Source organism: Paenibacillus sp. NPDC058071 (assembly GCF_042885235.1).
In the GTDB taxonomy this organism is placed as follows: Bacteria; Bacillota; Bacilli; order Paenibacillales; family Paenibacillaceae; genus Pristimantibacillus.
Genome location: NZ_JBHVSK010000008.1, coordinates 166,783 through 224,453, shown reverse-complemented (window position 1 = coordinate 224,453; position 57,671 = coordinate 166,783). Strand labels below are relative to the sequence as shown.

The following is a 57,671-nucleotide window of genomic DNA, read 5'->3' as shown; positions in this document are numbered from 1 at the left end:
TATTCCTTACGCGATTTGACGGCCAGCGATTTTTTGGGCACACTCGGACAGGTCGCCGAGATCGGCTATAAGGCGGTGGAGTTCGCCGGGTATTTCGATACGTCGGTCCATGTGTTGAAGCAGCGATTGTCTGACCTTGGCCTGGATGCGCCGTCCGCTCACGTCGGGCTTAACTTTTCCAATCCCGAACGCATCATGAGCGATTTCGAGGCTCAACTGACGTACGGCAAGGAGCTGGGGCTTCGCCATATCGTCGTTCCTTGGGCGCCGCTGCCGGAGAAGCCGACGTTGGTAGATATCAACCGACTGGCCGAGCAGTTCATCCGCTGCGGAGAAATGGCGAAGAGCTATGGTCTTCAATTTGGATACCATAATCATGAGTTTGAATTCAAGCTCGTCGATGGAATCCCGGCGATCGATCGCTTACTGGAGCTCGTTCCCGCCGAGCTGATGACGATGGAGTTCGACCTCGGCTGGGTACATGTGGCGGGTTACCGTCCGACCGATTATTTGCGCCGTTATGCGGGCCGGATGCCGCTGACGCACTTTAAAGATTTAGACGATGGGCGCAAAGACGTGGAGATCGGCAAAGGGAAAGTTGGCTACGCCGGGATGGTGAACGAAGCGGCAAGATGCGGCGTCGAATATATTGTGATCGAGCAGGAGCAGTATGCAGTCGGGCCGCTGGAAAGCGCGAGGCTCAACTTTGATTTTTTCAAATCCTAACAGGGAAAAAGTGGCCGAACTGACATGTCCCGATAAACTATTGAATTCGGATATAGGCTATGTTAAAATCAATTTATCTGTTTAAACGGAACTCCTGTGTTGGAGGTGTAGATGGAATGGAAATTTTTCTGAAAATATTGCTCGTTGTTTTCTCGATCGGTTTGATCGCGGTGGTATTGCTGCAAAAAGGAAAAAGCGCTGGCTTGTCGGGAGCAATCTCCGGCGGTGCTGAGCACTTGTTCGGCAAACAGAAGGCTCGTGGCCTCGACCTGTTTCTGCAGCGTCTGACGGTAGGTCTGGCAGTCGGATTCTTCTTGCTGTCTTTGATCGTGTCCTACTGGGTGCAAGCTTAAATATCGGCTAAGGAAAAAGCGAAGGGAAACCTTCGCTTTTTTTGTTTTTCTGGAAATGTGCGGATGCGTTCGAGCGATTTCGTGTATACTAAATGGTATATGATAATCTATCAACCGGTAGCAAGTGATGCAAGTGATGATAGAACGGCCTCCGGTGTATGAGGTGACAAGGACAAATATGATGCAAGAGCAACAACTGCTGGATTTCATGCGCGAGACGGCCTACAAGCCGATGACTTATCAAGAAATGGAACAGCATTTCAGCATTGAGGATGCCGTGGAGTTCAAGGAATTTCTGAAGCTGCTTACCCAGATGGAGGAGGAAGGCAAAATTATTCGCACACGCAACGACCGGTACGGCGTGCCTGAGCGGATGAATTTGCTGCGAGGTCGTATTCAAGCCCATGCGAAGGGCTTTGCGTTCCTGCTTCCTGACGACAAGGACCACCCGGATGTTTATCTTCATGCAAACGATCAGAAAAGCGCAATGAACGGCGACATTGTTCTCGTGCGCATTACATCGCAAAGCGAAGGCGGCGGCAGGCTGGAGGGCGAGGTCGTTCGTATCGTACAACGGGCGGTAACGCAGGTTGTCGGCACGTTCGAGAATCACGAGGCATTCGGCTTTGTCATTCCTGACGATAAACGGATTAATCGCGATCTTTTCATAGCTCGCGGCGAATTTCAAGGAGCTGTAACCGGGCAAAAGGTTGTAGCGCGAATTGTGACGTATCCTGAGGGGCGCTCGGCGGCGCAGGGTGAGATTGTCGAAATATTGGGGCACAAAGACGACCCAGGTATCGACATTTTGTCGATTATTCGCAAGCATCAGCTGCCGGAAAGCTTCCCGGACGAAGTGATGGAGGAAGCGGAGGCGGCTCCCGACTCCATTACGGAGGAGGAGATCGTCCAGCAGGGCCGCCGTGATCTGCGCGGTGAAACGATCGTGACGATCGACGGCGAGGACGCCAAAGACTTGGACGATGCGGTGCATGTGAAACGGCTGGAGAATGGCAACTATTTGCTGGGCGTTCATATCGCAGACGTGGGCTATTATGTGCGAGAGAAATCGCAGCTCGATCAGGAAGCATTTCGCCGCGGTACAAGCGTGTACTTGGTCGACCGTGTCATCCCGATGCTGCCGCACCGCTTGTCGAACGGCATTTGCTCGCTTAATCCGCAGGTTGACCGTCTGACGCTCAGCTGTGAGATGGAATTCGAGGCGAAGACGCTGAAGCGGGTGCGCCATGATATTTTTACAAGTGTGATCAAGACAACAGAGCGCATGACGTACTCGAACGTACGCAAACTGCTGACTGGCGTACCGGAGCTTCCGGACGAGGAGCTTGAAGGCAGCGATCCCCTTGACGCGGAACAAGCGGCAGGGGCTGCTGGCGGCGAGCTGGACGGTGAAGAAGCTGCACGTTCAGCGGAGGAAGCGGCTGCAGAGCGCCGTCGCTTGCGGGCTGAGCAGGAAGCTGAGCGTGAGAAAGCGCTGGTCGAGCTGGAGCAGCTGAAGGAGCGGTACGCGGGGCTGCTCGATATGTTCACGCTGATGGAAGAGCTGGCGATGAAGCTGCGCAAGAAACGGATGAAGCGCGGAGCGATCGACTTCGACTTCCAAGAGTCGAAAGTGATCGTGGACGAGAACGGTAAAGCGGTCGATATTGTGAAGCGCGAGCGTTCGGTAGCCGAGCAAATGATCGAGGAATTCATGCTCGTTGCGAACGAGACGGTCTCCGAGCACTTCCACTGGCTGCGCGTGCCGTTCCTGTACCGAATTCACGAAAATCCCGATCAAGAAAAGCTGATGCATTTCATGCAATTTGCCTCCAACTTCGGGTATGTCGTGAAAGGCGGTAAGGGCAACGCGATCCATCCGCGCGCTCTTCAGACGCTGTTGGATGAAATTCACGGCAAGAAGGAAGAGACGGTTATCTCCACGATGATGCTCCGGTCCATGAAGCAGGCGAAGTACGATGCCGAGAGCCTGGGTCATTTCGGGCTGGCGGCGGAGTTCTATTCGCACTTTACGTCCCCGATTCGCCGTTACCCCGACTTGGTCATTCACCGCATTATTCGGGAAGTGATTGAGGGCGGCGGGGCGCTTTCGGAGCAGCGGCATGAAGCTCTTTCGGCGCGCATGCCGGACATCGCGCAGCATTCGTCAGAGCGCGAGCGGGTGGCGGTCGATGCCGAACGCGATACAGAGCGGTTGAAGAAGTGCGAGCTCATGGAGGATAAGGTCGGCGAGGAGTTCGACGGCATTATTAGCAGCGTGACGAGCTTCGGCATGTTTGTGGAGCTTAGCAATACGGTAGAGGGACTTATCCGTCTAAGTGATCTGACGGATGACTACTACCATTTCCATGAGCTGCATATGGTGCTGATCGGAGAGCGCACATCGAAGGTATATCGCATAGGCGACGAGGTACGCGTCAGGGTCGGCCGGGTTAATATGGACGACTACACGATCGATTTTGAGATGGTCGATATGAAGGCGAGAGGCGGCTTCAAAGGCTTTGCCGACGCCGGTCGAGGCGGCCAGCGCGGACGCGGCGGCAAACGCGGCAAGTTCGGCCGTGGCGGCGAAGGCCGCGATGCCCGCGGCGGAGGCGAAGGGCGCGATAGCGGACGCGGAAGCAACCGCGGAGGCGAGAACGAGCAAGGCCGCGGCAAGCGCGGGAAGCACGGGCGCAGCGGCGCAGACGAGCGCGAGACGGGCGCAGCGGCACGCGGCGGAGCAAGCGAACGTGCGGCGAGCGCAGGCGCGAGAAGCGGCGCTGGCGAGCGTGGAGCTGCTGCGGGAGCGAGAGGCGCGGCAGGCGAGCGCGGGCCTGGCGCAGGCGCGGGAGCGTGGAGCGGCGAAGGCGAACGCAAAGGCAAGCGCCGCAAGCGGGGCCGCGGCGCCGGCGAGAACGCTGACGAAGCTGTGGCAGCGGCGCCTAACGCAGGAGCGGACGGCGCGCTCGAGCATGTGCGCGAGGGCGAAGGCAGGGGCAAGCGCGGGAAACACGGGCGCGGCGACGCGCAAGGCAGTGCGGCGGCAGCAGCAGGCGCCGGAGAAGCGGCGACGCCGTGGGGCAATGCTACGGAGCCGCTGGCGCCAAGCAGACGAGTACGGGGCGGCAAGAGCGTGCCGCGTACTGATATGTGGGGACTGCCGATCATTGAGGGCAGCAAAAGCTGGGGTGGCGACACGGGAGAGGATCCTCGTTCGGATCGTCGCGACGGAAGACGCGGCGGCAGCGGCAGGGGACCTGAACGCAGCGGCAAGCCGTCCAGTGACGGCCGCTCACACAAAAAAAATAATAATCTGTCTTCGGAGCCGGTGAATAAAACGACCGAAGAAGGGAAAAACAAGAAGAGCAAGAAGAAAAACGGAGGCGGCGGCGGCAACTCCACCGCAGCGTTCGTGCGCAAAAATCGAAAATAAATAAGGGTGTGCCCCTGTTTCAAGCAACATGGCGCGGCTGTGCCGATGACGATGCAGTCTGCGCCGTGTTATGGATAAGCTGGCAAAATATATTTAAGCTTGTCGCTTGCTTTTTGAAATGCGGTATAGTACACTCAAAGCAATTGATGATATGAACCTGAATTCACATATTGAAAAGGGTGTCATTAAAGTCATGGAACCTTTTCCAATGTGTGAATTTTTTGTTTTAAATAACGAAACAGGCGCATATTAATTTTATTTTGTGGAGGTTTTTACACATGCAACAAGGTACAGTTAAATGGTTTAACGCTGAGAAAGGTTTTGGCTTCATCGAAGTTGAAGGCGGCAACGATGTATTCGTACATTTCTCCGCAATCACTGGCGAAGGCTTCAAAACTCTTGAAGAAGGCCAACGCGTTGAGTTCAACGTTGTTCAAGGCAACCGTGGACCACAAGCAGAAAACGTAGTTAAACTGTAATAGTTTAATTTACGAGCGAAACCGTCCTGACCTTCGGGTCGGGACGGTTTTTGTTTTATGTTCGGAAGATGGAGCTGGAACTGAATTGAATTGCTCCATTTGCAGACAGTTGGCGGCATTGCATACAGTGCCCGATTTTTGCTACAATATATTTCTAGCCCGGATCATCGGGACAATCAAGTGGAGAACGTATCGACGAGAGGTGACGGACAAATGGCAAGCAATAAGAGCGATGGCAAGCTGCTCGCGCAAAATAAAAAGGCTTCCCATGATTACTTCATCGAAGAAACGTATGAAGCAGGCATTGTGCTGACAGGTACGGAAATCAAGTCGCTGCGTAACGGCAGAGCCAATATTAGCGACGCGTTCGCGACGATTCGAAACGGCGAGATGTTCATCCACAACATGCACATCAGCCCGTTCGAGCAAGGCAACCGTCACAATCCGAGCGATCCGACCAGAGCACGCAAGCTGCTGCTTCACAAGCAGCAGATACACAAGCTGCTCGGTCAATCCAAGCAAGAAGGCTACTCGATTGTGCCCCTTAAGATTTATGTGCGCAACGGCTACGCCAAACTGCTGATCGGCCTTGGCAAAGGCAAGAAGCAGTACGACAAGCGCGACACGGCGGCGAAGCGGGATGCTCAACGCGACATCCAGCGCGCAATGCGCGAGAAGCAGAAAGTAGCTCGTTAGATGCCTTTTGAGCGGCATTTCCGTTCATTCCAGCTTTCGGCCAGACTGCCAGCAAGAAGTTCGGCGGAGCGGGACGAAATCGTGTTATACTAATGGAGCGTTAATGATTCATTGTTTTTCTTTTGCGAACGGCATATTGATTTATGCATTCGCGCTCGCTAGATCAGATGCCTTGTTAGGGCGCTGTACGGCGATTCTAAGCGTTTCTTGCGCTAATCGGTAACTGTGGGCGGGTTGAAGCTGCAGAGGGCCGTTTATGCCATTTCGGGGGCGTTTATGGATTCGACGGGGATTGGACGAGCGCGGGTTGCGGGTAGCAGGGAGTCGTCTGCTTCATCAACGCTAAAGCCAATTAACTGGCAAACAACAAAACAACTACGCTTTCGCAGCTTAATAACCTGTGAGCGTGCTCCTACCTAGCATCGCCCATGTGACTAGACTAGGGGCTAACAAGTAGTGGGATACGCCGTTCGGTCTCCGCCTGGGGTCGACGGAAGAAGATAATCAGGCTGACCCAACGCGTAGTCGGTTACGGGACGACGCTCGGGTGACATCAATACCGTGACTACACCCGTAGAAGCCTGTGTGGCGTGATCTTCGGACAGGGGTTCGACTCCCCTCGCCTCCATTATAAAAATAAGGCCTCGACCAAATGGTCGGGGTCTTATTTTTATAATGGAGATGCTTGAGGGGGCGAACCCGGGGTTCAGTCCGCGCGCAGGGAGCGAATGAGATTGCCTCCTAGAGCAGCTTCGCGGACGAGCACGGCATTGGAATCTACCGCTAAGGTAGTCATCAGGGAGAAGGCTCCGACAGCAGGATAATCATGATTCCAATACTCTCCTCGCCTCCATAATTATAGAGAAAGGGACTGGCCATTGTGCCGGTCCCTTTCTCTATCTATGGAGATGCCTGAGGGGGAAAACCCGGGGTTCAGTTCACGCGCAGGGAGCGAATGAGATCACTTCAAAGAGCTGCTTCGCGGACGAGCAAGGCATTGGAATATACCGCTAAGGTAGTCATCGAAGAGTCGGCTTCATTAGCCATAGGATAGAGTTACAATAATCTCCTCGCCTCCACCATGTAAATCCACTACCAAGTGAGGTTGTGGATTTTGTTTTTCATAAATACTTAGCTCTACATGTTCCATATGAACTTTTTCTGCATAGCTTGTAACGAACTTCATGATTTCGGAGAGATCCCAGATTGCTTTATGATTCTTTAATTTATAGGGTAGTCGTCTCAGAACATCTTCAGTGACAGCTGTTTTTTGTTTTCTAGCGGCATGTCTTGGCTTAATGGATCCAAGAGAAATATATCGAGGAGATCGTCACATACAAAGTTTTCAACGGGAGAATGAGGTGCTAAAAAAGTGGTTGGAAATCCGGATGAAGGAGGCGTGCGCTATAAGTAACATTGAGCAGAAATCTAAATGGTATACGGTAGTTGAACTTTATAAAACACTCAAAGCGGTTTTTACGCCTACGTAAAGCGTAAGTTCTGTAAATCGGGAATAAAGAAATTAGGGAAAGAATCCAAGCCTTATATTAGTATCTTGGCATACGCTCTAAAATTCGGTGACTGGTCACTTAGGGCTTTGAAATGAAAATCAGCTAGTTATACAGATTTTTGAAAAGGCATCTGAAAAGCAAAAAGCCGTTACTGGATTGATCGTTCACAGCGCTTTTAATTTTCCTCAAGTTCCTTAGTGAATATTTCAGAACTTCTCCAAACATCGATCAATTTAAGTGTCGTGTAGATTTACATATAGTATGTTAGGTGTTGTCGTGTCGATTACTCTCGAAAGAAGGGAAAATATATAATTTTGGAGAAATATAGGGTAAAGAATAATTAGGAGGAATTTTATGCCGAAATATGATCTTGGCAAAATAGGACATATTGAGTTCGAAAGAATGTGTCAAAGTCTCATACAGCAATTTATAGGGAATGGTGTAGAAATTTATGGAGCGGGTAAAGATGGGGCACGTGAGGCAACATTCAGAGGTAAGGCGAATTTTCCCAGCACCGCAGAGAAATGGGATGGTTCATGGATATTTCAAGTGAAATACCATGACGTATCGCTAGTAGGCGTAAATAAAGCAAGAAAGAAAATATTGGAAGAGGTCGATAGTGAGTTAAGAAAAGTAACAGAGAAATATATGCATGAATGCGATAATTTTATTCTAATGACTAATGTCCCACTAAGTCCTGTCTTTCAAACTGGTACAAAAGATATTATTAAAGAGCAGATTGCAATAAAATATTCTAAAGTTAAAAATATAGCTATTTTAGGCGCAGATGAGATTTGTGGTTTACTAGATGCTAACCCGGGCATTAGAAGAACGTATCGAGAATGTATAACAAGTGGAGATTTATTGGATTATTTACTTGAGGGGATTGAAAGTCAGCAGACATACTTAGGGGATGTAATTAAATCGTACTGTTTTAATTTATTAGATAAAGATGAGAAACATGCTGTGCTTGATGATGCAGGCGATTCCGAGGACAAGCGTGTTGAATTACAAGATGTGTTTATTGATGTAAATGTAAAACCTGTCACTAAAAAAAATGAAGATAAAGACGAAGTGTTTGACATGCTATGGGATGAACTAGCCACTACAAGACAAGAGGATCACTCGGCTTTAACTTATCTACTAGATGATCATATTTCAGATATTGTTTTAGTGGGAGGGCCAGGTGAGGGGAAGTCAACACTTACACAATTCGTCTCACAAATACATAGAGCAAGAATAACAAAACAAAGTACAAAATTCTTTAAAAATTATGATGAAAACTATGTTCTAGAAATTGAAAAATCGAGAGTGCGAATTCCTTTTAGAGTTGTGCTCAAAGACTATGCACAATGGTTTTCTGAAAACAGTAGTCGGAACTTATTGGTCTATTTGGCTGAACGTGTTACCAGTGTTACAGGTAGAGAGATTAATGCTGATGATGTTCATAAAATTTTGAAGAAAGAGCCTGTCCTGCTTATTTTAGACGGCTTGGATGAAGTGCCCGAGAAGAAACTAAAGAATAACCTTGTTACAAGTACAATAACCAACATTAAAGAGTTTAGAGAACTATTTGATGCAGATATTAAAGTGATAGCTACTACACGGCCGTTTGGGTATACTGATGAGTTTGATCCTTCGCGTTTCCTCCATCTGAATGTGCAAAAACTTTCCGGTGGCCAAGCGCTGGAGTATACGAAAAAATGGATTGATGCAAAAAGGTATGATAACGAAGAAGCTAAAAGAATATTTGATAAGTTTTCAATCTGTCTTGAAGATAAAGTTATTAGCGTTTTAACCACTACACCACTTGAAGTAACAATAGTTTTAGTTATAATTAGGGCTCGCGGAATATTGCCTAAGCAAAGAGAAGAGTTATTTGAAACTTACATGGATACTATATATCAGCGTGAACAAAAAAAGAATATTGATCTATTAAGAACAGATAAAGAATTAATTATAGGACTTCATAAATATATTGCATACGTGTTGCAAAAAAGGGTCGAGACTGATGAAACAGCGTCCCTCATGGAAGAAAGTGAATTTCAAGAGCATGTTAAGACGTACATCGCTAATCAAAATCCAATGCTCGATAAAGATGGTCTTGAAAAATTTATTGCACGAATAATTAAGGAAGCTGAAGAACGATTAATTTTGATTACAAATAACCCAAAGGGTAAAGTTGGGTTTCCATTGACAAGCATGAGAGAGTTTTTAGCAGCAGCTCATTTAGTAGATACATCGTCTGATACTAACGAGCGTGACAATAGATTTAGTAGTATAGCTATATCACCGCATTGGAGAAATGTAGTATTATTTTTTGCTGGAAGGGTAGGTAGAACGCGCCCGGGTGAAGTTTCGAGTATGATTGATGTATGTAGATCGGAAATTGATATTAAATTTCCTGATAAATATTTAAAAAGAGGGGCAAATCTAGTTATTGACATGATCGAGGATCGTGTAATGAGAGTACCAAGAAATGAAATTAGTGCAATACAATATGCTATGACTTTATTGGATGAGGGTTTTATTGTAGATGATGATGTGCTTATAACAAAATTGGGGAACTTTTCAGACGAAGTGAAGAATCAAGTCATTAAGCCCATTTTAAATAAGAAGCTATATAACTATGATTCATACAATATAAATTTGATATGGGAAATCTACGATAATTTATACGGGATAGATGATGATTTTAAATCTGCTATAAGATTTGCTTTCGAATGTGATGAAAAAGAGATTTTGATTCTAGGTATTAAGTATGCTATTAAATGTAATCTGGATTCTTACAGAGTAATTACTGCGTGGAATAAGTTAAATCAACTCACTAATGAGCCTGTTATTGTGGATATACATAAGCATCTTCATTTTAACTTGATAAATTATTTGGACATTGAGATGCCTCATTTTGTTCTCGCAAGTATTTCTAAAACAATGTTAAAAATAATTGATGATGATAAGAGATTCATGCAACCGTATGATGTACCTTATCTGGACAATTACATTAATAAACTAGAAAAGAATTGTGATTTTAATAAGAATAAGCTTTATATGCTTGCTGTATTGAAAATAGTTTCTCTTTATAATATCCATGCAGAGAGTTTCGAACAAATAGAAGAGTATGAGGTTATTGTTTATTTCCCTGGATTTATAAATCCTAATATCTTGAATTTTATAAAAAAAGAAAGTTATTTATTTGAAGACTTTGTATCCGCTTTTGCACATGAAACAGATAGGTTCACCACCACTTTATTAAAAATATTTCGATATCTACTTGATATTAGAAACTTTGAGCTTCTACAGCAGATATTCTCTAAGGATGATGATAAGGACGTTTCCAGGATTTATGGAGGAGTATTCCAATTGAATTTGCGGTATTTTGTTAATATAAATCCGATAGAGCTGACAAGTGGTCTCCAATTAACACTTGACTTCGACAAATATGAGTATGTACTTAGTGAAGTTAATCGAATTATTAATCAAAAAAGTGATGTGAAATATAATGCACATAAGTTCTGCGTCTGGTTGCGAACAAACTTTAACGAGATAGTTGAAGGTCATTTAGACCAAGCAATACTTTCGGAGTTAAGAGAATTCTTACAGTCAGAAAATATACCTCAAGAAATATTGTTGTTATTAAAACAAGTTATACAGATAGAGAATGACTGGGATTTTCAATTATATATACTTAAATTGGAAATAAAATTCTTAGATAAGATAGAGACAAGAGAGCTTGTATTCGGTATAAATTGGATTATGCATTATCATTTAGGGATGATCCCAAAAAGTAAACTAGAAAATGAGGAGTTCCGTGATTTAATTAAAATACTTTTAGAGAAGGTAATACCTATCTTAACAAAAGAATCAATTGAGGAATCAGAGTATGACATTTATCTAAGATGGCTAATATTTAATGCCTTAGAAATGAATTTGTTAAAGGAAGATCATCTAATTCAACTGGCGAATCTGGGCTTTACTGGTGAGTTTAAAAATAGAAATATAAGAGTTCGTAGTCAAAATAAGAATATGATGAAAAATCTAAATGTTCTATTAGATAGCCAAAATAGTCAGGTCGAACTGTTAACAACGATGCTTTACACCCAGTTTACGAGTGAGATACAAGACCTAAATCAAAATAAATCTATATCCCAAAAGCTTTGGGATCTTTATAATACGACTCCTAACAAAGATGCAGTACTTGAAGGATTAGCACATTCTTACGTAAAATGGAGTAAATTAAAAGTGGATTTTCTACAAGCTTTATCGAATGTGACTGATAACTCCGATAATAGTTGGGAGAAAGTTATTTCTAGTGGAAGATATTCAAGCGCGTATGAAAGAAAGGAGTTTGTTAGTTTTCTTGAAAACATATTGATTTCTAAATATAAGTCTTCTTTTAGAAGAGCTTCTTTACAGCGCCTGTATCAAATAACTCGTGAGACTGAGAAGACGAATATCGAGGAAAGTAAGCTCAACCTTCCATTAATGACGCTTTAATCGATTAAAATAAAGGGAAGGCTCTGGCAAGCAAGGGAGTAATCTATTCTCCTTCCCGTAATAAACATATAAATCTTGGCGGAATTGTCGGTTTGCTGAACCACAGTTCTCCTCCATAATAAAAATAAAACCTCGACCGAATTGGTCAAGACCCCATTTAGTGGACAATTAGAAAAAGCCCTATCCAATAAGCTGTTTCCGGTATTGTACCGGAGGCAGCTTATTTAATTTTCTCTGCGGACGATAGTTGTTGTAGAAATGGATATATTCTTCAATTCTGCTTTGTGCTTCCTTGATGGATCGGATATCATATGGATAGAGTGCTTCCGTCTTCAAATGTGAGAAGAAGCTCTCCATTGAGGCATTGTCGTAACAATTGCCTCGTCGAGACATGCTGATTTGGGCACCAACCTTTGGCAGCATGTCGTGGTAGTCGTAGGACGTGTACTGGGATCCCTGATCGCTGTGAACGATTAGCCCCCGTCACGTCCTTTTCCTTTTCAAATGCTTTGGAAAACGTTTGGATTACAAGCTCCTTATCATTGCGTAAGCTCATGTTGTAAGCGACTATTTCGTTTTGACATAAGTCTTTGATGGTAGAGAGATACAACCAGCTATCTTTCACTCTGTATTGTGTAACATCGGTGACCCACTTCTGATTAGGTTGAAGTGCTTCAAAATTGCGATACAGCACATTTCTCACGATTCTGTCACCTAAGCTCCAAGATCGATGATGACGGAATTTGCGGCGTATTTTAGCTTGCAGCCCCATTTCCTGCATGAGACGCAGAATCTTCTTGTGGTTCATCCATACCCCATGATCTTGGTACATAAACAATTGAATTTGCCTGTAGCCGTAAATACCTTTATAGCGTTCATACGTGGTGCGAATGATCGCTTTGGAGGACTTGTCCTTGTCTACGGCTTTTCGTTTAAGATAGGCATAGAATCCGCTCTTGGAGAGACCGACTTCTTTGCAAAGCGCTGTAACGGTGAAATACTCTCTGAGCTCTTCAACGATCCTACACTTTTCTGGTACACCTCCGCCTTCGTAATAGCCAACCACTGTTTTAGAACGGCATTCTCCATTTCGAGCCGCTTAACATAACGGTTCTCGTCGACATATTCTTTCCGCTTTCCTCGCGTGTCGGTTAAGCCGAATTCTCCCATCTGTTTGTACCGACGCATCCAGGTCTTCACTCGTCCAACATCAACTATCCCTAGCTCTTCGGCAATTTTCCCTGCCGTTATTCCTTGAAGTCGCATCTCAACTGCTTTTTTCTTCGTTTCAAAGCTGTATGACACAAATTATTGTCCCTTTTTTGCCATAACGAAAAGCACCCCTATAGTTTTCATTGGCTAAACACTAGGGTGTTTTTCCAATGTCCACTATAAGGGGTGCACTTCAAATGGTCGGGGTCTTATTTTTATTATGGAGATATCGGAGGGGTGCGAACCCATGGTTCAGCCCCCACGCTGGGAGCGTATGAGATGGCTTCAAAGAACTGCTTCGCGGACGCTAAAGTTGTCGTCGGGCAGTCGGCTTCGTTAGCAAGTTGAATATAGATTCCAGTACCCCCTCGCCCCCATTAATACCAAACAGTTTAATTATACAAGGGCTCCTATTTTTTGTGGATAAATCCACAACTTATGCGTCCCTCGGAATGCTTTCAATAACGGTCTAACTCTCCCTCGCTATTGTTCTCCAGGAATGCCCGACCCTCGCGCCATAATATTCTGCATTGAAATTGCTACATCACCTGCCCCATAACTTAATCCAGCTGCACGCATTCAAACAATTACTGTCAATAATCTGAAGTTCCCTAAGATAGTTTTCCATGATGACAAATAACATATATATGATAAGTGAAGTTCTTTAAAATAAAATTATTCTGATTTCAAAATAAGTTGTAACGTTTATCATCATTTACGGATATATAACTTGAGGAGGTGAACAGATGCAGGACACCGAGCGATTATACAGGGAATATTCGACCCAAGTATATAAATTCGTATTCAGCCTTTGTCATAATCACTTGCTGGCAGAAGAGATCACCCAAGAAACCTTTTATAGAGCGATAAAGTCGATACATAGATACGATGGAAGCTGTAAAGTATACGTTTGGCTTTGCCAGATTGCTAAGCATGTTTGGTACCAAGAGCTGGACAAGCAGCAGAAGAGGCCCACTGACCTATTAGAAGATCACTCTCTTACGGATTCAAATTTGACAGAATCACAGTTTATTTTGGCTCAGAACAAAATGGACTTATTCAAACAGCTCCATCTGCTCGATCCGAATACGAAAGAAGTATTGTACCTGCGTTTGACCGGAGAATTTAGTTTTCGGGAGATTGGAGAAATTCTCGGCAGAGATGAGTCGTGGGCAAGAGTTACCTTTTACCGAGGGAAACAAAAATTGATGAAAGGAAGATCGTTATGAAATGCGATATGATCCGGGATCTGCTACCTTCCTATATTGAAAAGCTAACTTCTTCGTATAGTAATGAAGAAATCGATAAGCATCTGGAATCATGCGAGGCATGCCGCCAGTTTCATCGAGAAATGACAGGGGACACAGGCCTCTCGATGCCCAAAATTGATAAAGCTGAGGCAGAAAAACTCAATTACTTTAAAAAAGTGAAAAAAATAAACAGAAGGAAAGTCATTATCTCCATCTCGGTGGTCCTTTTACTGGCTGTAGCTTTTATTTGGCTATTCGCCATTGGGACTCGAGTGTCATCTAAGGATGTAGATATCGTTTATAACAAGAACAACGGTCGTCTGGAGGTTCACTTAACTTTAGAGAATGGAAAGGACTTGCTGGTCTCGGGGAAAAGTAAATTTATATACGATGAAAATGACAACGTGATTGGTTATGAAACAAGATACACCCCTAGAGGCTTGTTTCATAACCCTTTTGATGATGTCGGTAACGAGTATATGTTGGGGACACAGATCCGTAACGAACCGAATTATCCACACTCTTTTATTCTAGAATTCAAAGATAAATCAATGACGTTTATTAATGGGGAATTGGTGGAATAAATCAAGGCATTCAAACAAATTTATGCTTTGCTTGCGACCTATCAAAATCGCTTTTTTCTGTTGAATCTTCCATTGCTATAATACGGTGCTTACTTCTGGCGATCATTGCGGCCTGTTGCTGCTACTGAGCCTCTACGTTGTTTACATGCGCTTCATCCAGCTCTTCCACCGTGTTGATTAAGTTCTTCTTGTTGGGACATTATGCACTAGGACTTGGATGCCGAGACATGATGTTTTATTGAGCTGAACCCATTTCCGGTCGGATTGTTGTTATGATAGTATAAAGGAAACAAAATGGTTCGGAGGTGGCGAGATGCGTTGGGAAGAAGTGCAGGAGCGTTTTCCGAAAGAGTGGGTCGTTTTGGAAGCGACAAAGGCACACTCGAAAGAAGGTCACCGTTACATTGAAGAAGTTATCGTCATCGATACGTTTTCGGATTCGACAGAGGCGATGCGACGTTACGGTGAATTGCATCGGGAGCATCCTCATCGTGAATATTGTTTTTTTCATACATCTCGTCCCGAATTAGTTGCGCGGGAACGATATGTGGGAGTTCGGGGGCCTAGATGAACATTGTTCAGGAACATGGACTGCCTTTTGTGAGTGTTACGATTATTTTCAAAGGTAATGAGTTAAAAATGAACAAGGTTCTGTTGGACACAGGATCGGCGAGTACGCTATTCAATGCTGATTTAGTAAGAGAAATCGGTGTAGTTCCAGAAGAGAATGACGTTGTGGATACTATTCGAGGCGTAGGCGGAGTGGAATACGTGTACACTAAGAGTATGGATGCCATTCACTTTGATGATCGGTCTATAGAGCATTTCCAAGTGGAAATTGGAAGTATGGACTACGGCATGGATATTGACGGAATCATTGGCTTTGACTTTATGAAATCGGCAGGACTATTAATTGATACTCAATCCATGTTAGTCAAAGCAGGGGAGCAGCTCTAAACTAAGATAAGCAAGAAACCTTCGCAAACAATTGTTTTCATCACGCGGCGGCGAATTGTGGTTTTGCACAGCTGCGGCTCGTCTCCACCATTACGAGCAGAAAAGCGACCTCATGAGGTCGCTTTTCTGCTCCATCCGACTTATAAAGCCCTTACACTCTCACAACCCCAGAAATCCATTCGGCGGTTAACTCAGGGGATTCAACCGGAAACTGATGACCATACTCAATATTTGTAATATCGAGGTGCTCAAATTGCTTTGGGATGTAGTGGTCTTTGTCCAAAGTTCCCCATAGGATCTTAACCTTACTTTTATCCCATGCCACAGGATTTAATTGAATCGACTTTGATTGAGTTAAGTAAGACATGACCGCAGCGTTGGTTTTGCGGATGCGGGGCGATTTTAAATCACGAGTCACAGAGCGAGCGTAATCCTTCAATAAAGGACTGGATGATAGGAAGCTCTTGGTTTGAAGCAGTTCTTTTTCCAAAAGCGCAGGCTTCATATATTTCAGAATGAAGCTTGTAGCACGTCGAAATTTATATTTAGGTTGGATAGGATGCAGTACGGGCTGCATTAAAATGAGTTGTTTGATCATTGGGGGCAGCCGTTCCATCACTTGAGCTGCAATCAATCCGCCAAATGAATGCCCTACTAATAAAACGGGTCTGTTCAACTCGGCGATCATCGCGATGACGCTCTCTACGTAGCCTTCCAGCACAGAAGGATTATGATGATAAGGGGTGCGCCCAAACCCAGGTAAATCTACGAACCAAGTGTTTAAATCACTTAAAAACCGCGAGATAGGCAAAAGGGTATCCGCACTGCTGAACGTCCCATGCAGAAAAATAATAGGCGGTTCATCGCTATCTTTCTCTAGCAAAATTAAGTTAGCCCTTCTTCGTTGATAAAAATCGTCCGTCCCATTTTGATTTTGGCCTAAATGATTTAATCGGTAATCCAAATCGCTAATGATAAAGGGAAGTGTGGATGGAACGACGGATGATTTCATGCCGTTCTTTTGTTCGATTTCTAATTTGCTGTCGACAGGGAATTCCGACTTAACGAGGAAGCTCATCGATTCTTTAGGAATACCAAGCACTTTACCGGCACCCATTCCAAGCAACGTTTTTAATAACGGAAGAGGAACCTTTGCCTTTCCTAGCGGCTGAGCTGTCTGCAATTCGCGTGCCATGAGTTGGATGAAAGCTCGGATGGATGGACTCTCTTGCTTAGCGTCTAACATATAGTAGGTATTGCTTGTTAATCCTTCTGTATTAACAAGCTTCGAAATAAAAGAAGCTACATGATCTATATGTACCATTGGCAGCCAATAATCGTCTCCGCCTGGAACAAGCGGCATAAGCTTTCGCCTTACAGCATCGACTAAAATGCTGAGGCCGCCAAGCTGTTCCGTTTTCCCCGAGAAAGAGTCCCCGACAATGACGCTAGGATTAACTGTAGATAAAGGAATGCCCACGCTATGGAGAGATTTTCGTATATAAGAGTCCGCTAAAAATTTCATTTTCTCATAGGGCGGCTGATTGTCTAATAAATGATCTAAATCCGATAGTGCATTATGTTCATGATAAGGACTCATAAAGCCTACGACATGGATAAAATGATTTAATCCTTTTGCTGCGTGAATATCCTTTGCTAGCTGAACAAGAGATTTTGCAGGATAAAGAAAAGACTGCTCTGCTTCACTGAGGCTCAGCTCAATATTCATTGGACCGCCCGCGTGAATGATCAGATCCGCTGCAAGTAATTGCTTGTAGCTGGCATCACTTAAACCTAACCGAGGCTGCGTTAGAACGCCTTCAATGGGGTACAATGTTGGACTGTTGATCAGGCACCAACTGATTGATGACGGTACGAAGTCGATTTTCTTGACGTACAAGCGCATAAATCTGATGCTGAGAAGCTAACTCAGCGAGCAGATGTCTACCGATATAACCAGTCCCACCGGTTAGGAAGATATTCATATAAAAAACACTCCTTTATTATTTTATTAGTACTAATCAGTACTAATTCGATTAAAAAAATTACTTTAGCATGGAAGCTAAAGCAGGAAATAAATTTTTGATCAAGTCTTGGTTGTTAGAGGCTTGAGCCAAGAAGAGAGCACCCTCAATAGAGGAGACAATCAACGCAGCTGTTTGTTGAACGGGCAGGTCTGCCTTCAGTTCTTGCCGCGCAATTCCTTGGGCTAAAATCAATTCCACACCTTGCAGCTGGTTTTCAAAAAAACGCTTAATTCTATCTCTAATTTCAACAGCGTCAATAGGCGTCTGTGTGTACAGAGTCAGGAAAGGACAACCGCCAAGGTAATTATTTTGTTCACTATTATCGCTTAAAATGTGGAGCACTGCTTCTAATTTATCCTGAACAGAGAGCTCAGCTTGCGACACAATATGATTAATTCGCTGCTCGTAATGTGCGATCAACTGATTAACAATAGCGAGCAGAAGCTCCTCCTTGCTTTTAAAATAGTAATAAATATTTGTTTTTGAAACTTTGCTATGCGCGACTATGTCGTCCATGCTTGTTGCCAGAAATCCTTTAGTAAGAAACAATGTAAAAGCGGATTGCAGAGCAACATCTTTATTGCTAAGTGTATTTTTTTTCATATTAGTACTATACGGTACTACAAATAGCGAGTCAAGCGTCACTTTCTAAATAAAGAAAAACTCATTTACAAATTTTCTCTGCTACAATGAATGGTAAAGGGCGAGTGTGTTCGAAAGCATTTAATTGTAAATAGTATGCGTGGAATGGGTGGTGAATTCGAATGAGCGATCAATTTTGGCTAGTCGTACAGTATCCGCTGAAAAGTGCAAAAGGCAGCCAACGTGACAACTGGTTAAAGGATAAAGTAATGGAGTACTTGGAGATAGCTCTAGCAGAAGCTAACTTAGGGCATGTCGATGGCTTTGATATGGGGAATTGTATTTCCGACCCGAAGAAGTATGCTCTTAATCTATTTTGTGTCATAACGGAAGAAGAACGGAGTATAGCTTTGGTCAAAAGAGTTTTAAGAGAAAGCAGGCTTGATTATACCCGTATAAAGATAGCTACAATGCCTTATGGAGAAGAAGATGCAACGTATTCGTTGAAATATGCTTATAAAAAGGGTGTTACTGATTTCTCGCTGTAGTTATTGTTGAAGAGGTTATTTATATTTTGCTCGAGAGGAGCAATTATCCATGGATTATGATTGGGGATTTTCATGGAAAGGTTTTTTGGTTGTTGTATTACCTATGATACCTAACCTGCTTTATTTTGCTAATCCAAAGTTAATACCAACAAGAGGGTCTGGAAAAAGTCATAAAGCGTTAGATTTAATTGAACACGGCAGCCAATTTGTCTATATAGCTCTTCTTGTGATTGTACTATCAAAACAAACGATATCTTTCAAAAGCAATTACATCATTGGCATGGCTATATTTTTGATTGCTTATTATGTGTTATGGATTCTATTATTTGCTGGACATACAAATAGACTTGTCCATTTCTGTTTGGCGATTTTCCCAGTTATTTATTTCATATTAGCCGAAATGTGGCTTTATAATTATTTTGCGATAGTACCAACTATTATTTTTGGTGTAGCTCATACTGTCATTACATATAAAGATTTTATATCTGCGAGACCATGAAAAAGCGACCGTATTAGGTCGCTTTTTTGCGTGGATTGAACATCGTAAACAACACCAATCGACAAAATCTTGGTATAACACATTCTAAAATGGTATAATTTTCTTACAAACAACGTGAAGGGAGAAATGAATCATTCAGATGAAAGCTGTAAGAAAGAAACAAAACGCTAAAATTGTCGGTTCTGTTTTTCTTATTATCGTCCTATCCTTTTTTCCTGTAGCCACCTTATTGGAAGCTGCTGAGAGGAAGAAGTCTTCGAAGTCCTGTGGAACAAATTGCACTAGCTATGACATTGTCGTAATCGGAAGCGAGCTTCAAGGCATCCTTCTAGCGAAAGCTGCACGTAAAAATGGCCGTTCCGTTCTCGTTCTTGATCCCCATGAAAAACCTGGCGGAGAATTAATCTTAGGTGAAATGCAATTTCTTGATGAGCCCAACGATAAGAATAATCGCAGCCTTGTGCAAGGAGAAATGAAGCGGCTGTTTGATGGATATAAAGCGGGTAAAATACGCAGTACAGCAGATTTTCAAAAATACTATAATCAACTAATCAAAGGCATTCCCATGCACAATAACATCACGGTTTTAACTGCCTCTTCTGTGCCGCATCAGAAAGAGCAAGTGCTTCAATCGATCACCTATAAATTTAAAAATAGCTCCACGATTCACACGGTAAAATCCAGTTATTTCGTGGAAAATACCGATCATAATGCACTGACTAGCAAACTCAATAACATCCGTCGTATTCCAGGGATGGAAACCTTGAGTGCTATTAAAGATAAGCCGGATTACATGGCTGCAACGTTGATGCTTAAGTTCAGAAATGTGGATTGGAAGAAGCTTCATCAATCTTCTCTTAAAGAGTATCCGCTATCTGATCTTCAGAAAAAATACGGCGCAAACACCTACGTTGATCGGACCATCGCAACCGGATACGGGAAAGTCATGAGTCAATACAAACCTAAGGATTCACAGCTTAACCTGCGAGGAATTAATGCTCTCAATCAAAAGAAAGGCCAAGTCATCATTAACGCTCTGCTTATTTATGATGTCGATCCTTCCAATGAGGCCTCCGTCAGGAAAGCGATTCAAAAGGCTAAAGAAGAAGCACCGTACATACTCCAGTTTCTGCGTGAAAAATTGCCCGGCTTCGAGAAAGCCGAGTTAAACGGTTATCCCGACTATCTATACATCCGCGATTATAATCGTTTTGAAACGGACTATATTCTTCATGAGTCGGATCTTAAAAGCAGTCGAATGTTCTGGGATAATGTCAGCATCGGCGGTTATGCATTGGATTTGCAAGGCACAAAACAGATTCCGAACGGTATCGGGTTCGGATTTCCGGATCGTTACGGAATGCCGCTGCGCTCCTTCATGTTGAAGGGATACGAGAATGTAATAGTTATAGGCAAAAACGTCGGCGCCACGATTAAAGCCTATGGAAGTGCTCGTATTATGGCGAACAATGGCCTAGCAGCAGAGACGATCGGCATTATTCTGGGGAAAGAGTTTAATAACCGTAGACTTAAACAATTGACGCAAGAGGATTTCACTCGAATTCATAAGTACTTGAAGAAGGAATATAAAATTAGTGTATAAAGAAAAAGCCCGACCTCCCACGGTCGGGCTTTGGTTATGTCTGAGAAAGTAGACATGCGTACTAATTATTAGAAAGGTACAGCGACAATAAAAACAAACCATTTATGAGGATCAAAATGGCGAAGATCAGCCCGGTTTTATTTCTTTTTATAAAATCCATTCGAACACCTCGGGAGCGTGTATTTACTATCTATAATTATCTCGCTTATAACCTCGTTTTTCCACCCTTTTTTTAGAAAAAAGAGTAGGCATGCTCAATTCTTGTATCGGCAAAAAGCAGCCGGATGATTATCTTTTTCGACAAAACCACCCGCAAGACAGCTGTTTTAACACGAGAAATGACGACAGCATGCCTAATAGTTTCTTGATTTATAGAAATTTGTAATTGGGTTGGCAAATGATATAAAATTAGAGTAGCGGCTGTCCCGCTTATGTCTTCGGTATGGGGCTGCTGGTCCTATATTGTTTTTGCGTAAAGAAGAGGATTATTTCAGATTTTGTAGAATTATAGTAGAGACTTCATTTTTTTGGAACCTGCTTGTCGAATGAGCGTATTAGTGGTTAAATCGTTTGTCATCACAACGAAAATTGTAAATGCAACGATTATGGAAAGGGGGTGCAAATCGAATGGCTATCTCTCTCGTTAAAGGTCAGAAGGTTGACCTTACAAAGGGAAATGCTGGTCTAAGCAAAGTAATCGTCGGCTTAGGTTGGGACCCTGCAGCGGTAAAGAGCGGATTTTTCGGCATGAAGAAAGCGGCGAACATTGACTGTGACGCTTCGGCATTGCTGCTTGATGCAAATGGCAGGCTAAGCGGGCAGGAAAATCTCGTTTGTTTCTATAATAAGCAGAGCCGTGACGGATCGGTCTTCCATACGGGCGACAATATTACGGGTGAAGGCGATGGCGATGATGAACAAATTATCGTACAGCTTGACCGTGTTCCGGCTTACATACATAGAATTCTTGTCGTGGTCAACATTTATGAATGTGAATCCAGACGTCAGGATTTCGGTATGATTAAATCCGCGTTTATCCGCATCGTTAACCCGGTTAACGGTCAAGAACTGATTCGGTTTAATTTGACGGACAATTATGCAGGCAAGACAGCGCTGATTGTTGGCGAGCTTTACAGGAACAATGAAGAATGGAAGTTTAACGCAATCGGTGAAGGCACTCATGCTGCCCATATCGATATTCTTGCTCGTCAATACCAATAATTCCATTGAGAAAAGAGGGCATTTCAAATGGCAATTAACTTATCTAAAGGACAGAAAGTCGATCTTACGAAAACAAACCCGGGTCTTACTAAAATTACGGTTGGTCTAGGCTGGGATACGAATAAATATGACGGCGGCAATGACTTTGACCTTGATGCTTCTGTATTTTGCTTGAACGCCCAAGGTAAAGTAGGTTCTGATACGGACTTCATCTTCTATAACAATCCAAAGAACAGCAACGGTTCCGTAGTTCATACAGGCGACAACCGCACAGGCGAGGGCGATGGGGATGACGAGCAAGTAAAAGTTGACCTTGCGGCCGTTCCTGCGGATACGGATAAAATCGCATTCAGCATTACGATCCATGATGCGCAAGCACGCAGCCAAAATTTCGGACAAGTTTCCAACGCTTTCGTTCGCATTATTGACGAGCAAAGCGGAGCAGAGCTTATCCGTTATGATCTGGGTGAGGACTTCTCGATTGAAACTGCAGTTGTCGTAGGCGAGCTTTACCGTCATTCCGGCGAGTGGAAGTTCAGCGCAGTCGGCAGCGGCTTCCAGGATGGTCTTGGCGGATTGGCGCGCAACTTCGGTCTTGCTACAAATTAATTATCGACAATTACCCGTAAAGGGTCGCCGATGGCGGCCCTTTTTTTGAAAGAGTTATAACAGATTGGCGCTTCAAAAAAATAGTTATCAAAACTGGTTTGCTGGGCTCTGCAGTTACCGTTCAGACCTGGCAGGCGCTAAGGAGGAGTAACACAATGTCGATTAATCTCTCAAAGGGACAACGGATTGATCTTACGAAAACAAACCCCGGACTTACGAAGATTGTATTAGGTCTCGGTTGGGATACAAATAAATATTCGGGCGGAGGCGAAATCGACCTCGATGCCAGCGCATTTCTGCTGCATCAGGACGGCAAAGCCAAAGACGAGAAGGATTTTGTTTTCTACAACGCTTTGATCGCTTATAACGGAGCGGTTGAGCATACGGGCGATAACCGCACGGGAGAAGGCGACGGGGACGACGAACAAATTAAAATCGATTTTTCGAAGGTTCCCGCTCATATCCAACGAATCGGGGTTACGGTTACGATTCATGATTCGGAGTCTAAGCACCAGAATTTTGGACAAATATCGAATGCTTTTGTCCGCCTAGTAGACGAGCCTACAGGCAGAGAAATTCTCCGTTATGATCTTGGGGAAGAGTTTTCGATTGAGACAGCGATTGTATTTTGCGAGCTTTACCGTCAGGGATCGGACTGGAAGTTCCAAGCTATAGGCTCGGGCTTCTCCGGCGGGCTTGCCGCGCTTTGCCGAAATTACGGATTAACCGTGTAATACAGCGGATGTTTAGGGCGGTAGTTGGCTTTCAGCCGCCCTAAACTAATTTATAGAAGGGCGGTTCACGCATGGTGCTTGCATTGATGAAAGGCCAGAAGGCGGATATTACGAAAAACAATCCATCCATTAGTAATCTTGTTATCGGCATGGGATGGAGCAGTGGAGCGGGCATTGATGTTGATTTTTCAGCCTTTCTATTACGTTCGAACGGCAAAGTCGCCGGGGACTCGGATTTGATCTTTTATAGCAACCCGAGAGATACCAGCGGAGCGATTGCGCTAGTAGGAGAGAATAAACGGAATTTGGCAGGAAGAGTAGACCAGGAACAAGTGGCCATTCGTATTCGCGAGGTGCCGCAAGCGATTGATCGTATCTCTTTTACACTTACCATTTATGAAGGCGAAGCGAGGAGACAAAGTTTTTCTAGCGTGAATGGCGCTTATATTCGCGTTGTTGACGAAACCACAGGCCGTGAGATATTGCGGTATGATCTCGAAAAAAACTTCTCTATCGAAACAGCGATTGTCGTAGGAGATTTATATAGATATAATGGCGAATGGAAATTCAACGCCATTGGATCAGGCTATTCCGGCGGGCTTGCTGCGCTGTGCAATAGCTTTGGCATCGAAGTGAAGGCCGATGCGCCAACTCCGCCGCCTGCACCTGTAAATACCCCGATTATTCCGCCTAAACCGCCTGAGCCTATTATAACGCCGCCAAAAGCAGCACCTGTAAACCTCAGCAAAATTTCCCTTACCAAGCGGGGAGACGTCATCAACTTAGAGAAGGGGACTGGAGCACTCGGCGAAATTGTGGTGAACTTGAATTGGAACCAAAAGCAACGTTCTACCGGATTTTTTGGCCGTTCAAGCGCTGGCGTTGATCTCGATGTCGGCTGTCTCTACGAATTGAAGAATGGGATGAAGGGTGCAATACAAGCCCTTGGCAGCAGCTTCGGCGACTTCTCAAGAGCGCCGTACGTTTCGCTGGATGGGGATGATCGCACGGGTTCGGTTAAAACGGGCGAGAATCTGCGCATAAACGGCAACAAAGTGTCGGAAATTAAGAGAATTGTTATTTATGCGTATATCTATGAAGGAGCAACCAATTGGGCGGAAGCAGCAGGCGTTGTGACGATTAAGCAAACTGGCGGACCGGACATTGAAGTTCGCATGGACGAGCATAACAATCACAAAGGAATGTGCGCAATTGCCATGGTTGAGAATGTAAATGATCAAACCTTTAGTATTCAGCGGCTTGTGCAATATTTCTCAGGGCATCGGGAGCTCGATGAGGCTTATCGCTGGGGTCTGCACTGGGTGCAAGGAAGCAAATGATGCATATTGCGGAGGTTATCATAGATGGTTGATTTTTTTCATAACGTCATAGCCAATTTCGGCAACTTTTTTCACTGGGACAACTTGTCAGAAGTTTTTACGAACCCTACCAACTGGGGCATCATTGCAACGCTCGTCTTGTTAGAAGGCTTGCTATCGGCCGATAATGCGCTCGTTTTAGCGGTAATGGTTAAACATTTGCCGAAGGAGCAGCAGAAGCGCGCATTGTTCTACGGGATTATTGGAGCCTATATTTTCCGATTTATAGCCATCGGTGTGGGTGTTTATCTTGTTCAGATTACGTGGATTAAAGTAGCCGGCGGTTTATATTTGCTATGGATCGCTTTAAGCCATCTCTTCCATCTCGAATTCAAGCTGGCCCGTGTTGGCAATATTCCTTTGATTCCTTACATTGGCAAGAAGGGCAGCGACGAAGAAAAGGAAGTCCAAAACAAAGGCTATGGCTTCTGGCGTACGGTGCTCGCTGTTGAAATTATGGATATTGCGTTCAGTATCGATAGCGTTCTAGCCGCATTTGGCGTGAGCGAAGAGGTATGGGTGTTGTTCCTCGGCGGTATTCTCGGCGTTCTTATGATGCGCGGCATTGCCCAAGTATTCCTCAAGCTGATCGATAGATTTCCAGAGCTTGAGAAGGCAGCTTTTATTCTCATCATTATTATCGGTTTGAAAATGATCGCTGGTGCGTACGGCTTCGAAGTTCCGCACAGCTTGTTCTTCGGTTTAATTATCGCGGTATTTGGAGGCACGCTTATTTATAGCGCTGCGCGTAAAAAGAAGGATCTCGAAGGCCGCGTAATTGACAAATAAGATTTCAATTTGAAATATCCCTCAATGAGTCACGAGGGATATTTTTTCACTCTCAGCTTGCGGTGCATCATTTTTAGGAGGGATAACTTTGAGGTATTTTAACTATCTTACCAATGAAGAAGAGCAGAATTTCTTTTATTCCCTTCCGACTCAGTTCAATAATTATGCTGACAAAGAAATTATTGCTCACGCGGTTGGTGCTGCGCTTTATATGCCGGCAACCAAGGATAACATAGCAGATGATTTGGTAGCCGTAAAACACGAAGGACTCGTGTCTATGGTGATAGACCTTGAAGATGCAGTAGGCGATAACCAGCTGGAGTATGCAGAAGCAACATTGAAAGCAACACTCTTAAAGATTGGTCACTACACTGCGACTGGATTGCTGCGTTCCGACGATATCCCGCTTATTTTTATCAGAGTTCGCTCCTTCGGGCAATTAAAGCGGATACTCTCTTTTTTCGAAGAAGAAATCAGTTTTGTAACCGGCATTGTTTTCCCTAAATTCAATGTGGAAACGGGCAGAGAGTATTTGAGACTGCTGGCGGATTACAACAAAGGCAAAGCTCCGAACGGTCCAATCCTGTACGGCATGCCTATTTTGGAGAGCGCTGATGTTATTTACCGCGAGAAGAGACAGGAGACGCTGCAGGGCATTTCCGCACTGCTGAATGAATATAAGGAATACGTGCTGAATGTACGAATTGGAGCTACAGACTTTTCAAGTTTATTTGGGCTTCGCAGAAGTCCTGATCATACCATCTATGATATAGGCGTAATACGAGATTGCATTGCGGATATTGTAAATGTATTTGGCCGAATGGACAATCAATATGTGATATCGGGTCCGGTGTGGGAATATTTCAAAAGTGATCGCGTATTTAAGCCGCAGCTTCGGCAAACGCCTTTTGAGGAAAGCATGGGGCGGCATGGCCGAATTCTACGGATGGATTATATCAATAAATATGTAGACGGACTTATTCGCGAGGTAGCCATGGACAAAGAAAATGGCCTTCTCGGAAAAACGATTATTCACCCAACCCATATCAAGCCGGTGCAGTCGATGTTTGTCGTCACGCATGAGGAGTATATGGATGCTCTGCACATTATTGAGAACGGACAAGGCGATTTGGGCGTGATGAAGAGCCGCTATTCCAACAAGATGAATGAATTCAAGCCGCATATGACTTGGGCCAGAAAAATAATGATCAGATCAAACATATACGGGGTGCTCAATGAAAACCAGAACTTCACCTGCCTTCTTGCAGCAGAACGAGAATCAGCAATCGTTTAATATTATTGGAGATTTAGAGGTTACGATAAAAGTGACGGGAAATGTATTCGATCTTCCGTTGGAGCGGCTGTTTCAGATGGCGGCAAGGATCAATAAGAAACGGGGCTTCTTATTCGTTAGTAAAGTGCTCGGCAAGCATATTCCGGTAAGGCCTCATATTTCTCTATTATCAGGTGCCGCGCTCGGTTTATTGTATCAGCAGTTCAGAGGGGAGCAGCTTCCCGTTCCGCTTGAGCAGCTGCTGCAGGCATTCGAGGAGCCCAATTCCGCAGCTGCTATCTATGAACAGTTGAAGAGCAACAAAATGAGATTGGATGAAAAAACGCTCTTTATTGGATTTGCCGAAACGGCTACAGCTCTTGGCCACAGCATGTTTGATATGTTCGACGGACAAGCATCCTATTTGCATACGACGCGGGAGAGTATTGCGTATATGACCTCCTGCATCGATTTTGAAGAAGAGCATTCGCATGCGACGACACATCGTTGCTATGCCGCAGACCCCTCTTTGTTTGAACAAGCGCAAACCATTATTTTGGTAGATGACGAAATGACTACCGGAAAAACGACCATTAATATCATTCGTGATCTGAACGCTCGGTATGGCAGGAAAAGCTATGTGGTTGCCAGTCTGTTGGACTGGAGATCAACAGAGCATATTCAGCGCTTCACCGATTTGGAGCGGGAGCTCGGTATAAGTATTAGCTGCTTATCGCTCATATCTGGGCAGATCGAGGTAAAAGGAACTCCTGTGGAAAGCTCAGATGATTTGATTGAACAGCGCAAGTTGAAGGAAGAGACCACAATTGACTTCCTTTATGTCAATCATTGCTTTGAGGGCTTGGCGGCTAAGGGGGATGAAGTTTCTTATTTGCTGAACACCGGCCGTTTTGGTCTATCGGCAGAGGGCAGTTTGGCGCTGGATGCAGAAGTAGATCGCGCTGCGGCTTTCTTGAACAGGCATAGAAAGGGAACAAACGCGCTATGTATGGGCACGGGCGAGTTTATGTATATTCCGATGCGGGTAGCAGCGAAGCTTGGCTCAGATACTTGGTATCAGTCGAGTACACGCAGCCCAATCCATCCGCATGCCGGTTCGGATTATGCTGTTCATTCGGCATTCCGCTTTACCTCTCCTGAGCATGCGGATGTGACGAATTTCATGTATAACATTCCGCAAGGCTATTACGATGAAATGTTTATTTTCTTGGAACGAGAGGTTGCGGCGAGTCAATTAGAGGAGCTTAGAGACGTCCTCAACAGTTTAGGCATCCCTCATGTCCATATTGTCTATTTCAGTCGTAAGCGGCTGAAAGCTCCTGTCCCGATCGGCAGCTATGATCCGGATGACGTTACTTTCCTGCTTAAGGATTTGAGCCATGTTTCGCTGGAGCAGCGCACGGAGGATAGAGAAGCGGCGATGCAGACCGGAGGCCATTACTCTGAAAGCTTGCCGATCGAGTACCAGCCAACGGATGAATATATCCGGCTCTTTGAACTGGCGTTGAAGGATTCGGCGGTCCGAATAGCGAGAGCTGTTGGCACCGTATCAGAAATGATCATCAAGAAGCATGGATTTGATGTTGTGCTGGCATCGCTAGCCCGAGGCGGTACGCCTATCGGAGTTCTGATCAAACGCTATATTAAGCAAATGTACGGTGTCAATCTTCCGCATTACAGCCTCTCGATTATAAGAGGCAAAGGGATCGACGAGAATGCATTACTGTACATGAATGAGAATCATCCCGGTAAGGCGGTACAGTTCGTGGACGGCTGGACAGGCAAGGGTGCTATCCGTAAGGTTCTGATTGCTGCTTGTGAGCGTATGAACGAAAAATACGGTATCCAGTTGAATGATGAGCTGGCTGTGCTGGCGGACCCAGGCTATTGCGCGAACACATTCGGCACAAGAGAAGATTTTCTTATTCCAAGCGCCTGTCTGAACTCTACGGTTTCAGGTCTGATTAGCCGCACCGTTTTGCGTGACGATCTGATTGGTCCAGATGATTTTCATGGCGCCAAATATTATAAGGATTGGGAATCATCCGATTTATCCCGTGTTTTTGTAGACAGCATAGCTGCTTATTTCGATCAGTCGGCGATTGAAGCAAAGGAAGAAGCCTTTCAAATGCAAGCGCATCCTGAGCAAACGGAAGTCACTTGGCAGGGTATGCGGGATATCGCTCGTATCCAAAACGATTTTGGCATAACCAACGTTAACTTTGTAAAGCCGGGCGTCGGAGAGACGACCAGAGTCCTTCTGCGCAGAGTGCCTTGGAAAATCCTCGTAGATCGCTTGGATAATCCAAATCTGAAGCATATTCTTCTGCTTGCGCAGGAACGCGGCGTGCCTGTCGAACCCTATCCGGATATGACCTATTCATGCTGCGGAATCATTAAAGCATTGAAGGGGGACGCAGAATGATTTTTGCAAGCGATCTGGATCAAACCCTTATTTATTCTGCTAGATCCAAGGGTGAGGCTGTCATTGAGGACATGGTTCCGGTGGAACTTTATGAGGGCAGGTATATTTCCTATATGACCAAGCCTGCTGTCGAGAAGCTGAAGGAGCTGGCGGGTGTTGCTCGTTTTGTGCCTGTGACGACCCGAATTCCCGAGCAGTATAACCGGATATTTGGAATCAGGGAACTGTTTCAACCGGAGTATGTGATCGTGAGCAACGGCGGAACCATTCTGGTCAACGGCCAAGTAGATTACGAATGGAATAGCCATGTACGCGATGCGGTTAAACGAAATTGTGCCGAGCATACGGAAATTGCCAGCCTGTTTGCGAAAATTGCCAGCGATCATTGGGTGAAATCAAACGATCTCTGCGATGAGCTGTTTTATTCCATTAGGGTGGAGCGGGACAATCTGCCGCTGGAGGCGCTTGAAGAGCTGCGCACGGAGCTGGCCGCACACGGATGGAGCTATTCGCTGCAAGGTCGCAAAATCTATTTGGTGCCGGAGAGAGTAAGCAAAGGGGCGGCCATCCAATATGTGAAAGAGAAGCTTGGCGCAAGCTTTGTCTATGCCGCTGGCGACAGCTTGCTGGATGAAAGTCTGCTGATGGCTGCTGATTTTGCGCTATCGCCCGCTCATGGTGAATTAGGGCGAACATATGATACGCATCCTCATATCCAATTTACAGAAGCGAGAGGCGCGTATGCGTCGGATGAGCTGTTGGACACCGTCCTGGAGCATACTCGCAGAGCTTAAGTGAAAGTACCAAGCACTACATTATTCTAAATGATAGGGAGAAGGTAACTGACATGACACGCGTATATATGAATCGGTGGTTTTCGGTAGCTTATCACTACATTAATATGATTCGAAACAACCCGGATGGCGAAGCATTTGAATTTTTCGGCACTCATCCTGACATCAATCACATGTCCTTGCTGGCGTCGGACCATATTGGCACCGAACCAGCCGTATTTGGACGGGAGTATGTAGATTTCTGCATCGAGTTTTGCAAGGAGAATCGAATCGATATTTTTATTCCGCGCCTGCATATGGAGGAAATATCTCGGTACGTGCATTTGTTTGACGAGATTGGCACGAAGGTGATGGTTTGCCGCGATATCGAGCTGCTCGATGCGATGATTGAGAAGGATAAATTTTACGAGGCAGTACGGGATAAAGAACTGGTTGCCATTCCTGATTACCGTGTGGTTCATACGGCTGAACAATTCAAAGAAGCATACGAGGAGCTTGTGGCAGCGGGACATAAGGTTTGCTTTAAACCGACAAAGTCGGAGGGAGGCATGGGCTTCCGCATTATCGACAATGAACGTGATCCGCTTCGGGACATTTACGGCTATGTGACATTGAGCACGACTTTTGAACAGGCTTATCAGACTTTGTCTATGACGGAGCAATTCGAGCCGCTGATGGTGATGGAGCTTCTGGAGGGGACAGAATACAGCATCGATTGTGTAGCTACCGCTGAGGGTGAACTGCTCACCGCAATTCCTCGCCGCAAATCGACGGGGCGCACCTATCTGCTCGAGGAATCGCCGGAGCTGCTGGATATTGCCTCAAAAATTGCTGTAGCGCTGCGTATTCCTTATGCTTTCAATATTCAAGTTCGTTATTCGAACGGCATTCCAAAATTGCTGGAAATCAACCCGCGCATGTCCGGCGGTCTCTATATCACCTGCCTATCCGGTGTGAATATGCCTTATTTGGCTGTTCAAGCGCTTCAGGGTAAACAGCTTACTCCGCCTGTTCCCCAGTTCGGTATCCAAGCGGGTTATGTGGAACAGCCATTAATTATGAAGCAATAGCTGATTAGCGCATGTTTATCGGGGTGTGCTAGCCACGCGCAAACTATACAGATCATGTAGAAAAAGAAGGCGACGCGAGTCCCTTCTTTTTCTTTTTTGAAGGAGAAATTTGCGGAAAAGGAGAGAGCAGCGAAGAACCCTCTGACCCGCAGCGCTTCGCCTCAGTTCAAGTCAAGCACTGATTTCGGTTTTTAGCCGATGGCGTTGTCTAATAATAGCGAGAAATGGTGTTGTCTGTATTTTTGTTGTTTTAAAAATTGACTTACGCATACCAAAAACGAGATAATTGGAATAGAGAAACTAGCATAAATATCAGGATTAGCAAGCTTATAACGGAGGTGCAGCATTGAATAATATGAAAAAAAGCTTAGGCATAGCGACTGTCAGTTATGTAGCAGCGCTAATCGTTTATTGGGTTTCATCTCCCTATATCGCGATTGCCATACCTGCGGTTGGTTTGCTTATTGCACTCTCAATAAAGCAGCGCGGCAGGCGGGAGATTCATCCTGACGCCATTGAGCCACAGCAGCAGCGAACAGATCATGTGCCCACGCAATCATCAACAGGGCTGCCTTCAGCACAAGGCTCGGCGGCACAAGTTGAAGCTTCAGCTGCACCCCATCCGACGATTCAGGATCCCGAGCTTGCATCTGCGTTAGAATATATTGGCATTATTGAGGATATGGTGTTGCTCGAAGGCGAGAAGAACAATCTGGACGATGAAATCGTTCAAAAAACGCTGGCCTTGCTTTCCCGCCTTAACCGGATCATTCCGGATTTAGTGGCATTGGGCGATGAAAGCATCAACTATAATATCGTACGTTTAGTAAGAAAAGATCTAAATTCGACCATTAATCCTTTTATCAGGCTGAGCGGCGAGGCGAAGAGCAAGAACAGGAGGATTTTGCTCGACGGCATTAAGGATATTAATTCCAAGCTTACTTTCTATACGCAGACCATTGAGCAGAAGGACCTTATGGAGCTGCACACGAAAGCAGAATTAATCCAACAGCGTTATCGTCTGACTGATTAAAGCTGCCGTCAGGCAAATGAACTAGTTATCACATAAAAAACTCATATATCATGTTATCAACCATCGAAAGGGGAAATGAACCATGTCACAACAGCTCGTACAGATTAAAAACGAAGATCTTCAGAAGCTGGAGCAAGAAGTACAAAGCACGATGCAGAAGGTAGCGACTACAGATGCAATGAATCTGGACACGCTGATGGATGAGATTACGAGAAAAGGACAAAAGACGCTGGAGCGCTCTGGGCAGACGCTTACCATGCTAGAGAGACCTCTGGCCGATCTTATGTCCGGTAAACGCTCCGAAGTCGCAACCAATATGCTTAAGCTGCGCAGCGAGGTTGAGGATTTGAGCAGAAGCAAGCAATTGACGCTCGTGCAGAAGCTGATGCGGAAAGCGCCGATGAAAAACTACATTTATAAATATCAATCGGCGAAAACGAACGTACAGGTTATCGTAAAATCGCTGCGTGACGGCCGTGATAATCTGGAAGAGAATGTTATACACATGCGTAACTTAAAGCGCAGCAGCTTGGATAATGTTTATGATTTGCAGCTGCTCGTTGAATATGGCAATCGTCTCAAAAAATTGTTCGAGGACGAGATTGCAAAGCCCGAGAATGATTACCGAAAAACGTATTTAGAGCGTGGCCTTCGGAAGGTCGTAACCAAGCTTCAAACGAATACCGAAATGATTATGCTCTATCAACAGGCGATTGCAGCAACCGATATTATTAATGACACCAATGACAAGCTGATGGATGCGCTGGACAGCTCCATTGACAAGACACAGCATCTGATGTCGGTTTCGGTCTTGATTGCGAGTGCGATTGATGATCAGATGAAAGCGATTGATGCCGTGAATTCAACGAACGAGATGCTGGGCAATCAATTCGCCGAGAATGCGCGTTTGCTGAATGAAACGAGCGATAAGGCCAATCAAGCTTTGACCAAGCCGGCGATGAGCATGGAGCTGGTTGAACGGGCAATGTCGGATTTGTTCTCGGCAATGGACAAATACGAGAACTCAAACCGTCAAATTATTCAAACCGTTTCGCAACAGACGGAGAAAATGACGCAGATCAATCAGCAGGTTGGCCAGCGCTTGGGCATCCAAGCGGGCTCTGGAGCGGCTGCGGCTGAGCTTCCGAGAGCGGCAGCCAGAGGCTTTTTAGAGTAATTATTTATACCGCTTCTTTAGAAATGGACGAGCCCTGAAGGGCTCGTTTTTTTTGTGCTCTGGGTGTGTCAAAACATAAGGAAAAGCGAGGATATTGCTCATAAAATGCTCATAAAAGCAAACCAGGCGGCATAGCCTTAAAGAAAAAAGAGGTGATCAGGCTATGATAAGCGGAATTGTCCTTGCAGCGCTGCTCGTCATTTTAATTGTCGTTGCCAGTTCTGAAAGAGCAGAAGCCATCCTGGATCCACCGAACGTTTTTGGAAGAGACTAGTTGTGATTGCCTCTGATTTGGTATAATTGAATTACATTATACTAGCTGATCGGAGGTAATCATTTGGAGTTTACCTATGAAATCATTTCAGAGTCCAATATTAACATTCGCTATGTATATGGCGGAGAATGGTTTACTTTCGATCTGTTCTATCGCGACCAGCAATGGGTCCTCCATCCCTTCGATGCCTCCCTTATTCGCAACAGAGATATGAGCAGGCTGGTCATTGCCGATCTGCTTCAGCATCGGCCGTTTCAGGTGATGCTGGCGAAAGAGGGAATTATCCTATCGGAGCTGAGTACCTCGATTTCGCTTGCACAACAGGAAGTCGAATATGAGGAGCTGCCGCATCCGCGGTTGGACCGCCGCTCGGGACGCTTATGGGATGATGAGCCGTTCCCTCCGGCTCCATCTATAGATATTGATCGGCTGATTCAAGAGAATGAACTGGAAGATTTGATTCGAATCGAGATTGAACTCATAGAAACGCGTCAACAGGTGTACAATCAAATTTTACACCGGATGTTCATGGCTGAACTGGGGCCAGCTGATCCGGAGTTTCAGAAGATACAGCAGATCGTCAAGTTCTACGGAGAAGCGAAAACAAAACTACTTGGCATCGGATAAAGGCGCCAAGGTTTGATTTAGAATAGGATGTATTTCACGAAAAGAAAAGAACCTCCAATGCCCAGTTTTCTGCGGCTTTGGAGGTTCTTTAGCTTTGCTTTATTATAGGTTGAACTCGCCTGGGTTAAGACCCAATGTGTTGCAGATGTCGCGAACAGCAGCCTGCTCCTGCAAATCGAAATCACCGTCTGCTGCGCCAATGGCACTGCACACGCCGACGATTACGCGGCCGATTTCCGGTTTACTGCGAAATTTGGCAATTGCCTTCAACGCTTCTTGCTTACCGATCATGCCGTCAAATTCGATGTTGCCTACGTAATGATTAAAGCGGTTAATGACGTCGCTCATTTCAAATACTTTTAGCTCTTCGCTGCGGCTGATATAGCCGGCCATTTTTTGTTTCTCAGCAGAGTCGATGGAACCGTCGGCGCCTGCTACGATTGCGCAGCCTGCAACGACCGCATCCAGAAAGTCTTTATTTTTAAATTTCTTCACCTGATCGTTTAGTCCTTGCTTGGTGCTTTGCAGCCATGTGGAAAATGAGCTCATTTCTAGCAACCTCCTAATTAATCATTATAATGCTATAACTCTATTGTAGTTTCTTCTGGTACCAATTAGCAAATTTTGCTGAAGTCTGTCTGTTTTTGTTGAACAAAACCGAAACAGCGTTTGACTGCAAGTAAGGGGAAGCTTGACACCACAAGCACAGCATTTTATAGTAAGTATAAGACTAACTACTATGAGGTCCTTATGGAAGATATCTATAAAGAGCTGCAAAAGCTCGGTTTTTCTCAATACGAATGCAAAGCCTACATCAGCTTGTTGAAGAACTCTCCAATTACAGGCTACGAAATCAGCAAACGCTCCGGCGTACCGCGTTCCATGATTTATGAAGTGATCGGCAAGCTGCTCGACAAAGGGGCGGTTCATACCGTACCTTCAGAGCCGGTCACGTATGCGCCGTTGCCGGCTAAGGACTTGATCGGGAGACTGCGCAGCAACTTTGAGCAATCTTTTGATTACTTAGAGAAGAAGCTGAGCGCACTGGAAAGCGAGCAAGAAGTGGATGTTATCAGGCGAATCAGCAGCGACGAGCACGTGCTGATGGAAATCAACGAGATGATCGAGGGAGCCAAGGAAGAGCTCTGGTTATCCGTTTGGGAGCCGCAGGTTGGGTTTATCAAGGAGCGGATAGATCGTCGTGTGAACGAAGGCATTTCTGTTTTTTCTGTGCTGTTCGGAAAAGCAGAAACGCAGGTGGGGATCACCTATCATCACGATTATATGGCTCCAGAAGTGGCGGAGGAGCGATTGGGCGGTCATCTGACCATCGTGGCGCGGGATAAAGAAGAAGTGTTGATCGCAAACTTCGGACCCAATCAAGTTGCTTGGGCCGTCAAAACCCAGGACCCGGCGCTTGTCCTCGTAGCCATCGAATACATTCGCCATGACATTATGTTTGCCGAGGTAACCAAGGTGCTTGGGCCAGAAAAGGTAGAAGCGCTTTGGAGAAACAAACCGGATCTCTATCAAGTGGTAACAGGAAAACGGTTCATGTAGCGTGAACCGTATTTTCTTTCTTATTTTCATAGTCGTTATACATCTAACATCTATATAGAAAAAGTGGAGAAGAGGAAAGAGAGTGAGTCAAGAAGGGCTACAGGCAACATCATCTGCGACTCCAAGAGACGAAGGCAGCTTTTTGCAGGGCGTGAAGGATTGTATTCCAACGTTGCTGGGGTATTTAAGCATTGGTTTCGCAGCGGGTGTTTTGGAAAAGACGGCGGGTCTCAGCATTATGGAGATTATCCTTCTGAGTGTATTGCTGTATGCAGGCTCTGGGCAGTTTATTTTTGCCGGAATGATTGTCGCAGGGAGTTCGGCAACGGCGATTATGGTTACGATATTTTTTGTGAATTTACGGCATATTTTGCTCAGTGCGGCACTGTCACCCTATTTTCGCCACCTTACCCCGTTTAAAAATATGCTGATAGGCTCGCTTTTGACGGATGAAACCTTTGGCGTTGCCATTAATGAAGCAGCAAGAAAAAAACAAATCCATGAAAAATGGATGCACGGCTTGAATCTGACCGCGTACCTCAATTGGATTGTCGCCAATATTGCAGGCGCCTATTTTGGACAATGGATTTCAGAGCCTGAGAAGTTCGGACTGGATTTTGCGCTGGCTGCTATGTTTATCGGTCTGTTAATTCTGGCGATTGTCAGTCGTAAAAAGGTGAAAATCGATGTTATTGTAGCGGTATGTGCGATAGTTATTGCAGTAGGCATAGCGGTTATTTACCCGGGGCATGTGGGGGTTATTGTGGCTACGGTAGTCGCTGCTACGATTGGGATGGTGATTGATAAATGGAAGTAAGATGGGATGTCTTTTTGATGATTGTCGGAGCTGCCTTGCTGACATTTCTGCCTCGGGTAGTGCCTCTTATCGTTTTGAGCCGGATGGAACTTCCGGAGTGGGCCATTCGCTGGCTGGACTATGTGCCGATATCTGTAATGGCGGCATTGGTCGGACAGGAGCTATTCGTGCAGAAAGGGCAGTTTTCCCTGTTAAACAATATCGAGCTACTGGCAGCGATCCCCACGGTTCTCGTCGCGATTAAAACAAAAAGCTTGCTCGGAACAGTGATTACAGGTATGATTTCGATCATGGCTTTACGGTACTTCATTTAATAAGGAGAATGTCGTCGACGGTCTCCCCTAAGGAATCAGGCTTAATGGCGATCGGAAGAACCCTCTGACCCGTAGCGCTCCCTCTCACTTCAAGTCATGCACTGATTTCGGTTTTGAGCCGAGAAAATCAAGAATATGCTGATTAAATAGCTGCGGCTCCTCAATAAAAGGAAGATGTCCGCAGCCTTGCATCATCGTCTTGAAGGATCGGTTCATTTTCGCATGCAAGGACTCTGCTGTTGTTATGTTAAACGGATGATCTTGATCCGAGATAATAGTAAGGATTGGGATGTTAATCTCTTGGAGTCGGTTGAAGGCATAAGGTTTAATAACGGTAGAGAGATTTGGAGAGAAGCGACAGAAGTTGCTGCTGTTTCGAACATTATGGAGCACTTTATTACGAGCCTCATCTTTTCCTGCGGAAGGAAAAAAGTATTGCCAGAACGGATTCGCAATGAATGCTTCAATCGCTTTTTCGCGACCCTTCAGACGGGTATTAATAAAATTCCTAATTCCCTCCCACATCATTTTCATAGGATAAGAACGGCCATTGATCGAGGGGGAAACTAGAATAAGAGCGTTAACCAGCCCGGGATAAGCGAGAGTGAAGTTCACGGCAACGCTGCCGCCCAGCGATGAACCAACTAAAGTAACGTTTTGCAGCTTCAAGGAATCAACCAAAGCTTTTAAATCATCGACATTGGAGAAGGGAGCGGTTGGCGTACTGGAAAGGCCGTATCCTCGTAAATCATAGCGAATGACTTTATACTGTGCGGCAAGAGAGTCAACCTGCTCATTCCAGATTTGATGATCATTGAAATTTCCATGAATCAGAATAAGAGGATCGCCACTTCCTGAAACGGTATAAAAAATTCGTCCGCCTGATACGTCAATATAATCCTGAATCATTAGCTCGAGCCTCCTCTACACTTACTGAATCTACAAAAGATCGGCATTATGCAGGTTGTCTTCAATAATGGATCGCAGTACCTCGGAAACGGAGTGATCGCCCCTATGACAGCAACGATCGATTTCTTCCCATAATGATTGCGGCAAGGTCAGCGATATTTTTCGAGTAACGCCTATTGGCTTGCGGCCTGCCCCTTTTCGGGAGCCTCCTTTAGTACGTATAAGCTCTGAGTTTTTGCTATCTATTAATTTCTCCATGTAATCACCCTCCTGTATAATTCCATATATTTATTGGACAGTCAATTAATGCTACCTTATTCAATCGCCAGCTAAAATCTTCGTATCTCCTTACAAACGCAATATTCACTTTTTCTGGCCAACTAACGATTGCACTCCATATCGAAATGGGTTATTCTTCAATGGGCGATCCATTAGTAGGACTTATAGTTCATGCTGTTAACGGTAGAATCTATATATATAGTGGCCATCCAACTACAACTTCATATATAGGTAAATGGTGCTGTGTTTACACAGCTTAAAATGGAAGATCAGTGCAATTCTGACGCGGTCCCGCCACTGTAACGCCGAGTAGGTTAACGTGTTTCCACTGTATGTTCAATACGGGAAGGAGTTAGCTATACGATGAAGCAAAGCCAGGATACGTGCCATTTACTTTATTCTACGATTTCACGAGGATGAAAGGAGAGATGTTTAGCTGTGCCTTATTCAGGCATGGGTATGTCCGTATGCCCGTTTGTCAAACACCTTTCACATAATAGTGATAGGTGTTTTTTTTGTTTTACATCATAAATCTATTTGAAGGAGACGGATCATGTTACTGCAAAAAGCATGGAAAAAAAGCATAGCATTAGGCTTAACGCTATTAATGCTAGTTTCGTTGTTCAGCCCAACCGCCGCAATGGCGGCAGGGGGCCAATCGGGAGCCAATGCTGTCAAAGGATATGTGACGGTAGCGGTTGAGAAATTTACATTGGGGCAAGGTTATGTCGTTGAGCCAGTTCGTGTTCCTATTCATGAAGGGGACAATGCGGCAGCTGTTATTTCAGAGCTTCTAGGAGAAGATAACTATGACCATTCAGGCACCGTAGATAGCGGCTTTTACTTATCTAGCGTATATGACCCCGGTGCGGGAGAGGCCAAATTTCCTGCTTACATCCTGCAAGCGCTCGGAGGAGCGGCAAATGTAGACGATCGAGCGGATGAAGATTGGTTAGGCGAATTCGATTACTACTACCAGTCGGGATGGAACTTCGCGGTCAATCATTCCTTCCCGAGTGTCGGAGCGTCGGACGTCGATCTTAATAACGGCGATGTCGTCCGTTGGCAGTATACGGTTTATGGGTATGGGGAGGACATAGGGAATGGCGGTACGCTTATTTCTCCTGCCAATAAGGATGCATTAACAGAGAAAGTAGCGGAGATTAATAGCAGCGCAGATAAAGCAACCATTCTTGCGGATGCAGAAGTTCGAGCGGCGTACGAGAATGCTTACCATACGCTCACGAATATGGAAAGCGGTCAATCTGCGGTTGACGCTGCGCTGAGTGATTTGACTGAAGCGCTTGGTGAAACTGCTCAGCTGAACACGGCTGAATTGGCAGCCGCTATTCAATTGGCCGAGTTAGCCAAGACTTCTGTAAAAGTAAGCGTAGACGGATCGGATGTCAGCACAACGGAATATTGGGTTGTTCAAGCGGAGCTTGATGCATTCGTCCAACTGATTGTATCGGCTCAGCAGCTCATCGCTGACTCGACTGCAACGCAGGATGGAATAGACGCTAAAGTATTGGCGCTCGAGCAAGCCCAAGCGGCCTTTAACCAAGCGATAAAACAAGGCCTGCAGGAAGTAGAGACGAAATATAGCATCACGTTTACCGTTGCGCCAAAAGCGGCTTCGTTAGAGCTTTATAATGCCAAAAATCAGCTCGTCGATATTGGTACAGGCCAATCAGGCACCTATAAAGTATATCAAGCCTCTCTGCCAGCCGGCGACTATCGCTACAAAGGACTTGACGCTAGCGGAAATTCGATTGGCGGCGGCAAGTTAACGATTACGACGCAGCCTAGTCAAGCCTTTGAATTCCGTCAATTGAACTTTAAAGCAAGTAATGCGGGATGGAACGTTGATACAGACTACACGGTAAAAGTAGGTCAAAATAGCCCAAGCGATACGTCCCTCATTTGGGGAACGAAGACGGCTGCGGGCGAGTATCCAGTCCTTGTTCTTACAGGCAACACGTATTTTTATTCTTTTGAGCCGACTAGAGCACGTGATCTCGAGGGATATAATACAGCAAGCAGCAGCGTTACGGTTACGTTAGCTGCTACGGCACAAAATATTTCCACAGCGATTCCATTAGCGCGTGCGATTACATTTACAGTACCTGAAGAAGCAAAGCTTATCATTGGCCGTAAACTCAAGCACTTTATTGCATTTGAAAAAACCGAGCCTGTTGAAACGACGATACAGGGCGGCAAAAAAGTGTATCGCTACAAATTATCAAATAATGTGGAATATAACTACCGGGTCAATCAAGACGGTAAGCTGACCAATGTAGGGACGTTCATAGCGAACGCTGCGAATGCAGCAATGGAGATTACGGAAGCACAATTAAATTTGGTTTCTCCTCACTCCATTTTAAACCGTGGAACCTCTACGGAAGGCAATATCTATCTTAATCTGAATGAACAAAATCATTTGAAGCTGGCGGCGCCGGGGAGCGAGTTCAAGCTTTTAAGCATGCGCAGCTGGCAGACGATCACTTCAATAACCGGTAATTACTTTTTCGAACCGGATTTTCATTATGAAATTGTAACAGGCCAAAACATTATTGATATTGCCGAAGGTGAGCCCGGCGGCTATGCAACGATCCGTGCGAAAGCAAACGGAACGGCCGTTGTTAAAGTGTCTTACGATGCTATTAAGGTAAACAGTTCAAATGGAAATGAACCTTATAGTGCAATATGGCCGGAAAATGTCGGTTTGTTTGTTGTCACAGTAGGTCAAGGTGAAACCGGTATTGCCACCGGCATCGAGAGCAACAAGGTCCGCAATCAGAAGGCTAACCAAGATCAACAAGGCAAGAAAATTATGAACCTTCAGAATGGCGCATTCGATGCGGACATCGATAGCGTCTACTTCCTGAACACGGAGCAGGGAGCAACGTATACGTTTACTCCTTCCGCAGGCAGCACAGTCAGCGTCCTTCGTCCTGAAATCAATCATGCGGCCGGAACGGCATCCTATGGAGACGGCACATTCTCTTCCAATAATGTGACTGCGAATCCTAACGGCTCATTCAGCGTGTTTCTGACCGAAGGCCGCAACATCGTCAAGGTCGAAAAAGCGGGGCTGGCCGAATATCAGGTCATGACGGCTAGGCCGCTGACCGTAACGATCCAAAACTTGACTCGTCAAGGAGAAGAGGCTGGTCCTGGCGATCGAGTCAAAGTTACTCTGGATGGGTTATCGTTCCCGGCCAACAAATTATCGGGTATTTATAATTTTGCGGCGCAGCTTAACTTTCCTGGGCCGAACGAGACATGGATTACGGGTCTTTCGAGACAATACAACATTACGACGCAGGCCAATAGTGTGGAATTCCAAGTGCCGGCGGATTTAAAAGGCGGCTATAGTCTTAAAGGCGGCCATATTAAGGTGAGTGGCTTCGGCAGTCCTGTTGGGGATCATCATAATATTGATCCGCTAGTAGGAGCTAACCCTAATTTTACAGCGGACAGTCGAGAAGGGTACTACAGCATTCTTCCGAGGATCGTCATTGTTAAGGAAGCGGACAAGACTGCTTTGCAGCTTGCCGTTGATAACGGCAAGGAACAGCTGAAGTCGGTTTCCGTCAGCACAGACGGAGAGGATGTCTATCAAAGCCAACAATGGGTGGCAAAAGGCGTATACGATCAATATGTCGAGCTGATTGAGTCTGCTCAATCTCTGATTGCTGACGAAAGTGCCACTCAGGGCGAGGTTGATGCTAAAGTACGAGCGCTGGAACAAGAGCATGAATCTTTCGTCAATGCCAAAAAACCGGGATTGAAGAAAGACGAGATCAACGTAACCGAGCAACTGAACAAGCATTTATCTTATATCTTTAACCATGTAACAGAACCTGCATTCGGTACGATGGGCGGGGAATGGAGCATTCTAGCGCTTGCTCGCGCGGGCTATGAGGTGCCACAAGGCTATTACGCCACTTATTACAACAATGTAGTTGGTGCTGTAAAAAAATCGATGTCAAAAGGGAAGCTTCACTCTGCCAAAAGCACGGAGCATTCCAGACTGATCTTAGGCCTTACGTCAATTGGTAAGGACATCTCTAACGTTGCGGGATATGACATTAGTGCAGCGTTAGCCGACTTTAACTATGTCACTAAGCAAGGCATTAACGGACCGATCTTTGCACTGATCGCGCTCGACAGTCATGCCTATGAGATTCCCGTACAAAACGGGGTTGCCAAACCGGTCACGCGTGACGCGCTGATTGACTATATTGTCAGTCATGAACTGGCTGGCGGCGGCTGGTCCTTAAATGATGAAGCTGATCCTGATATGACAGGGATGGCGCTGCAAGCTTTAGCCCCGTACTACGAGGAAAAGAAAGAGGTTAAAGCGGCTGTAGATCGTGCGCTCCATTGGCTTTCCACGGCTCAGAACGAAGCAGGCGGCTACGCAAGCGGAGGCAAGGAAAAGGAAAATGTCCAAAGCGCCGCACAAGTCATTGTTGCATTAACCGCTCTGGGAATTGATCCGCATACCGATAAGCGTTTCAACAAGAAGGGCCATTCCGTAGTCGAAAATCTATTGACTTATGCGGTTCCGACTGGCGGATTCGTTCATCCGAAAGGCGGCAGCGTGAACGAAATGGCGACGGATCAAGGCACTTATGCCTTGGTTGCTTACAGCCGCTATCTGAACGGAGAAACCAGCCTGTACGATATGAGCGATGTTGTCATTAAGGCAACAGAGCCGAACGGTACGATCGAGCTTCCGGCAGATAGCCAGCCTATTGCAGTCCCTAATGACGGCCAAGACTATACGATAAAGGTAAAAGGATCCGATCGCGATAAGCAGGTTTCCGTCCAGCTTCCTGATTCGGCAGCGTCGAGAACGTTCATTAGCTTGCCAGGAAATGCGCCGCTGCCGCAGCTGACAATCTCTAGAGGCAGCATTACAGCGGAATTCCCTCAAGGGATTGCTGTAGACAACGATTCGATTCAAACGCTTGAGCTGATTACGCCTAATAATAAAAATGATGCAGCGCTGAAGTCGAAACTGGCGGGCGTCATTGCTTCCACTCAACAATTGAATGACGTGCATGAGTTCTTTACAATCGGCGACGATCATTCAATCCAATTTTTGAATGGGTTCGTAACGTTTACCTTTAACGGTATGAAGGGCAAGGAAGCGGCATTTATTCAAAATGGCCGACTCACCCCGATTCAAAAGTTTGCAAGCGAGCAGGAAGGACGGGCGAGCGGCAAGCACGAGTACGCGTTTGAACACGGGAATGATCTCCTTGTTAAAACGGATCACTTCACGGAATATGTCGTTTATTCAGTGAAGGACAAAACCGAAACTGGCGGCGGTACTCAGCCAGGCGGCGGTAACGGGCCTAAACCAGAAATATCAACGATTCAACTATCAATTGATAAGCTAACGATTAATAAGGGCTATGTAATATCGCCTACAACGGTTGAATTCACGCCAGGTGAAACGGTATGGGATGTATTAAGGAGAGAGCTGGATAAGCGTGGTATTGATTACGAATACTCCTTCTCCGATAAGTACAACAGCGTCTATGTGGAGTCTATTGCAGGCGACGGCGAATTTGTTCATGGCAGCGGCAGCGGTTGGATGTATAGCGTAAATAATGGCTATCCGTCATACGGTGCAAGCCGATATACGCTGCAGCAAGGTGATAATGTGAAATGGCGCTATACGACTAATCTCGGTAAGGATGTAGGCGGCGGTGCAATAGGCGGGGAAGAAGATCCGGCTGCAGGCGGCAAAGATCCAGAAGACGGAGCAAGCAAGCCGGGCACGGAGAAGCCTGAGAACGAGCACAAGACTTTGGCTGACTTCTACACCGATAGCGCTAAAGTATCTTCCTGGGCGACTGATCTTGTTCTAGAAGCAACAAAGAAACAATTTATTCAAGGGTTCAATGGAAAATTGAATCCGAAAAACAAAATTACTAGAGCAGAATTCGCCAAGCTGCTTGTGGAAGTCTTTAACGTTCAAGCCGACGGCAAGACAGCTTCATTCCGTGACGTACGGACAACGGACTGGTTCTATCCGTATATCAATGCCGCTTATGCAGCGGAGGTTGTTAAAGGAAACGGGGACCGATTCCTGCCGAACGATACGATTACAAGAGAAGAAATGGCGGTCATGATTGCTCGAGTGCTGAAGCGGGAGCCGGCTCAACAGTCAGGCGTCGTATATCAGGACCGCAATCAAATTTCGGTCTGGGCGCAGGATTATATTGCAGATATTGCAGCGTTAAACATCATGACTGGCAATGGTGATCAATTTAATCCGAAGGAAACGGCGACTAGAGAGATGGCTTTCGTCGTTGCGATGAGAGCATACCAATACAGCGAGAATCAACAAGTGAAATAAGCAGGTAAAGTAGTTTAGCCGCATCCTCACGAGGATGCGGCTTTTTGCAGTTGTTATTTATAAAATATCGCAATATCAGCAGTGCAGCACGGGGGTCAGCCGTTATCTTTGAAAAAGTGAGTAGAACCAAACCCATGCAGACGGATAAGCTGCGTTGCCATGTATTTAGGCGAGTAAGACATATCGTTTTCCAGCCAGTAGATAATGATGCCAAGATGGGCGGATGCGACATAACGGACAATGATATCTCGGGGGATGCCCACTTGGCTGTCAAACGGTTGAGCAATCATCGATCGGCGGTTCAGAGAGTCGCGAATGATCATCTCCATTCGAAGGGAGAAGCCGGGCAAGCCATTCGGGCCTAGCATGACTTTATAAAATCGGGCATGCTCCGCGACCTGCTCGAACTGGCGGATAAAGGAGTCCGGCGGCGTATCATTATCCTGTATAAATTGGTGAGCTTCAAACCCGGGCGGCAACTCAAAGGCGGTTTGAAACTGCTGCAGGATTTCATCCACTATTTTGTTCAAAAGATCGTATTTATCTTGATAATGCCGATAAAAAGTAGCCCGGTTAATTTCTGCGCGCTCGGTTATATCTTGCACGGTGAGCTGATCGAAGCCTTTTTCATCCATAAGCGATATCAAGGCATCCCGAATGAGGGAGAGTGTTCGCTTTATCCGCGGATCGGTCTTTAGTGGATTATTAGACATGGACGGTCTCCTTTGTATCTTTTTTATGCCTTCTGCAGCATAGCAGAGCTTACTGTCAACAATGCGACAATCTCATCTATGTTGTTGGTTGCTGTTCTTCTTTCCTTCTTTTATTATAAACAACACACTGATGCTAAAGCTACGCGGTGTTTTATAAAAAGATAAGAAAGAAAGGGAGCGTGCAGGAATGGCAACGGAAAGACAGAGGGCGGGAAGAATCACAATCGGGTTGTTGATGGGGCTTTTTCTATCTTCATTAGATCAGACGATTATTTCAACCGCTATGCCTACAGTCGTTAAAGAGTTGGGAGGATTATCTCTCTATAGCTGGGTATTTACCGTCTACATGCTGGCATCAACATCAACAATGCCGATCTATGGCAAATTGGCGGATTTAGTTGGGCGAAAGAGACTGTATATATTCGGTCTCCTTTTATTTCTTATTGGTTCTGTTCTATGTGGGTTTGCAGGAAGCATGGCGGAACTTATTATTTTCAGAGCAATACAAGGGCTCGGAGCGGGGGCTTTAATGCCGATTTCGATGACGATTGTCGCTGACATTTATCCTCCGGATAAGCGAGGGAAGTTTATGGGCTTGTTTGGCGCTGTTTTTGCCCTATCAAGCATCATCGGGCCGGCGCTCGGAGGGATGATCGTCCAACAGTGGGACTGGGGCTGGATTTTTTATATGAACATTCCGGTCGGTATTGCCGCTCTGCTTCTGGTTGCTACTGCTTTGAAAGAAAGCAAGGGTACGGAGAAGGTATCTATTGATTGGTTCGGGGCGATAACGTTGGTTGCCGCAATCGTATCGGTGCTAATCGCGCTGGTGCTGGGCGGCGCTAATCGGGAATCCGACACGTCGTATGCTTGGACTTCGCCGCAAATAATGGGCTTGTTCGGAATAGGGGCCGTCTTCCTTGCCTTGTTTCTGTGGATGGAGACGAGGGCCAAAGAACCGATTATTCCGCTTCGCCTCTTTAAAGTTCGGACGATAGCTCTCGGCAACGTCATCGGTTTTTTTATGAGTGCAGGCATGTTCGGTGCGATCGTATACATCCCCTTATTTGTGCAAGGCGTGATCGGAGTATCTTCTTCAACGGCCGGGTATATATTAACGCCGCTCATGCTATCCTCGATTGTCACTTCGATTGTCGGAGGACGTCTGATGAGCAAATGGTCTTATCGTACGATTCTGGCAGTAAGCATGGCGCTCATGACAATCGGTTTTGTCTTACTAAGTCAACTAACTGTAGACACGACTAAGCTACAGATGATCGGCTGCATGATCATAACGGGTCTGGGTATGGGAGCCGTCTATCCAACGGTGGGCACTGCGGCGCAGAGTGCGGTTGATCATAAGACAATTGGAGTCGCAACGTCGACGTCGCAATTTTTTCGCTCGATTGGCGGAACAATCGGGGTCAGCGTGTTCGGCAGTCTCCTGTCTCAGCAGCTGGCATCGGGATCGATTGAACTCAATAAGAGGCTGGGGCCATTTTCTGCAGAACAGGCGAAGGAGATGCTTGATCCACAGGCGCTTCTCGATTCCAGTACACGAGCGGCACTGCCGCCGGAAGTGCTCATGGGGCTGCGGGAAGTATTTAGCCATGCGCTGGACAAAGTGTTTCTGTGCAGCTTGGTTTTTGTCTGCATTGGTCTTCTAGCGAGCTTATTGATGGGCGGCGCCCGATTAGTGACAAAAAATAGGATGCAAGGAACGATTGAGGCGTCTGAGTAAAAGGTTTTTGTCTCCTGAACAGGAGAGAGCAGCGGAGGGGCAGAGGGATTCTGGAGAAACGGCAGTGTTCGCTTTTAAAGCATGATTCCTACCTCAAACCTCAATAAAATAAAGGAATCAGGCTTTAATGGCAATCGGAAGAACCCTCTGCTCCGCAGCGCTTTTCCCTCACTTAAAGTCAAGCACTGATTCCGGTTTTGAACCGTTTAGTCTTTAGGAACGAATTTCATTTTTCTTTTGAATCATGGACGGTCCCGTCATCCCGGTTTCCTCCAAATCAATGTTAACCTTTACGTCAAACTCGGCTTGTTTGAAATGCTTAGGCCATTCTTCTTTCATGGATTTCCATTGGTAAGGATGCTGACGGTGTATAGCCAAACCCGCTCCGAGTATATCCGTGCCCATAGCTTGTATCTCCTTAATGACACGCTTGACCTCCGCGGAAGTTTGCTTACTTAGTTGCTGCTGAACGAGCGAAATATTTTTTGAATGGGAAAGATCCAGATGTGTATTGTTCTCTCTCAAAATACCCTTGCCGCCAAGGGCGACATGAATCCGAATATCGTCCTCATGGACGGACGTTTGAATTTTAGCCGATAAATGATTGACTTCTACAATAATGTTGCCTTCTTCTCCAGGGACTTTGACTTGACGAATGGTAGAGCCGAGCTGCCCTTTGATCCATTGCACGATTAAACCTTTCTTTAATGGCAAATAACCCGCCATCTTGGTCTCTTTATCGAAGACGGCGATGCCCCACAATTTTAAACCCATATCGGGATCGGTGTGAATCGTGACGACTGGCAGAATGGGACAGCTCTCCTCGCTTGCATTCGCCATTAAGAAATTAAGCAGAGTTAAATCAGGGTTCATATCGGATGCTTCATGAATCCTGAAGAAGGCGTTAGCCGGCAGCTGCTCCAATGGATAGGATAAATCGAGGAGTTCCTCCACCGTATTTCCCTTAATAATAATCATGTCGGTACGAAGGCGGACGATTGGATTGCGGCTGTACTCATCCAGTATATTGGAAAGCCCGTGCTTGGCTAATCTCTCGCCAATAAGAATGACGCGGCGATGGCCGGCGAACCATGCCCGGGATACTTTCGTTTGAATATCTTTCGCGGCCTCATAGACACTCCCGCCCTTCCCGGAAATGATGAAGGATGTTTTGCCAGGAATGGAATCGCTATTGCCTAATTGACGAGGAATGGCGAACTGGGCTGTAGCTTTATAACTGCCATTGTCATTCAAATCCATGCCCCAGGCAAAAATAAGCGCTTGATCGTTCAGCTCTCTGCGATCCCAGCATCCGGTAGTTAGCAGCATAAGGAGAATAACGGGAAACAGTTTCACCCATCGCCATTTTGATCTCAATTGGTCTCTTCCTTTCTCTGCGAGCTCTTGCCGCGTATAACGGAAACGAGCCATAATAACAGCGGGATACCGACGACATTAATAGGAATGGCATAGGGGGTCCAATATTGCTGAACGTACTCTTTTACGGGGGCTATCGCATTCTGCGGCAAGAGCGCGAGAACGAAAATAACCGGTACGAGAACCCAAATCATGTTCCGCCAGTTTTTAATATTCAGCCATTGTGCGGTTCCATATGCGGTTACAAACAGGAAGAGCGACAGCTTGATAAAAGCGGAGAACAGCCAGATCACAACCACAAGAATGTCTACGTTCTGGATAAAGCCAAGCACGGAAACAAAGCGGGTCATCCCGAAAAAGGGCGCCCACATTCTAGCAGATAGATCGGAGCCAAAGGTCATAATGACCATCATAGTCGCAATCAAAACTAAAATAGCGGAAAGCGCCATTCCCCACATTGTTTTTGACATGGCCTGCTTTGGATTCGACAGAAAAGTGAAGATCATCGTGAACATAATGACATCGCCATAGAAAGCAACTGCAGGAATTGTCCCCTTCATGATGCCCATCCAACCGCTATCGGCAAATACCGGCGTTAACTGATGCCAGTCCAGATGATTAACACTTAGCATGCAAGTGCCTAGAATCACAACCAAAATGATCGGACCTAATAGCTCCCCGCAACGCGCGATACCGACAATGCCTCCTGTGAACACAACATAGACGACTAGGACGATTAAGGTAGCCATAATGACGTACAAAGGCGTTTTCGTAAACAAGGCTAAATAAACGAAATCGGCAGAGTTGCGCAGTGCCATGCTGTTCAAGTACATCCACATGACAAAGTAAGGGATAATGACGACTCTGCCCATCCATTTCCCTAAAATAGTTTGGCTGTACTGCACAAACGTTTGCCGGGGATACCGCATGCTCAATTTCACAATGAGGAATACGATGCCAAGTCCAAGTAATCCAGCAAATATCATGGACATCCATGCGTCTTGACTGGCTTCCGTTATGGCAGCAGATACGGAGTACAGCATGGTCAATACGATTTCGATACTGAAAACAAGCCAAAACAACTGTTTGCCAGATATGCGCATCTCCAATCCTCCTATGACCTTAACTTACATGCCATCTTCATTCTCGGCTCCTTTACTCGTGATTGGCTCCTGTTTAGGAGTGCGCGTCACATTTTCGTTGACTAAAAAGGCGGGCCGCTCATTCATTTTCCAACGGGGCACACGAATGAAAATATCTTTTAAGTCGCTAGTGGTATTGGGTATAACCGGCGCAAGATAAGGAACCCCAAACGAACTGAGATTGACTAAATGGATCAGGAGCGCAATAACGCCGAAGCCGACCCCGTAAATGCCTAAGCTGCCGGCCAACAGCAAGAGCGGGAACCGCAACAGCCGGAAAGCCAGTCCCAGGTTGTATCGAGGCAAAGAAAAAGAAGCAATGCCGGTAAAGGCAACCACAATTACCGTCGGGGCTGCTACTATTCCAGCATGCACCGCTGACTCTCCGAGAACGAGCCCGCCTACCATGCTTACCGCAGAACCAACCGGCTTGGGCAATCGAATGCCGGCCTCTCGCAATGCTTCGAAAATAACCTCCATAAATAACGTTTCGACAACCGTTGGGAATGGGATATTTTCTCTGGCGCCAGCGATTGTTAATAATAATGCTTCTGGAATGAGTTGAGGGTGAAAGGTTGTGGTCGCTACATAAATAGACGGAAGCAAAAAGGATACACTGAGCAGGGAAAAGCGCAATAATCGAATCGCGCTGGTGTAGATGAAATGCTCATAATAATCTTCCGCTGCATGGATGGCCGACCAGATGGTCATCGGAACTATGAGTACGAATGGCGTACCGTCAACCATAATCGCAACTTTGCCTTCCAACAAGCTAGATAGCACAACATCCGGCCGTTCCGTGTTCTGAACTAAAGGAATGGGCGAATGCGGAGTGTCCTCAATAAATTCCTCAATATATCCCGAATCTAAGATGGCGTCGGTATTGATGTTATTAAGTCTCTTGCGTACTTCCTCCAATGTCTCGGGCTTCACAATGCCCTCTATGTAGGAGATGGATACTTGCGTTTGAGACATCTTGCCTATAATAGTCGGCTCGAATTTCAGCTTTGAACTGCGCATTCTGCGGCGTATTAAGGTGATATTGGTGTTGAGCGATTCCGTAAAGCCCTCTCTAGGTCCACGCACGACGGATTCTGTTCCAGGCTCCCCGATTGGCCGTTTCTCATACTCGCTCATATTGCCGAGCAAAGCTTGTGTTTCTCCATCGGCGAGCAGCGCAATTTTCCCGTTTAGAATTCCTTTAACGAGCTGTGAGGTATCATTAACGAGCTGGGTATCTCGAATTGCGACAGCTTGCTGAGCGATTACTTCTTTAAAGTAAATAAGCTTGTTGACGTCCGGATTATGCCCAGCCGCAATGAGCGGCGCCAGAAGCAGCTCTTCAAGTCCTTTCGCGTCAACCAAGCCGTTTACATAAATGACCAACAGATGAATCCCTTCTTCAATAGAAAGAGAGCGATACACGACATCCGAGCAGTTATGAAAAACCTCTTTCAAATACTGCTCGTTGTGATGAAGAGAGGGGTCCAAAAACTTCTGTGATAAATCATTATCCTCATGAATGATTTCCTTATTCGCTGTACGGCTCTTGGTCAGCGGCCGCTTGAACCTATTGAACATGAGATTTTCCCCCTTAGCACTGCTGGATCAGTGAAGACTTACGGCGGATTGATAAAATTTACCTCGTTAGTTTAACCCGCCTACCATTTTCCATTCTTTATTTGGCCTCTGAAATTACCTGTTCCGCTTTCTACTGATTCTTTTATTTTTCCCTTGTGCAACAAATGTGGTCAAGAACAAAAAATGTTCTTTACATTCCCGAAAGCCGGGCGTATAATCTGCATCAGGAATGAATTTCTCTCTTTTTTTGGATAAAAAGTTGCCATAGGACAAAAAAATTTACCTTATACAATTCGTAGTGGAGGGAAGGCCATAATGGATCAAAACAAATCGTTTTCACGACGAAACTTCTTGAAAACAGGAGCAGCAGGGGCGGCTGTATTGATCGGCAGCGCTTTGCTCAACCCGGGTTCCTTGCTTGGGAATATAGCCAGCGCGGAATCTCACAATGCGCACAATAACAAGGGAAAAGGCGCTCACGGGATGCAGCACGGTTATGAACCTGGAGCGGAAGAGACGGAGGGCTTCCTGATGGCCCGCCAAGCGCTGACCAACTTCGACTACGGAAAAGTCAGCACATCCGCAGATGGCCGAACGATCCGGGATTACGAGATGACGGCGCTGGAGAAGGAAATCGAAATTATGAAGGGCCTCAAGTATCCGGGCTGGACCTACAATGGCACGGTCCCCGGGCCTACGATCCGCTGCACGGAGGGCGACATTGTGAGGATTACATTCATCAATGCAACTTCTCATCCGCACTCCATTCATTTTCACGGCATACATCCGACTAATATGGACGGACTGGAGCCGATTCCTCCTGGCGGGACGTTCATCTATGAGTTTGAGGCGAAGCCGGCCGGTATGATGGTTTACCATTGCCACGTACAACCTTTTAGGAAGCATATTGAGAAAGGAATGTACGGAAATTTCATCATTGATCCGAAAACGCCAAGAGCGCCGGCGCAGGAATTTTCGATGGTGATGAACGGATTCGACATTGATTTTGACGGAGAAAACGAAGTGTACGCGGTAAATTCCTACGCTTTCGCTTTCATGCAGGAACCGATCAAAGTGAAGGCTGGAAAGCTAGTACGGATCTATTTGAGCAATTTTCTGGAGTTTGATCTCATTAATTCTTTTCACCTGCATGCGGCATTTTTCAATTATTATGCGACGGGCGCCGATCCGGACGCGCGTCCGTACTATACGGATACCATTTCTCAGATGCAGGGCGAGCGCGGCATAGTCGAAATTGTATTCCCTGCTCCCGGCAAGTATATGTTTCATGCTCACGTAAGCGAATTTACGGAGCTTGGGTGGATGGGCTTCTTTGAAGCCGAATAAGAGGAGGGAAGGAGGTTGGGTCAGTTGCAAACGAATGCAAGCGTGTCTCCCGGCAAAGCGAAGAATGGAAATGGAAACATGCTGCTATGGGCCATACTGCCCGTTGTACTTTTAGCAGCTATCCTTACAGCCATTTTGACGTTCGGAACGGGAATCAATGAAGATTCGCCAGCTCCAATCGAAAGCTTGAATGTTGAAAAAACGGTTCTAACGGACGACGGCATCACGCTTAAGGTGATGAATTCGGGTCCGCAGGAGCTTACCATTGCTCAGATCATGATCGATGACGCCTACTGGAATTTTAATGTGGAGCCGAACGAGACGATTCCGCGTATGGGCCGTGCGACGGTAACGATTCCTTATCCGTGGGTTGAAGGCGATGCCCATGAAGTGCGTATGATTTCAAGCAACAGCGTTATTTTCGATCAGGAAATCGCGGTTGCGTTTAAGACGCCCGAGCTTAATGGCGAGCGTATCTGGAAATACGCGCTGATCGGCTTATATGTCGGTGTCGTTCCTGTCGCTCTCGGTTTGTTGTGGTTCCCGTTTTTGCGGCGGTTTTCAAAGCGGGGCATGCATGCGGTGCTCGCTTTTACAATAGGGCTGCTGTTCTTTTTGGTCGTGGATACGTTCGGCGAAGGATTGGAATTGGCGGCGGTAGCCCCGTCCCTTTTTAAGGGAACAGGCTTGGTCTGGTTCGGCGCCTTCCTCACCTTCCTGCTTCTGGCGGCGATTGACCAATCGAATCGGAAGAAGTATCGGGACAACGCGGCTGAAGGCAAGCCGTTAGCCTATAAATTGGCTGCTGGCATTGGACTACACAATTTTGGAGAGGGATTGGCGATCGGTACGGCATTTGCTGTGGGGGAGGCGGCACTGGGAACGTTCTTGGTGATCGGCTTTACCTTGCATAACTTGACGGAAGGGATCGGGATCGCTGCTCCATTGACGAAAGGACGCCCAACCTGGCGAACATTCGCCTTGCTGGCTCTTATTGGCGGAGGCCCTGCTATTCTAGGCGTGTGGTCGGGAGGACTTATCCTCAACAATACGCTTGGAGCGCTGTTCTTTGGAATTGGCGCTGGCGCGATCGTGCAAGTGATTTATGTCATTACGAAAATGATCATGAAGGAATCTGCGCAGTACCAGCTTTCCTTGTTTTCGTGGCGAAATTTCAGCAGCGTTGCGTTAGGCATCATTTTGATGTATGCCACAGCGCTTTTGGTTGCTGCCTGATCTGATTTTAAGTTGAAATGGAGATGATGATCCGCATGCCGTTTAACATTGGCGCATCTGGCATTATTCTGCTCGTTCTCATTGCTCTGCTTCTGTTCGGTCCATCCAAGCTGCCGCAGCTTGGCCGGGCAATCGGCACGACGCTTAGAGAATTCAGAGCGGGAACAAAAGAGATGATACAGCAAGCGGAAGATGACCGGGATACCCGTGAGGATAAATGAAAAACATTCAAGCGATCTTTATGATTTGTCTGCTAGTTGTGGCAATCGGTACGGGCTGCGGGGCCAGATCAACCGACAATCAAGAAGCACATGATTCCGATTACGAAGTTCGGGCTGAGCAAGCTTTAGAATTGTATGGGGCAAACTGTATGGCCTGCCATGCGTCAGACCTGCAAGGAAAGGTTGGACCGGATTTGCGTCAAGTGGGCGAGAGGCTGAACGAGACGCAAATTGCCAAACAAATCCGAGAGGGCGGCGAGAAAATGCCGGCATACCAGACAAGGCTGACGGACGAGGAAATCGAGACGGTAGCCCGGTGGCTGGCTTCGCTGAAAGCAAGCGGGGATTAATCATGACAATGTCATTGTAATTGTGATTTAGCCCCTTTCCTTTTTTGAAAAGCGGGAGTATAATCGGAAGCAAGAAACGATAGCAAGGCCCAAAAAATGAATATAGAAAATCATTTTTATACAAATGCTGCTCCTTATTGGAGCAGCATTTGGTGTTTTAAGGGAGTCAATAATGGAAGTCATTATCAATATAAGGAGTGGTTATGATGGATCCAAGCATGCATACAGCAGACGGTTGCGTGAAGGAGCGGGAGGTTTCGCCTTTAACCAGCATGGCAGGGGGAAAACAGTGGCTTATCCGTTACGGGGAAGCGCTGGCGGCATTGGCGAGCGGGCTCTTTATTGCAATTGCATGGAGTCTCGAAGGCGTTTCCCATTTATGGGCGGTCAGCTTCTATTTGATTGCCTTTGCGGTCGGAGGGTTCGTGAAGGCGAGAGAGGGACTGCGTACGCTAATCGAAGAGCGCGATTTGGATGTCAATTTGCTGATGATCGTCGCTGCCATCGGGGCGGCCAGCATCGGTTATTGGACGGAGGGAGCCGTACTCATCTTTATATTTTCGCTCAGCGGCGCATTGGAGAGCTACACGATGGATCGCAGCAGCCGCGATATTGCATCGTTAAAGGATTTAAAACCGGAAACAGCCATACGACTGGAAGATGAAGTCGAGACAGTTGTTGCGATTGAGTCGCTGAATGTGGGAGACATTGTAGTCGTAAAACCTGGAGAACGGGTTCCGGCTGATGGCGTAGTGATCGAAGGGTCGTCTTCCGTGAACCAATCCTCGATTACCGGAGAATCCGTTCCGGCCGATAAAAGCGCAGGGGATGAGGTGTTCGCTGGAACGCTGAACGGTCAAGGCGCTTTGTTCGTGCAGGTCACTCAGCCGAGCGAGTCGACGTTATTCTCGAAAATTATTCGTCTCGTGCAGGAAGCGCAAAGCGAGAAGCCGGCATCGCAGCGGTTTATGGAACGATTTGAGCGCATTTATGCGCGAATTGTCATTTTGATTTCCCTGCTTCTCATAGCGGTTCCGCCGTTTCTTTTCAACCTGCCGTGGGAAACAGCCTTTTATAAAGCGATGGTTTTTCTCGTTGTCGCATCCCCTTGCGCACTGGTCGCCTCCATTATGCCCGCTATGCTTTCAGCTATATCCAGCAGTGCAAGAAAGGGGCTTTTGTTCAAAGGAGGGGCGCATTTGGAAAATCTGGCTCGAATCAAGGCGGTTGCTTTCGACAAGACCGGTACGCTGACATTGGGGAAACCGGTTGTAACGGATATCCGTGCTTTTCAAGGGTTAGACGAATCCGAAGTACTGCGAATCGCTGCATCGCTTGAAAGCTTGTCCGGGCATCCGCTCGCCAAAGCAATTGTTCAGGAGGCTCAGTCGAGAGGCAAAGAGATCGAACGGCCTTCTGATTTTCAAATGCTGACCGGCTGGGGGATACAGGCACAGTGGAACGGCGACTTGTGGAAAATAGGCAAGCCTGCTTTCCTGAACGATTCATCGAGGACGGAGGAGCTGTCCGCTGTTATTGACCAGTTGGAACGAGAAGGAAAGACGGTAACGGTGATGCATAACTCGCACGGTGTAACAGGGGTGATTGCCTTGCGAGACACGGTCCGGCCCGAAGCTAAGCAGGCGGTTGCCATGCTGCGGCAAGCGGGTGTTCAGGTGGCGATGCTGACAGGGGATCAGGCGCGAACGGCACAGGCTATTGCGCAGGAACTGGGTATCGAGCACGTGTATGCCAATCTATTGCCGGAAGACAAAGTGAACCGGGTGAAGGAACTGAAAGAGACATTTGGCTATGTGGCAATGGTTGGCGATGGGGTGAACGATGCGCCCGCACTGGCGGCGGCTACCGTGGGAATTGCGATGGGAGCGGCGGGAAGCGATGCTGCGCTTGATACGGCCGACCTCGTGCTGTTGAACGACGATACGACTAAGATTGCCGATTCGATCGCGCTTGGCAAACGAACGGCAGCCATCATCAGACAAAATATCAGTTTTGCGCTGGCAGTTATCCTTTTGCTAATCGCCGCCAATTTCATTCAAGGCATATCGCTTCCGATCGGCGTTGTCGGACACGAAGGAAGTACCCTTCTTGTCATTCTCAACGGACTAAGGCTGCTGGTTCATCGAGACGGTAACCGAGCCAGGCAAGCTAGTCTCACATCAGCAGTAGAGTGAGGATAAACAAGAGCGTAACAAGCGCAACAAGCACAACAAGCACAACAAGCGTAACGATAAAGATGCAGCAGCACCGGGTTGTGCTTCTGCATCTTTTTAGTATGTGGCGGCAAAGAACCCTCTGTCCCGTAGCGTTCTCCCCGGTAACTGAGCCTATTTTTGTTTAACAAGAACAAGACCGACCGCAATGATGCATAGTCCCGCCCATGTTCTCCAAGTAGGGAGCTCCTTCAGAAACAGGTAACCCATCCAAATTGAAATTAAAATCTCCATGCATTTGGCGGTAACCAACACAAATCCTAATTGCTGAACGGCCTTCATGCCGAATTTAACGCCATAGCGGATGCATAAATTCGTAACTAAAAATGCCGGCAGCATCATGAGTTGAAACTTAACCGTGGTCCAAAAATGAGGGTCGATATGCTTGCTTTGATAGGAAAAAATGAAGTTGATGCCCGTCAATCCTCCGAAAAGAAGGGCAAGACTGTACAAATAGAACATGCGAACCTCCGTCGGGTAAATGTGTCCTGCTGCCATTAATGTTTCCTATAGCCAACATTTTATCCGCAAGGAGGGAGAGGGACGAATTGGAGATATTCACTATTGAACGATCATAAAAATGGGGTATAATGATGATAATGATTCTCGTTCCTATGGAGGCGGAGGAGTTTGAATATGACCGTGTTGTTTCCGCTCATGACCTTTTTACTGATTATGATTGGCGCTTTTTGCTTGTTTATGGCTATGGACAATCACAGACGCACAATGTTGAAAGCAACGAGGGTTGCGAGCCATGAAGGACTGGCTTACTCCAAGCAAGAAAAGATAACGGCAAAGTAGCGCGAGTTTCTTGTTCCGCTCCTTGCCGTTATTTTGTTTGAGCCATGACATCCTGTTGAAATTGCCAATAAAACAAATCTATGGATCCCGGCCAATCGCCGGGGTTTTCTTTTTTTTAAAAAACTGTAATAATTCAAGATTCATTACCGAATCTATCTATTTCACTCGATATGGGTTCAATGAATGATTAAATTATGGTAAAGTAAGGAAGTATGTCGTTTCCACATTGTGGAATGAAACGGGGTTCTATACAACAATGTCAATCGTAATGGAGTGATGCAGAT

General features: G+C 46.0%; 50 protein-coding genes, 1 other RNA gene, 2 pseudogenes and 1 riboswitch (2 of these 54 only partly in view). Of the genes and pseudogenes, 39 read left to right on the top strand and 14 right to left on the bottom strand.

What is annotated here, in order from left to right:
* From ACFVTB_RS15605 to ACFVTB_RS15575, 7 genes are all read left to right on the top strand, one after another.
* Positions 1-726 carry the 3' portion of a sugar phosphate isomerase/epimerase family protein gene (locus ACFVTB_RS15605; protein WP_387750695.1) on the top strand. 30 nt of this gene lie to the left of the window's left edge, so the window shows 726 of its 756 coding nt (coding positions 31-756); the start codon falls outside the window, past its left edge; the stop codon is at positions 724-726.
* 116 nt (positions 727-842) lie between these two features.
* Entirely contained in the window at positions 843-1,079 is a 237-nt protein-coding gene (secG, locus tag ACFVTB_RS15600; protein WP_387750692.1) for a preprotein translocase subunit SecG, read from the top strand.
* Positions 1,080-1,257: 178 nt separating this feature from the next.
* A complete protein-coding gene (locus ACFVTB_RS15595; protein WP_387750689.1) occupies positions 1,258-4,515 on the top strand; it encodes a ribonuclease R family protein in 3,258 nt (1,085 codons plus the stop codon).
* A 278-nt stretch (positions 4,516-4,793) separates the two neighbouring features.
* Positions 4,794-4,994 (top strand): cold-shock protein, encoded by a 201-nt coding sequence (locus tag ACFVTB_RS15590; RefSeq protein WP_028609190.1) that lies wholly within the window; start codon positions 4,794-4,796, stop codon positions 4,992-4,994.
* Positions 4,995-5,207: 213 nt separating this feature from the next.
* Positions 5,208-5,690, top strand: coding sequence for an SsrA-binding protein SmpB (smpB, locus tag ACFVTB_RS15585; RefSeq protein ID WP_387750684.1), 483 nt, complete (start codon positions 5,208-5,210; stop codon positions 5,688-5,690).
* Positions 5,691-5,956: 266 nt separating this feature from the next.
* Positions 5,957-6,321, top strand: a transfer-messenger RNA (tmRNA) gene (ssrA, locus tag ACFVTB_RS15580).
* 1,234 nt (positions 6,322-7,555) lie between these two features.
* Positions 7,556-11,698: an NACHT domain-containing protein gene (locus ACFVTB_RS15575; RefSeq protein WP_387750681.1), complete on the top strand. Its 4,143-nt coding sequence runs from the start codon at positions 7,556-7,558 to the stop codon at positions 11,696-11,698.
* 180 nt (positions 11,699-11,878) lie between these two features.
* On the opposite strand, the gene ACFVTB_RS15570 is transcribed toward ACFVTB_RS15575, so the two are convergent.
* The 3 genes and pseudogenes from ACFVTB_RS15570 to ACFVTB_RS15560 form a co-directional block, all read right to left on the bottom strand.
* Positions 11,879-12,055, bottom strand: coding sequence for an IS3 family transposase (locus ACFVTB_RS15570; protein ID WP_387750678.1), 177 nt, complete (start codon positions 12,053-12,055; stop codon positions 11,879-11,881).
* Positions 12,006-12,764: an IS3 family transposase gene (locus ACFVTB_RS15565; RefSeq protein WP_387750675.1), complete on the bottom strand. Its 759-nt coding sequence runs from the start codon at positions 12,762-12,764 to the stop codon at positions 12,006-12,008. Before ACFVTB_RS15565 ends, ACFVTB_RS15570 begins: the two co-directional genes overlap by 50 nt.
* 122 nt (positions 12,765-12,886) lie before the next feature.
* Positions 12,887-12,964 (bottom strand): annotated as a pseudogene (locus ACFVTB_RS15560) (hypothetical protein); the annotation flags it as partial.
* A 692-nt stretch (positions 12,965-13,656) separates the two neighbouring features.
* On the opposite strand from ACFVTB_RS15560, the gene ACFVTB_RS15555 reads away from it, so the two are divergent.
* The 4 genes from ACFVTB_RS15555 (at position 13,657) to ACFVTB_RS15540 (ending at position 15,701) form a co-directional block, all read left to right on the top strand.
* The gene (locus tag ACFVTB_RS15555; RefSeq protein ID WP_387750672.1) at positions 13,657-14,139 is read left to right on the top strand and encodes an RNA polymerase sigma factor; all 483 of its coding nucleotides are present in this window, start codon (positions 13,657-13,659) and stop codon (positions 14,137-14,139) included.
* Positions 14,136-14,744: a zf-HC2 domain-containing protein gene (locus ACFVTB_RS15550; protein ID WP_387750669.1), complete on the top strand. Its 609-nt coding sequence runs from the start codon at positions 14,136-14,138 to the stop codon at positions 14,742-14,744. Before ACFVTB_RS15555 ends, ACFVTB_RS15550 begins: the two co-directional genes overlap by 4 nt.
* A gap of 313 nt (positions 14,745-15,057) precedes the next feature.
* The gene (locus tag ACFVTB_RS15545) at positions 15,058-15,315 is read left to right on the top strand and encodes a hypothetical protein (RefSeq protein ID WP_387750666.1); all 258 of its coding nucleotides are present in this window, start codon (positions 15,058-15,060) and stop codon (positions 15,313-15,315) included.
* Positions 15,312-15,701, top strand: a complete 390-nt coding sequence (locus tag ACFVTB_RS15540; protein WP_387750664.1) for a retropepsin-like aspartic protease — start codon at positions 15,312-15,314, stop codon at positions 15,699-15,701. The genes ACFVTB_RS15545 and ACFVTB_RS15540 overlap by 4 nt, the downstream gene beginning before the upstream one ends.
* Before the next feature lie 151 nt (positions 15,702-15,852).
* Here the strand turns inward: ACFVTB_RS15540 and ACFVTB_RS15535 are convergent, their stop codons facing one another.
* Genes ACFVTB_RS15535 through ACFVTB_RS15525 form a run of 3 tightly spaced genes read right to left on the bottom strand, consistent with a single transcriptional unit; the run spans position 15,853 to position 18,331 of the window.
* Positions 15,853-17,535, bottom strand: coding sequence for an alpha/beta fold hydrolase (locus tag ACFVTB_RS15535; RefSeq protein WP_387750661.1), 1,683 nt, complete (start codon positions 17,533-17,535; stop codon positions 15,853-15,855).
* The gene (locus tag ACFVTB_RS15530; RefSeq protein WP_387750658.1) at positions 17,522-17,686 is read right to left on the bottom strand and encodes an SDR family oxidoreductase; all 165 of its coding nucleotides are present in this window, start codon (positions 17,684-17,686) and stop codon (positions 17,522-17,524) included. The genes ACFVTB_RS15535 and ACFVTB_RS15530 overlap by 14 nt, the downstream gene beginning before the upstream one ends.
* 60 nt (positions 17,687-17,746) lie before the next feature.
* Positions 17,747-18,331, bottom strand: a complete 585-nt coding sequence (locus ACFVTB_RS15525) for a TetR/AcrR family transcriptional regulator (protein ID WP_387750656.1) — start codon at positions 18,329-18,331, stop codon at positions 17,747-17,749.
* Positions 18,332-18,492: 161 nt separating this feature from the next.
* Between ACFVTB_RS15525 and ACFVTB_RS15520 the strand changes: the two genes are divergently transcribed.
* The 16 genes and pseudogenes from ACFVTB_RS15520 (at position 18,493) to ACFVTB_RS15445 (ending at position 34,386) form a co-directional block, all read left to right on the top strand.
* Positions 18,493-18,858: a hypothetical protein gene (locus ACFVTB_RS15520; RefSeq protein WP_387750653.1), complete on the top strand. Its 366-nt coding sequence runs from the start codon at positions 18,493-18,495 to the stop codon at positions 18,856-18,858.
* 49 nt (positions 18,859-18,907) lie between these two features.
* On the top strand, positions 18,908-19,357 hold the full coding sequence (locus ACFVTB_RS15515) for a hypothetical protein (RefSeq protein WP_387750650.1): 450 nt from the start codon (positions 18,908-18,910) through the stop codon (positions 19,355-19,357).
* A 139-nt stretch (positions 19,358-19,496) separates the two neighbouring features.
* Complete coding sequence (locus tag ACFVTB_RS15510; protein ID WP_387750648.1) at positions 19,497-20,960, top strand: FAD-dependent oxidoreductase; 1,464 nt, start codon at positions 19,497-19,499, stop codon at positions 20,958-20,960.
* Positions 20,961-21,587: 627 nt separating this feature from the next.
* The gene (locus ACFVTB_RS15505) at positions 21,588-22,181 is read left to right on the top strand and encodes a TerD family protein (protein WP_387750645.1); all 594 of its coding nucleotides are present in this window, start codon (positions 21,588-21,590) and stop codon (positions 22,179-22,181) included.
* Between the two features lie 27 nt (positions 22,182-22,208).
* Positions 22,209-22,790: a TerD family protein gene (locus tag ACFVTB_RS15500; RefSeq protein ID WP_387750642.1), complete on the top strand. Its 582-nt coding sequence runs from the start codon at positions 22,209-22,211 to the stop codon at positions 22,788-22,790.
* A gap of 155 nt (positions 22,791-22,945) precedes the next feature.
* Complete coding sequence (locus ACFVTB_RS15495; RefSeq protein WP_387750639.1) at positions 22,946-23,524, top strand: TerD family protein; 579 nt, start codon at positions 22,946-22,948, stop codon at positions 23,522-23,524.
* 71 nt (positions 23,525-23,595) lie between these two features.
* Positions 23,596-24,864: a TerD family protein gene (locus tag ACFVTB_RS15490; RefSeq protein ID WP_387750636.1), complete on the top strand. Its 1,269-nt coding sequence runs from the start codon at positions 23,596-23,598 to the stop codon at positions 24,862-24,864.
* Between the two features lie 24 nt (positions 24,865-24,888).
* Positions 24,889-25,692, top strand: a complete 804-nt coding sequence (locus tag ACFVTB_RS15485) for a TerC family protein (RefSeq protein WP_387750634.1) — start codon at positions 24,889-24,891, stop codon at positions 25,690-25,692.
* 88 nt (positions 25,693-25,780) lie between these two features.
* Positions 25,781-26,986, top strand: a complete 1,206-nt coding sequence (locus ACFVTB_RS15480; protein WP_387750631.1) for an HpcH/HpaI aldolase/citrate lyase family protein — start codon at positions 25,781-25,783, stop codon at positions 26,984-26,986.
* Positions 26,928-28,232 (top strand): annotated as a pseudogene (locus tag ACFVTB_RS15475) (phosphoribosyltransferase family protein); the annotation flags it as partial. The gene ACFVTB_RS15480 and the pseudogene ACFVTB_RS15475, both read left to right, overlap by 59 nt.
* A gap of 24 nt (positions 28,233-28,256) precedes the next feature.
* The gene (locus ACFVTB_RS15470; RefSeq protein WP_387750802.1) at positions 28,257-29,411 is read left to right on the top strand and encodes a cysteine protease StiP family protein; all 1,155 of its coding nucleotides are present in this window, start codon (positions 28,257-28,259) and stop codon (positions 29,409-29,411) included.
* On the top strand, positions 29,408-30,205 hold the full coding sequence (locus ACFVTB_RS15465) for an HAD family hydrolase (RefSeq protein ID WP_387750630.1): 798 nt from the start codon (positions 29,408-29,410) through the stop codon (positions 30,203-30,205). The genes ACFVTB_RS15470 and ACFVTB_RS15465 overlap by 4 nt, the downstream gene beginning before the upstream one ends.
* A gap of 53 nt (positions 30,206-30,258) precedes the next feature.
* Entirely contained in the window at positions 30,259-31,275 is a 1,017-nt protein-coding gene (locus tag ACFVTB_RS15460) for an ATP-grasp domain-containing protein (RefSeq protein WP_387750629.1), read from the top strand.
* Between the two features lie 346 nt (positions 31,276-31,621).
* Complete coding sequence (locus ACFVTB_RS15455) at positions 31,622-32,308, top strand: hypothetical protein (RefSeq protein WP_387750628.1); 687 nt, start codon at positions 31,622-31,624, stop codon at positions 32,306-32,308.
* A gap of 82 nt (positions 32,309-32,390) precedes the next feature.
* Positions 32,391-33,485, top strand: coding sequence for a toxic anion resistance protein (locus ACFVTB_RS15450; protein WP_387750626.1), 1,095 nt, complete (start codon positions 32,391-32,393; stop codon positions 33,483-33,485).
* Positions 33,486-33,822: 337 nt separating this feature from the next.
* A complete protein-coding gene (locus ACFVTB_RS15445; protein WP_387750623.1) occupies positions 33,823-34,386 on the top strand; it encodes a hypothetical protein in 564 nt (187 codons plus the stop codon).
* A 102-nt stretch (positions 34,387-34,488) separates the two neighbouring features.
* Here the strand turns inward: ACFVTB_RS15445 and ACFVTB_RS15440 are convergent, their stop codons facing one another.
* Positions 34,489-34,935: a tellurite resistance TerB family protein gene (locus ACFVTB_RS15440; protein WP_387750621.1), complete on the bottom strand. Its 447-nt coding sequence runs from the start codon at positions 34,933-34,935 to the stop codon at positions 34,489-34,491.
* Positions 34,936-35,136: 201 nt separating this feature from the next.
* Here ACFVTB_RS15440 and ACFVTB_RS15435 point away from each other — a divergent pair, with 201 nt between their 5' ends.
* From ACFVTB_RS15435 to ACFVTB_RS15425, 3 genes are all read left to right on the top strand, one after another.
* Complete coding sequence (locus ACFVTB_RS15435) at positions 35,137-35,946, top strand: TrmB family transcriptional regulator (protein ID WP_387750618.1); 810 nt, start codon at positions 35,137-35,139, stop codon at positions 35,944-35,946.
* A gap of 82 nt (positions 35,947-36,028) precedes the next feature.
* Positions 36,029-36,763: an AzlC family ABC transporter permease gene (locus tag ACFVTB_RS15430; RefSeq protein WP_387750615.1), complete on the top strand. Its 735-nt coding sequence runs from the start codon at positions 36,029-36,031 to the stop codon at positions 36,761-36,763.
* Positions 36,754-37,077 (top strand): AzlD domain-containing protein, encoded by a 324-nt coding sequence (locus ACFVTB_RS15425; protein ID WP_387750612.1) that lies wholly within the window; start codon positions 36,754-36,756, stop codon positions 37,075-37,077. Before ACFVTB_RS15430 ends, ACFVTB_RS15425 begins: the two co-directional genes overlap by 10 nt.
* 84 nt (positions 37,078-37,161) lie before the next feature.
* Here the strand turns inward: ACFVTB_RS15425 and ACFVTB_RS15420 are convergent, their stop codons facing one another.
* Together ACFVTB_RS15420 and ACFVTB_RS15415 are read right to left on the bottom strand one after the other, a co-directional pair.
* The gene (locus tag ACFVTB_RS15420; protein WP_387750609.1) at positions 37,162-37,986 is read right to left on the bottom strand and encodes an alpha/beta fold hydrolase; all 825 of its coding nucleotides are present in this window, start codon (positions 37,984-37,986) and stop codon (positions 37,162-37,164) included.
* 30 nt (positions 37,987-38,016) lie between these two features.
* On the bottom strand, positions 38,017-38,244 hold the full coding sequence (locus tag ACFVTB_RS15415; protein ID WP_387750606.1) for a hypothetical protein: 228 nt from the start codon (positions 38,242-38,244) through the stop codon (positions 38,017-38,019).
* A gap of 240 nt (positions 38,245-38,484) precedes the next feature.
* Positions 38,485-38,670, top strand: a riboswitch (cobalamin riboswitch).
* A 148-nt stretch (positions 38,671-38,818) separates the two neighbouring features.
* Here ACFVTB_RS15415 and ACFVTB_RS15410 point away from each other — a divergent pair.
* Positions 38,819-44,644, top strand: coding sequence for an S-layer homology domain-containing protein (locus ACFVTB_RS15410; RefSeq protein ID WP_387750604.1), 5,826 nt, complete (start codon positions 38,819-38,821; stop codon positions 44,642-44,644).
* 95 nt (positions 44,645-44,739) lie between these two features.
* Here ACFVTB_RS15410 and ACFVTB_RS15405 read toward each other — a convergent pair whose 3' ends face one another.
* Positions 44,740-45,357: a TetR/AcrR family transcriptional regulator gene (locus ACFVTB_RS15405; RefSeq protein ID WP_387750602.1), complete on the bottom strand. Its 618-nt coding sequence runs from the start codon at positions 45,355-45,357 to the stop codon at positions 44,740-44,742.
* Between the two features lie 187 nt (positions 45,358-45,544).
* Between ACFVTB_RS15405 and ACFVTB_RS15400 the strand changes: the two genes are divergently transcribed.
* The gene (locus ACFVTB_RS15400) at positions 45,545-47,098 is read left to right on the top strand and encodes an MDR family MFS transporter (protein WP_387750599.1); all 1,554 of its coding nucleotides are present in this window, start codon (positions 45,545-45,547) and stop codon (positions 47,096-47,098) included.
* 213 nt (positions 47,099-47,311) lie between these two features.
* Here the strand turns inward: ACFVTB_RS15400 and ACFVTB_RS15395 are convergent, their stop codons facing one another.
* From ACFVTB_RS15395 to ACFVTB_RS15385, 3 genes are read right to left on the bottom strand one after another with little or no spacing between them, the layout of a single operon-like run.
* Positions 47,312-48,475, bottom strand: a complete 1,164-nt coding sequence (locus ACFVTB_RS15395) for a Ger(x)C family spore germination protein (RefSeq protein WP_387750596.1) — start codon at positions 48,473-48,475, stop codon at positions 47,312-47,314.
* Positions 48,472-49,578: a GerAB/ArcD/ProY family transporter gene (locus tag ACFVTB_RS15390; RefSeq protein ID WP_387750594.1), complete on the bottom strand. Its 1,107-nt coding sequence runs from the start codon at positions 49,576-49,578 to the stop codon at positions 48,472-48,474. Before ACFVTB_RS15390 ends, ACFVTB_RS15395 begins: the two co-directional genes overlap by 4 nt.
* 24 nt (positions 49,579-49,602) lie before the next feature.
* The gene (locus tag ACFVTB_RS15385; RefSeq protein ID WP_387750591.1) at positions 49,603-51,198 is read right to left on the bottom strand and encodes a spore germination protein; all 1,596 of its coding nucleotides are present in this window, start codon (positions 51,196-51,198) and stop codon (positions 49,603-49,605) included.
* 315 nt (positions 51,199-51,513) lie between these two features.
* Here ACFVTB_RS15385 and ACFVTB_RS15380 point away from each other — a divergent pair, with 315 nt between their 5' ends.
* The 5 genes from ACFVTB_RS15380 to ACFVTB_RS15360 all read left to right on the top strand — a co-directional run bounded on the left by ACFVTB_RS15380 (position 51,514) and on the right by ACFVTB_RS15360 (position 56,547).
* Entirely contained in the window at positions 51,514-52,545 is a 1,032-nt protein-coding gene (locus ACFVTB_RS15380; RefSeq protein ID WP_387750588.1) for a multicopper oxidase domain-containing protein, read from the top strand.
* A 15-nt stretch (positions 52,546-52,560) separates the two neighbouring features.
* Positions 52,561-53,781 carry a ZIP family metal transporter gene (locus tag ACFVTB_RS15375; RefSeq protein ID WP_387750585.1) on the top strand — a complete coding sequence of 407 codons (1,221 nt, stop codon included), beginning with the start codon at positions 52,561-52,563 and terminating at the stop codon, positions 53,779-53,781.
* 35 nt (positions 53,782-53,816) lie between these two features.
* Positions 53,817-54,002 carry a twin-arginine translocase TatA/TatE family subunit gene (tatA, locus tag ACFVTB_RS15370; protein ID WP_387750583.1) on the top strand — a complete coding sequence of 62 codons (186 nt, stop codon included), beginning with the start codon at positions 53,817-53,819 and terminating at the stop codon, positions 54,000-54,002.
* The gene (locus ACFVTB_RS15365) at positions 53,999-54,352 is read left to right on the top strand and encodes a c-type cytochrome (RefSeq protein ID WP_387750580.1); all 354 of its coding nucleotides are present in this window, start codon (positions 53,999-54,001) and stop codon (positions 54,350-54,352) included. The genes tatA and ACFVTB_RS15365 overlap by 4 nt, the downstream gene beginning before the upstream one ends.
* 206 nt (positions 54,353-54,558) lie before the next feature.
* Complete coding sequence (locus ACFVTB_RS15360; RefSeq protein ID WP_387750799.1) at positions 54,559-56,547, top strand: heavy metal translocating P-type ATPase; 1,989 nt, start codon at positions 54,559-54,561, stop codon at positions 56,545-56,547.
* A gap of 153 nt (positions 56,548-56,700) precedes the next feature.
* Here ACFVTB_RS15360 and ACFVTB_RS15355 read toward each other — a convergent pair whose 3' ends face one another.
* Complete coding sequence (locus ACFVTB_RS15355; protein ID WP_387750796.1) at positions 56,701-57,048, bottom strand: hypothetical protein; 348 nt, start codon at positions 57,046-57,048, stop codon at positions 56,701-56,703.
* A gap of 174 nt (positions 57,049-57,222) precedes the next feature.
* On the opposite strand from ACFVTB_RS15355, the gene ACFVTB_RS15350 reads away from it, so the two are divergent.
* Positions 57,223-57,387: a hypothetical protein gene (locus ACFVTB_RS15350; protein ID WP_387750577.1), complete on the top strand. Its 165-nt coding sequence runs from the start codon at positions 57,223-57,225 to the stop codon at positions 57,385-57,387.
* A gap of 282 nt (positions 57,388-57,669) precedes the next feature.
* Positions 57,670-57,671, top strand: a 2-nt sliver of a protein-coding gene (locus ACFVTB_RS15345) for a stalk domain-containing protein (RefSeq protein WP_387750575.1). The gene runs 2,170 nt beyond the window's last position; only 2 of the gene's 2,172 nt are visible here; its start codon straddles the right edge of the window (only 2 of its three bases are visible, at positions 57,670-57,671); its stop codon lies beyond the right edge, outside the window.

Bases quoted from the DNA above. Each gene is read 5' to 3' on its own strand.
- secG (WP_387750692.1), top strand. From the start codon at position 843: ATGGAAATTTTTCTGAAAATATTGCTCGTTGTTTTCTCGATCGGTTTG.
- ACFVTB_RS15595 (WP_387750689.1), top strand. From the start codon at position 1,258: ATGATGCAAGAGCAACAACTGCTGGATTTCATGCGCGAGACGGCCTAC.
- ACFVTB_RS15590 (WP_028609190.1), top strand. From the start codon at position 4,794: ATGCAACAAGGTACAGTTAAATGGTTTAACGCTGAGAAAGGTTTTGGC.
- smpB (WP_387750684.1), top strand. From the start codon at position 5,208: ATGGCAAGCAATAAGAGCGATGGCAAGCTGCTCGCGCAAAATAAAAAG.
- ACFVTB_RS15575 (WP_387750681.1), top strand. From the start codon at position 7,556: ATGCCGAAATATGATCTTGGCAAAATAGGACATATTGAGTTCGAAAGA.
- ACFVTB_RS15570 (WP_387750678.1), bottom strand. From the start codon at position 12,055: ATGGAGAGCTTCTTCTCACATTTGAAGACGGAAGCACTCTATCCATAT.
- ACFVTB_RS15555 (WP_387750672.1), top strand. From the start codon at position 13,657: ATGCAGGACACCGAGCGATTATACAGGGAATATTCGACCCAAGTATAT.
- ACFVTB_RS15550 (WP_387750669.1), top strand. From the start codon at position 14,136: ATGAAATGCGATATGATCCGGGATCTGCTACCTTCCTATATTGAAAAG.
- ACFVTB_RS15545 (WP_387750666.1), top strand. From the start codon at position 15,058: ATGCGTTGGGAAGAAGTGCAGGAGCGTTTTCCGAAAGAGTGGGTCGTT.
- ACFVTB_RS15540 (WP_387750664.1), top strand. From the start codon at position 15,312: ATGAACATTGTTCAGGAACATGGACTGCCTTTTGTGAGTGTTACGATT.
- ACFVTB_RS15530 (WP_387750658.1), bottom strand. From the start codon at position 17,686: ATGAATATCTTCCTAACCGGTGGGACTGGTTATATCGGTAGACATCTG.
- ACFVTB_RS15525 (WP_387750656.1), bottom strand. From the start codon at position 18,331: ATGAAAAAAAATACACTTAGCAATAAAGATGTTGCTCTGCAATCCGCT.
- ACFVTB_RS15520 (WP_387750653.1), top strand. From the start codon at position 18,493: ATGAGCGATCAATTTTGGCTAGTCGTACAGTATCCGCTGAAAAGTGCA.
- ACFVTB_RS15515 (WP_387750650.1), top strand. From the start codon at position 18,908: ATGGATTATGATTGGGGATTTTCATGGAAAGGTTTTTTGGTTGTTGTA.
- ACFVTB_RS15510 (WP_387750648.1), top strand. From the start codon at position 19,497: ATGAAAGCTGTAAGAAAGAAACAAAACGCTAAAATTGTCGGTTCTGTT.
- ACFVTB_RS15505 (WP_387750645.1), top strand. From the start codon at position 21,588: ATGGCTATCTCTCTCGTTAAAGGTCAGAAGGTTGACCTTACAAAGGGA.
- ACFVTB_RS15500 (WP_387750642.1), top strand. From the start codon at position 22,209: ATGGCAATTAACTTATCTAAAGGACAGAAAGTCGATCTTACGAAAACA.
- ACFVTB_RS15495 (WP_387750639.1), top strand. From the start codon at position 22,946: ATGTCGATTAATCTCTCAAAGGGACAACGGATTGATCTTACGAAAACA.
- ACFVTB_RS15490 (WP_387750636.1), top strand. From the start codon at position 23,596: ATGGTGCTTGCATTGATGAAAGGCCAGAAGGCGGATATTACGAAAAAC.
- ACFVTB_RS15485 (WP_387750634.1), top strand. From the start codon at position 24,889: ATGGTTGATTTTTTTCATAACGTCATAGCCAATTTCGGCAACTTTTTT.
- ACFVTB_RS15465 (WP_387750630.1), top strand. From the start codon at position 29,408: ATGATTTTTGCAAGCGATCTGGATCAAACCCTTATTTATTCTGCTAGA.
- ACFVTB_RS15460 (WP_387750629.1), top strand. From the start codon at position 30,259: ATGACACGCGTATATATGAATCGGTGGTTTTCGGTAGCTTATCACTAC.
- ACFVTB_RS15450 (WP_387750626.1), top strand. From the start codon at position 32,391: ATGTCACAACAGCTCGTACAGATTAAAAACGAAGATCTTCAGAAGCTG.
- ACFVTB_RS15440 (WP_387750621.1), bottom strand. From the start codon at position 34,935: ATGAGCTCATTTTCCACATGGCTGCAAAGCACCAAGCAAGGACTAAAC.
- ACFVTB_RS15435 (WP_387750618.1), top strand. From the start codon at position 35,137: ATGGAAGATATCTATAAAGAGCTGCAAAAGCTCGGTTTTTCTCAATAC.
- ACFVTB_RS15425 (WP_387750612.1), top strand. From the start codon at position 36,754: ATGGAAGTAAGATGGGATGTCTTTTTGATGATTGTCGGAGCTGCCTTG.
- ACFVTB_RS15420 (WP_387750609.1), bottom strand. From the start codon at position 37,986: ATGATTCAGGATTATATTGACGTATCAGGCGGACGAATTTTTTATACC.
- ACFVTB_RS15415 (WP_387750606.1), bottom strand. From the start codon at position 38,244: ATGGAGAAATTAATAGATAGCAAAAACTCAGAGCTTATACGTACTAAA.
- ACFVTB_RS15410 (WP_387750604.1), top strand. From the start codon at position 38,819: ATGTTACTGCAAAAAGCATGGAAAAAAAGCATAGCATTAGGCTTAACG.
- ACFVTB_RS15405 (WP_387750602.1), bottom strand. From the start codon at position 45,357: ATGTCTAATAATCCACTAAAGACCGATCCGCGGATAAAGCGAACACTC.
- ACFVTB_RS15400 (WP_387750599.1), top strand. From the start codon at position 45,545: ATGGCAACGGAAAGACAGAGGGCGGGAAGAATCACAATCGGGTTGTTG.
- ACFVTB_RS15390 (WP_387750594.1), bottom strand. From the start codon at position 49,578: ATGCGCATATCTGGCAAACAGTTGTTTTGGCTTGTTTTCAGTATCGAA.
- ACFVTB_RS15385 (WP_387750591.1), bottom strand. From the start codon at position 51,198: ATGTTCAATAGGTTCAAGCGGCCGCTGACCAAGAGCCGTACAGCGAAT.
- ACFVTB_RS15380 (WP_387750588.1), top strand. From the start codon at position 51,514: ATGGATCAAAACAAATCGTTTTCACGACGAAACTTCTTGAAAACAGGA.
- tatA (WP_387750583.1), top strand. From the start codon at position 53,817: ATGCCGTTTAACATTGGCGCATCTGGCATTATTCTGCTCGTTCTCATT.
- ACFVTB_RS15365 (WP_387750580.1), top strand. From the start codon at position 53,999: ATGAAAAACATTCAAGCGATCTTTATGATTTGTCTGCTAGTTGTGGCA.
- ACFVTB_RS15360 (WP_387750799.1), top strand. From the start codon at position 54,559: ATGGATCCAAGCATGCATACAGCAGACGGTTGCGTGAAGGAGCGGGAG.
- ACFVTB_RS15355 (WP_387750796.1), bottom strand. From the start codon at position 57,048: ATGTTCTATTTGTACAGTCTTGCCCTTCTTTTCGGAGGATTGACGGGC.
- ACFVTB_RS15350 (WP_387750577.1), top strand. From the start codon at position 57,223: ATGACCGTGTTGTTTCCGCTCATGACCTTTTTACTGATTATGATTGGC.